Here is a 54215-nt window from a genome sequence, read left to right as displayed (position 1 = left end):
CACACGTAGATGTACGTGACGTGCAAGGTTCCGATCCAGTTAGTCTGATCGCATACGACAAGGTGTTGATCACCGTGTCGGCCGTGAAGAAATTCGAGGAGCTGCTGGGATGAACCAGGAACGCGTATTTAAAGTTCTGCTTGGCCCGCACGTTTCCGAGAAGGCTACGGTTCTGGCAGACAAGAAAGGCCAGTTCGTTTTCAAGGTTGCTACTGATGCAACCAAGCTGGAAATCAAGAAGGCCGTCGAAAGCCTGTTCAGCGTGAAAGTAGAGCGTGTTACTACCCTGAATGTTCTGGGTAAGAGCAAGCGCACTGCTCGCGGTCTGGGCAAGCGTAATGACTGGAAGAAGGCAGTTATCTCCCTTCAGCCAGGCCAAGATCTCGATTTCAGCAGCAGTGCTGAGTAAGGAAGGGGTGCATCATGGCAATCGTTAAATGCAAACCGACTTCCCCTGGCCGCCGTCATGTGGTCAAGGTGGTCAACCAGGAGCTGCATAAAGGCGCTCCTCACGCACCGCTGCTCGAGAAGAAATCGAAGTCTGGTGGTCGTAACAACAATGGTCGTATTACCACTCGTCACATCGGTGGTGGCCATAAGCAGCATTATCGTCTGGTCGATTTCCGTCGCAACGACAAAGATGGCATTCCAGCCACTGTCGAGCGTATCGAATACGATCCAAACCGTACTGCTCACATTGCTCTTATGTTGTACGCAGACGGCGAACGCCGTTACATCATCGCCCCTAAAGGCGTGAACGCTGGCGACCAGCTGATTTCGGGTGCTTTGGCTCCGATCAAGCCAGGCAACCAGTTGCAACTGCGCAGCATTCCAGTTGGTAGTACCGTACACGGCATCGAATTGAAGCCAGGTAAAGGCGCGCAAATCGCTCGTTCCGCTGGTGCTTCGGCTCAGTTGATCGCTCGTGAAGGCGTGTACGTTACCCTGCGTCTGCGTTCCGGTGAAATGCGTAAAGTCCTGGCTGAATGCCGTGCGACCCTGGGCGAAGTCTCGAACTCCGAGCACAGCCTGCGTTCGCTGGGTAAAGCTGGTGCCAAACGCTGGCGTGGCGTTCGCCCAACCGTTCGTGGTGTTGCCATGAACCCGGTTGACCACCCACATGGTGGTGGTGAAGGTCGTACCTCTGGTGGTCGTCATCCGGTATCGCCATGGGGCTTCCCGACTAAGGGCGCGAAGACTCGTGGTAATAAGCGTACCGACAAAATGATCGTCCGTCGTCGCAAGTAAATAGAGGGATACGACAGTGCCACGTTCTCTGAAAAAAGGTCCTTTTATCGATCTTCACCTACTGAAGAAGATCGAAGTGGCGGCGGAAAAGAACGATCGCAAACCGGTGAAAACCTGGTCGCGTCGTTCGATGATCCTGCCACAAATGGTCGGTTTGACCATCGCAGTACACAACGGTCGTCAGCACGTCCCAGTTCTCGTGAACGAAGACATGGTCGGCCACAAACTGGGCGAGTTCGCCGGTACCCGCACTTATCGCGGGCACGTGGCAGACAAGAAAGCCAAGCGTTAAGGGGTTAGGAAATGGAAGTAGCCGCTAAGTTGTCGGGCGCTCGAATCTCCGCCCAGAAAGCCCGCTTGGTCGCCGACCAGATCCGCGGGAAGAAGGTGGGCGAAGCGCTCAACCTGTTGGCTTTCAGCAGTAAGAAAGCCGCCGAGATCATGAAGAAAGTGCTGGAGTCGGCCGTAGCCAACGCCGAGCATAACGAAGGCGCAGACGTTGATGACCTGAAGGTCAGCACCGTTTTCGTCAACGAAGGGCGTTCGCTGAAGCGCATCATGCCACGTGCCAAAGGCCGTGCTGATCGCATCGTCAAGCGGTCTTGCCATATCACTGTCAAGGTTGCTGACAAGTAACGGAGTCGAAGAGATGGGTCAGAAAGTACATCCCATTGGCATTCGCCTGGGAATCGTCAAGGAGCACACCTCCGTCTGGTACGCAGACGGTCGGACTTATGCGGACTACTTGTTCGCTGATCTGAAGGTGCGTGAGTATCTCCAAGACAAACTAAAAAGCGCGTCCGTAAGCCGTATCGATATCCATCGTCCGGCTCAAACAGCACGTATCACCATCCACACCGCTCGTCCAGGTATCGTTATCGGGAAGAAAGGTGAAGATGTTGAGAAACTGCGTCAGGACCTGACCAAGCAAATGGGTGTGCCTGTGCACATCAATATCGAAGAAATCCGCAAGCCGGAACTCGACGGTATGTTGGTTGCGCAGAGCGTAGCTCAGCAGCTGGAGCGTCGCGTAATGTTCCGTCGCGCTATGAAGCGCGCTGTACAGAACGCCATGCGCATTGGTGCCAAAGGCATCAAAATCCAAGTGAGCGGTCGTCTCGGCGGTGCTGAAATCGCACGTACTGAATGGTATCGCGAAGGTCGTGTGCCACTGCACACCCTGCGTGCCGACATCGACTATGCCAACTACGAAGCTCACACCACTTATGGTGTGATCGGTGTAAAGGTTTGGATCTTCAAAGGCGAAGTAATTGGTGGTCGCCAAGAAGAACTGAAACCACAAGCACCAGCGCCTCGTAAAAAAGCTGCTAAGTAAGGGGTACGCCAAATGTTGCAACCAAAGCGTACGAAGTTCCGCAAGCAGATGACTGGCCACAACCGTGGCTTGGCTCAGCGCGGTAGCAAAGTCAGCTTCGGCGAATATGCGCTGAAGTCTGTAGCTCGTGGTCGTCTCACCGCTCGTCAGATCGAGTCAGCGCGTCGTGCACTGACCCGTCACGTTAAACGTGGCGGCAAGATCTGGATCCGTGTATTCCCGGACAAGCCTATTTCCAAGAAGCCACTCGAAGTTCGGATGGGTAAAGGTAAAGGTAGCGTGGAATACTGGGTTGCCCAGATTCAGCCAGGCAAAGTCCTGTATGAAATCGAGGGTGTTTCTGAAGAGCTGGCGCGTGAGGCATTTGCCCTGGCTGCTGCAAAGCTGCCGCTCGCCACCGCCTTCGTTAAACGGACGGTGATGTGATGAAAGCGAACGAACTTCGTGAAAAAGACGCGCCGCAGCTTAACGAGCAACTGCTCGGCCTGCTGCGCGACCAGTTCAATCTGCGCATGCAGAAAGCAACTGGCCAGTTGGGGCAGTCTCACCTGCTCCGGCAAGTTAAGCGTGACATCGCTCGCGTGAAGACTGTGCTCAAACAGCAGGCAGGTAAGTAATCATGGCTGAAGCCGAAAAAACCGTCCGTACGCTGACTGGCCGTGTTGTCAGCGACAAAATGGACAAGACCATCACCGTTCTGATCGAGCGTCGCGTAAAGCACCCGATCTACGGTAAATACGTTAAGCGTTCGACTAAGCTGCACGCGCACGACGAAACCAATCAGTGCCACATCGGCGACAAAGTCACTATTCGTGAAACTCGTCCGCTGGCCAAGACCAAGTCTTGGGCACTGGTTGATGTTCTCGAACGCGCTGTGGAAGTCTAAGGACTAGGGGTCGGAGAAATTATATGATTCAGACTCAATCCATGCTCGATGTGGCCGATAACAGCGGCGCTCGCCGCGTTATGTGCATCAAGGTGCTGGGTGGCTCCCATCGTCGTTACGCTGGTATCGGTGACATCATCAAAGTTACCGTGAAGGAAGCAATTCCTCGCGGTAAAGTGAAAAAAGGCCAAGTGATGACTGCTGTTGTAGTCCGCACTCGTCACGGCGTACGTCGTGCTGATGGCTCCATTATCCGCTTTGATGGCAACGCTGCTGTTCTTCTGAACAACAAGCAAGAGCCGATCGGCACCCGTATCTTTGGGCCAGTGACCCGTGAACTTCGTACTGAGAAGTTCATGAAGATCGTCTCGCTCGCCCCAGAAGTGCTGTAAGGAGATCCGACATGCAAAAGATTCGTCGTGACGACGAGATCATCGTGATCGCCGGCAAAGACAAAGGTAAGCGCGGTAAGGTGCTTAAGGTTCTCGCTAATAACCGTTTGGTTATCGGCGGTCTGAACCTGGTCAAGCGTCATACCAAGCCTAACCCGATGTCGGGCGTACAAGGCGGTATCGTCGAAAAAGAAGCTCCACTGGACGCTTCTAACGTCGCCATTTTCAACGGCGAAACCAACAAGGCTGATCGCGTTGGTTTCAAAGTAGAAGACGGCAAGAAAATTCGTGTCTTCAAGTCGACCCAAAAAGCGGTTGATGCTTGAACACTGCTAGGTAGATGAGACCATGGCACGACTAAAAGAGATTTACTGGAAAGAAATCGCACCGAAGCTTAAGGAAGAACTTAAGCTTTCGAACGTGATGGAAGTTCCACGCGTTACAAAAATCACCCTGAACATGGGTCTGGGCGAAGCGGTCGGTGACAAAAAAGTCATCGAGCACGCTGTTGCCGACCTGGAAAAGATCACCGGTCAGAAAGTCGTTGTGACTTACGCTCGGAAATCCATCGCTGGCTTTAAAGTCCGTGAAGGTTGGCCGATCGGCGTCAAAGTGACCCTGCGCCGTGAGCGTATGTACGAATTCCTGGATCGTCTGCTGTCGATCTCCCTGCCTCGGGTCCGCGACTTCCGCGGCCTGAATGCCAAGTCCTTCGATGGTCGTGGTAACTACAGCATGGGCGTTAAAGAGCAGATCATCTTCCCGGAAATCGACTACGACAAGATCGATGCTCTCCGCGGTCTGGACATTACCCTGACCACCACTGCCAAGAACGATGATGAAGGCCGCGCTCTGCTGCGTGCGTTCAAATTCCCGTTCCGCAACTGATTGGAGTAGGACCATGGCCAAGATGAGCATGAAAAACCGCGAGCTGAAGCGTCAGCTCACGGTTGCCAAGTACGCCAAGAAGCGTGCAGCACTGAAAGCTATCATCGTTGATCTGAACGCAAGTCCAGAAGCACGTTGGGAAGCTACAGTAGCCCTGCAGAAGCAGCCACGTGACGCAAGCGCTTCGCGCATGCGTAACCGCTGCCGCCTGACCGGTCGTCCACACGGCGTTTACCGCAAGTTCGGCCTCGGCCGTAACAAACTGCGTGAAGCAGCAATGCGTGGTGACGTACCAGGTCTGGTTAAAGCTAGCTGGTAAGTACTGTCAAAGTCTCGGTGCAAAGGTTCGCGAGAACCTGACCACCGGTGGCCTTGAATCTGAATCAAGCCCCTTTTGGGGCTTGATTCATTTCTGGGGTGTGTCTAGAATACCCGGCTCGCCTGAGCCCGTGTTTTTTATACCCGGAGATTCTCGGCGACACGTAGTAGCCGCAAGGCTAATTTTTCTGTATTAGGAGCGTCTAGCCCATGAGTATGCAGGACCCGTTAGCGGACATGCTAACTCGAATCCGTAATGCCCAGATGGCTGAAAAGTCCGTCGTAAGCATGCCATCTTCCACGTTGAAGGTAGCTGTTGCCAAAGTCCTGAAGGACGAAGGTTACATCGCGGGTTATCAGATCAGCAGCGAAACCAAACCACTGCTGTCTATCGAGCTGAAATACTTCGAAGGCCGTCCGGTTATCGAAGAAGTGAAGCGCGTTAGCCGTCCAGGCCTGCGTCAGTACAAGTCCGTCGATGATCTGCCAAAAGTTCGTGGCGGTCTCGGTGTGTCTATCGTCTCCACCAACAAAGGTGTGATGACTGATCGTGCTGCGCGCGCTGCCGGTGTCGGCGGCGAAGTTCTTTGCACTGTGTTCTAAGGGGGGATAAGCATGTCTCGCGTCGCTAAGAACCCCGTTAAGCTGCCAGCCGGCGTCGAAGTAAAATTCGCAGGCCAACAGCTTTCGGTGAAGGGTGCCAAGGGCACTCTCGAACTGAACATCCATTCGTCCGTTGAGATCGTTGAAGAAGCTGGTGAGCTGCGTTTCGCTGCTCGCAATGGCGATCAACAAACTCGCGCAATGGCTGGTACCACTCGTGCGTTGGTAAACAACATGGTCCAAGGCGTAAGCCAAGGCTTCGAGCGCAAGCTCCAGCTGGTCGGTGTTGGTTACAAAGCGCAAGCAAAAGGCACAGTGCTGAACCTGGCTCTTGGCTTCTCGCACCCAGTGGATTATGAACTGCCGGAAGGCATCACCGCTGAGACTCCTAGCCAGACCGATATCCTGATCAAGGGCATCGATAAGCAGCTGGTAGGTCAAGTGGCCGCCGAGATCCGCGACTTCCGTCCACCAGAGCCGTACAAAGGCAAAGGTGTGCGCTACGCGGACGAAGTCGTCCGTCGTAAAGAAGCCAAGAAGAAGTAGGGCATAGCAAATGACCGACAAAAAAGTTACTCGACTGCGTCGCGCTCGCAAAGCACGCCTGAAAATGCACGAACTCGAAGTCGTGCGTCTCTGCGTGTTCCGCTCGTCGCAGCACATCTACGCCCAGGTCATTTCGGCCGACGGCAACAAAGTCCTGGCAAGCGCCTCGACTTTGGATAAAGAACTGCGTGATGGCGCCACTGGCAACATCGACGCGGCCACTAAGGTTGGCCAGCTGGTCGCTACGCGTGCTAAGGCCGCTGGCGTCTCGCAAGTGGCTTTCGACCGCTCTGGCTTCAAGTACCACGGCCGCGTTAAAGCGCTGGCTGATGCTGCTCGTGAAGCTGGGCTGGAGTTCTAAGTTATGTCAAATAACGACCAAAAGCGCGACGAAGGCTACATCGAGAAGCTGGTTCAAGTTAACCGCGTAGCCAAAACCGTTAAAGGCGGCCGTATCTTCACTTTCACCGCGTTGACCGTGGTTGGTGATGGTAAAGGGCGTGTTGGCTTCGGCCGTGGCAAGTCGCGTGAAGTGCCTGCTGCGATCCAGAAGGCAATGGAAGCTGCTCGCCGCAACATGATCCAGGTTGATCTGAACGGCACCACCCTGCAGTACGCAATGAAGTCCGCCCACGGCGCTTCGAAGGTGTACATGCAGCCTGCTTCTGAAGGTACCGGTATCATCGCTGGCGGCGCAATGCGTGCCGTTCTCGAAGTTGCTGGCGTTCAGAACGTTCTGGCCAAGTGCTACGGCTCGACTAACCCGGTAAACGTGGTTCACGCCACTTTCAAGGGTCTGAAGGCTATGCAATCTCCTGAATCCATTGCCGCCAAGCGTGGCAAAAGCGTCAAGGAGATCTTCTGATCATGGCTACCGTTAAAGTTACGCTGATCAAAAGCATGACCGGCCGCATCCCTAACCACAAACTGTGTGTTAAGGGTCTGGGTCTGCGTCGCATCGGTCACACTGTAGAAGTCCTGGATACTCCCGAGAATCGCGGGATGATCAACAAGGCTTACTACATGCTGCGTGTCGAGGGTTAATCGATGAAACTCAATGATCTGAGTCCAGCGCCGGGTTCCCGTCGCGAAAAGCATCGTCCGGGCCGTGGTATCGGTAGTGGTTTGGGTAAGACTGGTGGCCGTGGTCACAAAGGTCAGACCTCCCGCTCCGGTGGCACCATTGCTCCAGGCTTTGAAGGCGGTCAACAGCCGCTGCATCGTCGCCTGCCGAAGTTCGGTTTCGTTTCCCTGAAAGCCATGGACCGCGCAGAAGTGCGTCTGTCCGAGCTGGCTAAAGTGGAAGGCGACATCGTCACCGTGCAGTCCCTGAAAGATGCCAACGTGATCAACGTCAACGTACAGCGTGTGAAAATCATGCTGTCCGGTGAAGTGACTCGCGCTGTCACTATCGGCAAGGGAATCGGCGCCACCAAAGGTGCGCGTGCGGCTATCGAAGCAGCTGGCGGCAAGTTCGAGGAATAAATGGCTAAGCAAGGTGCTCTCTCTGCGCTCGGCAAAGGCGGTATGTCTGAACTCTGGGCTCGTCTGCGTTTTCTGTTCCTGGCGATTATCGTCTACCGAATAGGCGCACACATCCCGGTTCCAGGTATCAACCCGGACCGACTCGCGGACCTGTTTCGACAGAATGAGGGGACCATTCTTAGCTTGTTCAACATGTTTTCCGGCGGCGCGCTGGAACGGATGAGCATCTTTGCACTGGGGATCATGCCGTACATTTCGGCATCGATCATCATGCAGCTGATGACCGCCGTCAGCCCGCAGCTGGAGCAGTTGAAGAAGGAAGGTGAAGCTGGCCGTCGCAAGATCAGCCAGTACACCCGCTACCTCACCGTCGTTCTTGCTCTTGTCCAGGCCATTGGCATGTCCATTGGTCTGGCGGGGCAGGGCGTTGCGTTCACTGGTGACTTTGGCTTCCATTTCGTCGCGGTAACCACTTTTGTGGCTGGTGCGATGTTCATGATGTGGCTGGGTGAGCAGATTACTGAGCGTGGTGTTGGCAACGGTATCTCGATGTTGATTTTTTCGGGTATCGTCGCCGGTCTTCCGAGTGCAGTCGGGCAGTCTTTCGAGTCTGCGCGTCAGGGTGATATCAATATCTTCGCCCTGGTTGCCATCGGTTTGCTGGCAGTAGCGATTATCGGTTTCGTGGTGTTCATTGAGCGTGGTCAGCGTCGTATTGCTGTTCACTACGCCAAGCGTCAGCAAGGCCGCAAGGTTTTCGCTGCACAGACAAGCCACTTGCCGCTGAAGGTGAACATGGCCGGTGTTATTCCGGCTATTTTCGCGAGCAGCATTTTGCTGTTCCCGGCTTCGTTGGGTGCCTGGTTCGGTCAGTCTGAAGGTATGGGCTGGTTGCAGGACATCTCGCAGTCGATCGCTCCTGGTCAGCCGTTGAATATTCTGCTGTTTAGTGCAGGGATTATTTTCTTCTGCTTCTTCTATACGGCGTTGATGTTCAATCCGAAAGACGTAGCGGAAAACCTGAAGAAGTCCGGTGCCTTTATTCCGGGCATCCGTCCAGGTGAGCAGTCTGCGCGCTACATTGATGGCGTTCTGACTCGTTTGACCCTGTTCGGTGCTCTTTACATGACGGCCGTGTGCCTGTTGCCCCAGTTCCTGGTGGTTGCAGCCAACGTTCCGTTCTACCTTGGCGGGACCTCGTTGCTGATCGTCGTCGTGGTTGTGATGGACTTCATGTCCCAAGTACAATCGCACCTCGTTTCGCACCAGTACGAATCCCTGATGAAGAAAGCCAACCTGAAGGGTTACGGCAGCGGCATGCTGCGCTGACCCATAAGGTTCGAGGAGTTGGTGATGAAAGTTCGTGCATCGGTGAAAAAGCTGTGCCGTAACTGCAAGATTATTCGCCGCGAAGGTGTTGTTCGAGTAATTTGCAGCGCGGAACCGCGTCACAAACAGCGCCAAGGCTGAGTGTGATCTGCTTGAAGCCCGGCAGCTAGTGCGCTGCCGGGTTGATTATTTGTTATTACAGCGATATTATCTCGCGCCCTATTTCTTGGCTTCCGGGGCGTAGGTAGCTGTCAATTGGAGTCCCACTGAATGGCCCGTATTGCAGGCGTTAACATTCCAGATAACAAGCACACTGTTATCTCGCTGACCTACATCTATGGTGTTGGTCGCACTACTGCGCAGAAAATTTGCGCAGAGACTGGGGTAAACCCAGCCGCAAAGATCAAAGATCTGAGCGACGAGCAGATTGAACAGTTGCGTGGCGAAGTGGCGAAGTTCACCACTGAAGGTGACCTGCGTCGCGAAATCAACATGAAAATCAAGCGTTTGATGGACCTCGGTTGCTACCGCGGTCTGCGTCATCGTCGTGGTCTTCCAGTACGCGGTCAGCGTACCAAGACTAACGCGCGTACCCGTAAAGGTCCGCGTAAGCCGATCCGCAAGTAATCGCCCACGCGAATCGACAGGAAATTAATCATGGCAAAACCTGCTGCTCGTCCTCGTAAAAAAGTTAAAAAGACAGTGGTTGATGGCATCGCCCACATCCATGCTTCTTTTAACAACACCATCGTGACCATCACCGACCGTCAAGGTAACGCGCTTTCTTGGGCTACCTCCGGTGGTTCGGGTTTCCGCGGTTCCCGCAAGTCCACCCCGTTTGCTGCTCAAGTAGCTGCTGAACGTGCTGGTCAAGCTGCGCTGGAATATGGCCTGAAAAACCTCGACGTCAACGTCAAAGGTCCAGGTCCAGGTCGTGAGTCTGCTGTCCGTGCATTGAACGGCTGTGGCTATAAGATCGCCAGCATCACCGACGTGACGCCAATCCCGCACAACGGGTGCCGTCCGCCGAAGAAGCGCCGCGTGTAATCCAGGAGATTGTAAAGAATGGCTCGTTACATTGGTCCAAAATGCAAACTCGCTCGTCGCGAAGGCACCGATCTCTTCCTGAAGAGCGGCGTGCGCGCGATCGAATCGAAGTGCAACATTGAAGCAGCACCTGGTATCCACGGCCAACGCCGCGGTCGCCAGTCCGATTACGGCACCCAACTGCGTGAAAAGCAGAAGGTCCGTCGTATCTACGGCGTTCTCGAGCGTCAATTCAGCGGCTACTACAAAGAAGCTGCTGGCAAGAAAGGTGCAACCGGTGAAAACCTGCTGCAACTGCTCGAATGCCGTCTGGACAACGTTGTATACCGTATGGGCTTTGGTTCGACTCGTGCCGAATCCCGTCAGCTGGTATCGCACAAGTCGATCAGCGTAAACGGTCAAACCGTTAACGTTCCGTCCTACCAGGTTCGTGCTGGTGACGTGGTCGCTGTTCGCGAGAAAGCAAAAAACCAACTTCGCATTGTCCAAGCTCTCGATCTGTGTGCCCAACGTGGCCGCGTAGAATGGGTAGAAGTAGACACTGAGAAGAAGTCGGGCGTTTTCAAGAACGTTCCAGCTCGCAGTGATCTGTCCGCCGACATCAACGAAAGCCTGATTGTCGAGCTCTACTCCAAGTAAGGGCTAGAAAATAGGTGCATCCATGCAGATTTCGGTAAATGAGTTCCTGACACCCCGCCACATTGATGTGCAGGTTGTCAGTCCAACCCGCGCCAAGATCACGCTCGAGCCTCTCGAGCGTGGCTTTGGCCACACCCTGGGCAACGCGCTGCGCCGCATCCTGTTGTCCTCAATGCCCGGCTGTGCAGTAGTCGAGGCCGAGATTGACGGTGTGCTCCACGAGTACAGCGCCATCGAAGGTGTACAGGAAGACGTAATTGAAATCCTGTTGAACCTTAAAGGTCTGGCTATCAAGCTGCACGGCCGTGACGAAGTTACGCTGACCTTGTCGAAGAAGGGTTCGGGGGTGGTTACCGCTGCCGATATTCAGCTGGATCATGATGTCGAGATCGTTAATCCCGATCACGTAATCGCTAACCTGGCGTCTAACGGCGCCCTGAACATGAAGCTCGTAGTAGCTCGTGGTCGTGGTTATGAACCGGCAGACTCGCGTCAGAGCGATGAAGACGAAAGCCGCAGCATCGGTCGCTTGCAGCTTGACTCTTCGTTCAGCCCGGTTCGCCGTATCGCATACGTGGTGGAAAACGCCCGTGTCGAACAGCGTACTAACCTGGACAAGCTGGTTATTGATCTGGAAACCAACGGTACCCTGGATCCTGAAGAGGCTATCCGCCGTGCTGCAACCATCCTGCAACAGCAGTTGGCTGCGTTCGTCGACCTCAAAGGTGACAGTGAGCCAGTGGTTGTCGAGCAGGAAGACGAGATCGATCCGATCCTGCTTCGCCCGGTTGACGATCTGGAACTGACTGTACGTTCGGCTAACTGCCTTAAGGCGGAAAACATCTACTACATCGGCGACCTGATTCAGCGTACCGAAGTAGAGCTGTTGAAGACTCCGAACCTGGGCAAGAAATCCTTGACTGAAATCAAGGACGTTCTGGCCTCCCGCGGTCTGTCCCTCGGCATGCGCCTCGACAACTGGCCGCCTGCAAGTCTTAAGAAGGACGACAAGGCGACTGCCTGATCGTCGTAATCACCGAACGTAGTGTTTGGTAAGGAATGAACCATGCGTCATCGTAAAAGTGGTCGTCACCTGAGCCGCACCAGCTCGCACCGCAAGGCCATGTTTCAAAACATGGCGGTGTCGCTGTTCGAGCACGAGCTGATCAAAACTACTCTGCCAAAAGCTAAAGAACTGCGCCGCGTTGCCGAGCCGCTGATCACTTTGGCCAAGACAGATAGCGTTGCTAACCGCCGTCTGGCTTTCGACCGTACTCGTTCGAAAGCTATCGTTGGTAAGCTCTTCAACGACCTGGGCAAGCGTTACGCTACCCGTGAGGGTGGCTACCTGCGCATCCTCAAGTGCGGTTTCCGCGCTGGCGACAACGCGCCTATGGCGTACGTCGAGTTGGTTGATCGTGCTACTGCTGGCGAAGCTGTATCCGCCGAGTAAGACGTCAGTCTGAAACAAGGAACCGGGCCTAGTGCCCGGTTTTTTGTGCGCGCTCGAAAAACAAGGCAATCTTCAAGTCGTATTAGGCATTCTCTATCGATTGTCATCAGTTAATGAATTAGAAGGTGTCATGTGGATCGTCAATACTCTCTATCAGCCGATTAGCCGGCAGTTTGAGACTGACAAAGGATGAGATCCCATGAGCCAAAATAAAACGCTAACTACCGCCAGTGGCGCTCCTGTCGCCGACAACCAGAATTCACGCTCCGCCGGCTCTCGCGGCCCATTGCTGCTCGATGATTTCCACCTGATCGAGAAGCTGGCCCACTTCAACCGCGAAAACATCCCGGAGCGTCGTGTGCACGCCAAAGGCTCTGGCGCTTACGGTACATTTACCGTGACTCGCGATATCACCCAGTACACCAGCGCCAAGCTGTTTGAGGCTGTCGGTAAGCAAACACCAACCTTTTTGCGATTCTCCACTGTCGGTGGTGAGCGCGGTTCGGCGGATACCGAGCGCGATCCTCGTGGCTTCGCGCTGAAGTTCTACACCGAGGAAGGCAACTGGGACATTGTTGGTAACAACACGCCTGTGTTCTTCATCCGTGATCCACTGAAATTCCCGGATTTTATCCACACCCAAAAGCGTCTGCCGCAAAGCAATCTCAAAAGCGCACAGGCGATGTGGGACTTCTGGTCGCTCTCTCCGGAAGCGCTGCACCAGGTCACCATTCTGTTCTCCGACCGGGGCATTCCCGACGGGTACCGTCACATGCACGGCTTCGGCAGCCACACCTATAGCCTGATCAGCGCCACTGGCGAGCGTCATTGGGTGAAGTGGCACTACAAGACCCAGCAGGGAATCAAGAACCTGGCGCCAGTTGAGGCTGCGCGTCTGGCCGGTACTGATCCTGATTACGCCCAGCGTGATCTGTTCACTGCGATTGAGCGTGGCGACTTTCCGAAATGGCGAGTGTGCATCCAGATCATGACCGAGGCTCAGGCCGAAGCGCACTACGAAAATCCGTTCGATGTGACCAAAACCTGGTCGCAGAAAGAGTTTCCGCTGATCGAAGTTGGCGAGCTGGAGCTCAATCGCAACTCGCTCAATTACTTTGCTGAAGTCGAGCAAGCAGCCTTTGGCCCAAGCAATATGGTGCCGGGCGTTGGTCTGTCGCCGGACCGTATGCTGCAAGGACGGGTGTTCGCTTACGCTGATGCGCACCGCTACCGTGTCGGCACAAATCACCAGCAATTGCCGGTGAATGCGCCCCGCAGCCCGGTCAACAGTTATCAGCGCGATGGTTCGATGGCATTTGGTAGTAACGGCGCAGCTGCTCCGAACTACGAGCCCAACAGTTATGTAGATTCGCCAAAGCAAGCACCTCGTTACGCTGAGCCTGCGTTGGCCCTGAACGGTGCGGCCGATCGCTACGATCATCGCGAAGACACGGACTACTACAGCCACGCCGGTGCGCTGTTCCGCCTGATGAGTGACGAGCAGAAAGCGCTGCTGGTCAACAACATTGCTGGAGCCATGGCGGGTGTTTCAAGCGACGTCGTCGACCGTCAATTGCAGCATTTCTTCAAGGCCGATCCAGCGTATGGAGAAGCAATCGCAACGCTGCTGAACGTACAGCTTAACGAAGTCTAAATGAGAAGCAGAACCGCCCTTGTTTGGGCGGTTTTTGCGTTATTTAACCTGCTTTTCTCAGAATATCTTCGCTTCTATTGCGTCTGCCGAGTGACGTTGTAGTCAGGTTGGTTCAAACTACAGACTTTCAAGCAGGGAGATGTAGGGCGATGCAAGGCCACCCAGACGTTATCGATTACCTCAACACGTTGCTGACCGGCGAACTGGCCGCGCGTGATCAATATTTCGTCCACTCGCGGATGTATGAGGACTGGGGTTTCACCAAGCTCTACGAACGAATCAACCACGAGATGGAAGAGGAAGCAGGGCACGCTGATGCGTTGATGCGCCGGATTCTGATGCTCGAAGGCACGCCGCGTATGCGTCCGGACGATCTGGATGTCGGCACCACGGTGACAGAGATGCTCGAAGCGGACCTGCGCCTGGAATACAAGGTGCGGGCCGCGCTGTGCAAGGGCATCAAGCTCTGCGAGCAGCACAAGGACTATGTCAGCCGCGAAATGCTGCGGGTCCAATTACATGACACCGAAGAAGATCACACCTACTGGCTCGAGAAGCAGTTGGGCCTGATCAAGTTGATCGGTCTTGAGAATTACCTGCAATCCCACGCCTGATTGCGGCGAATACAAAAAAGCCCCTGTCACTGATGAAGTGACAGGGGCTTTTTCATGGGACCCGGTTAAGCCCTGTCACGCTCCAGCAGCGGCTTGAGGTAGTAACCGGTATGGGATTGCTTCATCTCTGACACTTCTTCCGGCGTGCCGACGGCAATGATCTGCCCACCTTTGGAACCGCCTTCCGGGCCCAGGTCCACCAGCCAGTCAGCGGTCTTGATGACGTCGAGGTTGTGCTCGATCACCACCACCGTATTGCCGTGGTCGCGCAGTCGATGCAGCACGTCCAGCAATTGCTGGATGTCCGCGAAGTGCAGGCCGGTAGTCGGTTCATCGAGGATGTACAGGGTCTTGCCGGTGTCGCGCTTGGACAGCTCACGTGACAGCTTGACCCGCTGGGCCTCGCCACCGGACAGCGTGGTCGCCGATTGTCCCAACTTGATGTACGAAAGGCCTACGTCCATCAGCGTTTGCAGCTTGCGCGCCAGGGCCGGTACCGCATCGAAGAACACCCGGGCTTCCTCGATGGTCATCTCGAGGGTTTCATGAATGCTCTTGCCCTTGTATTTGATCTCGAGGGTTTCGCGGTTGTAGCGCTTGCTCTTGCAGACATCGCATGGCACATAGATGTCCGGCAGGAAGTGCATTTCCACCTTGATCAGGCCATCGCCCTGGCAGGCTTCGCAGCGTCCGCCCTTCACGTTGAAGGAGAAGCGCCCGGGGCCATAACCGCGGGAGCGAGATTCCGGCACACCGGCAAAAAGCTCGCGGATCGGTGTGAACAGGCCGGTGTAAGTGGCCGGGTTGGAACGCGGCGTACGGCCGATGGGACTTTGGTCGATGTCGACGACCTTATCCAGATGCTCCAGGCCCTTGATGCTGTCGTGAACGGCAGCTTCGAGGGTTGTTGCACCGTTGAGCGCCGTGGCGCTCAACGGAAAGAGTGTGTTGTTGATCAGCGTCGACTTGCCTGAGCCGGACACGCCGGTCACGCAGGTCAGCAGGCCGATAGGGATCTCCAGGTCGACGTTGCGCAGGTTGTTGCCACGGGCGCCCTTGAGTGTCAGCGACAGCTTCTTGTTGCGCGGCGTGCGTTTGGCCGGCACCGCGATCTTCACCCGGCCCGACAGGTACTTACCGGTCAGGGAATCGGGATGCGCCATCACCTCGGCCGGCGTACCTTCGGCGACGATGTGCCCGCCGTGAACCCCGGCACCCGGGCCGATATCCACCACATAGTCGGCCAGGCGTATCGCGTCTTCATCGTGCTCTACCACGATAACCGTGTTGCCGATGTCTCGCAGGTGTTTCAGAGTGCCAAGTAACCGGTCGTTATCACGCTGGTGCAGGCCGATCGAGGGTTCGTCGAGGATGTACAGAACGCCGACCAGACCGGCGCCGATCTGACTGGCCAAGCGGATACGCTGGGCCTCACCACCGGACAGGGTGTCCGCGCTCCGATCCAGCGACAGATAATCGAGACCGACGTTGACCAGGAACTGCAGGCGCTCGCGAATTTCCTTGAGGATCTTGTCGGCAATCTCGCCACGGCGGCCAGTCAGCTTCAACCCTTCGAAATAATCGCAGGCATCGCCGATTGGCAGGTTGGTCACCGCCGGCAGGGTTTTCTCGCCGACCCACACATGCCGCGCCTCGCGACGCAGACGGGTGCCGCGGCAATCAGGGCAGGACTGAGTACTGAGGAACTTGGCCAGCTCTTCGCGCACCGAGGCCGACTCGGTTTCACGATAGCGGCGTTCCAGGTTCGGCACGATGCCTTCGAACGGGTGCGAGCGCTTGACGATATCGCCCCGGTCATTCAGGTATTTGAAATCGACGTTTTGCGAACCGCTGCCGTGCAGGATGCTCTTCTGCTGATCGGCCGGCAGTTCGTTGAACGGCACTTCCAGGCTGAACTTGTAGTGGGAGGCCAGCGAGCCGAGCATCTGGAAATAATAGACGTTGCGCCGGTCCCAGCCGCGAATCGCGCCTTCGGCCAGGGTCAGTTCACCATTGACCAGACGCTTGATGTCGAAGAATTGCTTAACCCCCAGGCCATCACAGGTCGGGCAGGCGCCGGCCGGGTTGTTGAAGGAAAACAGCTTGGGCTCGAGTTCGCTGATGGCATGCCCGCAAATCGGGCAGGCGAAGCGCGCGGAGAAGATCATCTCTTCGCCCGGCTCGTCGTCCATCGGCGCCACCAGGGCGATGCCGTCTGCCAGTTTCAGGGCGGTTTCAAAGGATTCGGCCAGGCGCTGTTGTAGATCGGCACGCACCTTGAAGCGGTCGACCACGACATCGATGGTGTGTTTTTTCTGTTTGTCGAGCTTGGGCGCTTCGTCAAGCTCATACAGCTTGCCGTTGATCCGGGCACGGACGAAACCTTGTGCTCGCAGTTCTTCGAAGACTGAAAGGTGCTCACCTTTGCGCTCGCGAATGACCGGGGCCAGCAGCATCAGCTTGCTGCCCTCCGGTTCGGCGAGGACCAGGTCGACCATCTGGCTGACGGTCTGCGCCTCCAGGGGAATGTCGTGATCCGGGCAGCGCGGAATGCCGACGCGTGCATAAAGCAGGCGCAGGTAGTCGTAGATTTCGGTGATGGTGCCGACGGTCGAGCGCGGGTTATGCGAGGTCGACTTCTGTTCGATGGAAATCGCCGGCGACAGGCCCTCGATGGTGTCGACGTCAGGTTTTTCCATCATCGACAGGAACTGCCGGGCATAGGCCGACAGCGACTCGACATAACGGCGCTGGCCTTCGGCGTACAGCGTGTCGAAAGCCAGGGACGACTTGCCGGAGCCGGACAGGCCGGTGATGACGATCAGCTTGTCCCTTGGCAGGGTCAGGTCGATGTTCTTCAGGTTGTGGGTTCGAGCCCCACGAATCAGGATCTTGTCCAAAGTGGCCTCGCTCGGCGGGCGTCGAAAACGTAGGAGTATACGGCCAAATACTGGATGGATGCACACTATCGAATGCTGGCATTGCAACCTTCGATGAAAGCTCTTTCATCTACACGCGGCAAAGCGTCGCGATATACCCTGCCAATCGATGGGACTGGTAGAATCGCCGCCGGTTCACATGAGGTTTTTCCATGCACGATCCCCACAGCGAGCGCATGAGTGGCAGCGAGACCCGCGCGGCAAGCGGTCTGGCCCTGGTGTTCGCCTTCCGTATGCTTGGCATGTTCATGGTGTTGCCGGTTCTGGCGACCTATGGCATGGACCTGGCGGGAGCGACCCCGGCCCTCATCGGGCTGGCGATTGGCGCTTACGGCCTGACCCAGGCGATTTTCCAGATTCCCTTCGGCTTCATTTCCGACCGCATCGGCCGCCGTCCGGTGATTTACCTGGGGCTGATCGTCTTCGCCCTCGGCAGCGTCCTGGCGGCCAACGCCGACTCTATCTGGGGCGTGATCGCCGGGCGCATCCTGCAAGGTGCCGGGGCGATTTCCGCGGCAGTGATGGCGTTGCTGTCAGACCTGACCCGCGAACAGCACAGGACCAAAGCCATGGCCATGATCGGCATGACGATCGGTCTGTCGTTTGCGGTCGCCATGGTAGTAGGGCCGTTGCTGACCCGTGCTTTCGGCCTGTCCGGGTTGTTCCTTGCCACCGGTGGCATGGCGCTGTTCGGCATTGTCATTGTGATGTTCATGGTGCCGCGCTCCACGGGGCCGTTGCAGCACCGTGAATCCGGCGTCGCCCGCCAGGCGCTGATACCGACGCTCAAGCACCCGGACCTGCTGCGCCTGGATCTTGGTATCTTTGTGTTGCACGCGATACTGATGTCGAGTTTCGTTGCCTTGCCGCTGGCGCTGGTCGAAAAAGCCGGGCTGCCCAAGGAGCAGCATTGGTGGGTGTACCTGACCGCGCTGCTGATTTCCTTCTTCGCCATGATCCCGTTCATCATCTACGGCGAGAAGAGACGCAAAATGAAACGAGTTTTACTCGGCGCCGTCGTGACGCTGATGCTCACTGAGCTATTCTTCTGGCAGTTCGGCGACAGCTTGCGGGCTCTGGTGATGGGTACCGTGGTGTTTTTCACGGCCTTCAATCTGCTGGAAGCTTCGTTGCCGTCGCTGATCAGCAAGGTTTCACCGGCGGGCGGCAAGGGTACGGCGATGGGGGTCTACTCCACCAGTCAGTTCCTCGGCTCGGCACTGGGCGGGATACTGGGTGGCTGGCTGTTCCAGCATGGCGGTCTGTCGGTTGTGTTCCTTGGATGCGCCGGTCTGGCTGCCCTCTGGCTGGCCTTTGCTGTTACCATGCGAGAACCTCCCTACGTGACAAGCCTGCGCTTGCCATTGTCGCCCGAGGCGATCCGCGAAGCGGGGCTGGTCGAGCGCCTGAAGGCCGTCGTAGGGGTAACAGATGCAGTGATAGTCGCAGACGAAGCGGCGATTTACATCAAATTGGACACCGAACTATTGGATCGCACCACCCTTGAAAGCCTGGTGAACAACCCGGCCGGGGCAGCGTGCGTAGCCTAGGAGAACGTAATGGCCCGTGGGGTTAACAAAGTCATATTGGTCGGCACTTGCGGCCAGGATCCTGAAGTTCGTTACCTGCCGAACGGCAACGCCGTGACCAACCTGAGTCTGGCAACCAGCGAACAGTGGACCGACAAGCAAACCGGTCAGAAAGTCGAAAAAACCGAATGGCACCGTGTGTCGATGTTCGGCAAGGTCGCAGAAATCGCCGGCGAATACCTGCGTAAAGGTTCGCAGGTCTACATCGAAGGCAAGCTGCAGACCCGCGAGTGGGAAAAAGACGGTATCAAGCGTTACACCACCGAAATCGTGGTCGACATGCAAGGCACCATGCAACTGCTGGGCGGTCGTCCACAACAGGGTGACCAACAAGGCCAGGGCGGTGGTAACAACTACCAGCAATCCGCTCCGCGCCAGCAGGCTCCGCGTCCACAGCAGTCGGCACCGCAACAGTCGCGCCCGGCTCCTCAGCAGGCCGCGCCGCAGCCAGCTCCGGACTTCGACAGCTTCGATGACGATATTCCGTTCTAGACAATAGCTTCGATCGAATCAAAGCCCGGCACTCTTCTCAGGATGCCGGGCTTTTTGTTGTCCGGGTTTTGTGGTTAGCGACTGGCAGCCAGGAACTCGTCGGTGGACACCACGTTGGCGTAGGCAAATCCCAGGGCCGACATGAATGCCGCATGAACGTGAGCCGCCGGGACGGTGAGGCCGTTGAATTCCAGGTCACGGGAGGCACAGGCATCGTGGATCACCGTGACGCTGTAGCCGAGGTCGTTGGCGGCGCGGGTGATGCCATCGACACACATGTGACTCATGCTGCCCACCACCACCAGCTCCTTGATGCCTTGCTCGTCGAGAATCGACTGCAGTTCGGTTTCGCGGAACGAGTTGACGAAGTGCTTGAGCACCACCGGCTCATTGCCCTGGTTGAGGACTTTAGGGTGCAGCTTCGCGCCGTCGGAACCCGGGGTGAAAAACGGTGCTTCTTCGGAGGTGAATTCGTGGCGGATGTGCACCACCGAATCACCGGCGTCACGAAAGGCTTTGAGCAGACGGACGGCGTTGTCCGCAGCGGCATCGGCGCCGGCCAGCGGCCACTTGCCTTGGGGGAAGTAGTCTTTTTGGATATCGACTACGATGAGTGCTTGCTTGGCCATGACAGTTTCCTCGAAGTGCGGTTTGGGTGTGGAATGAAGTATTGGCCCTGGCAGACCGTCCGGGGATTGGCCGCACCGACAATAGAAGGGGGAAAACTGACAATGGACGCACAAAGGGCAATCGCCGAGCTGGGGGTGTTGATCTATCCCGGCGCGCAGATGGCGGCGGTGCATGGGTTGACGGACCTGTTCGGGGTGGCCAACCGGATCGCCGCCGAGCATCAAGAGGCGCGCTTGCCATTGCTGCGGGTCAGTCATTGGCAGGTCGATGACGAGCAGGCGCCTACTCGTGTCTATGACAGCCATCCCGCTACGGACGGTGCATTGGTGGCGGTATTGATTCCACCGTCGATTGCCGGGTTCACCGAAGGCCAGGCGCCGCAGACGCTGCTGCGCTGGCTTCACCAACAACATGCCAACGGCGCGACCCTCGGTGGTGTCTGCGTGGGTTCGCTGCTATTGGCTGAAAGTGGACTGCTCGACGGTCGCAGCGCCACCACCCACTGGACTTCCGCAAAAACTTTCGCCGAGCGCTACCCGGCGATCAAGCTCAAGGCCGATACGCCCATCGTCGATGACGGCGACCTGATTACCACTGCCGGCCTGATGGCGTGGTCTGAATTGGGTCTGCGCCTGGTGGATCGTCTGTTGGGCCCGAGCATTGCCACTGGCACTGCGCGTTTTCTGGTGGTGGAACACAGCGACAGCGCCAGTGAGTGCGGCAGCAACTTCGCCCCGATTCTCAACCATGGCGATGCCGCGATTCTCAAGGTTCAACACTGGCTGCAAAGCACCGGGGCCACCAATGTCTCGCTGACGGCGATGGCGGAGCGGGCAGGGCTGGAAGAGCGGACGTTCCTGCGCCGATTCCGTGCGGCAACCGGACTCAAGCCCACGGAGTACTGCCAGCACCTGCGAGTCGGCAAGGCCCGGGAAATGCTCGAATTCACCAATGGCACCATCGATCACATCGCCTGGACCGTGGGATATCAGGATCCGGGGGCGTTTCGTTCGACATTCAAGAAGATTACCGGGCTGGCGCCGAGTGATTATCGGGCGCGGTTTGGGGTGATGCCGAGTGCAGTAACCCGATAGAAGCAACACCACAAATCCCCTGTGGGAGTGCCAACAGCCTTGAGTCGTGCAAAATGCCAGAGTCTTGATGCACGTCGTGCAGAATAAAGCAGGCGCGTGCTACTACCCTTTGTGCAATAGGCTGATTTGCAGAGCGTTTTTCTCAAGAAGCGCTTGGCCTGAACTCTGCACCCCATCAGCTACATTCATTTAGCGACAACTGAAGGGGGACGCATGACCCCAACAACCCGCAAGAAACTGGTAGTCGCCCACTCGGTGCGCCCCGATGCGCCGCAGCACGAAGTTGAAACCAATCGCGCCCTGGCCCGTTGGCTGGCGCAAATCCTCGGACTCAAATTCGGCGGCAGCTTCGACCCGCAGACGCATAGTGGTCGTGACATCTATCTTTTGCCGACCCAGACACTGGTGGGTGCCGCTGCCGCTCGCCAGTTAGGCGTCAGGGGCCCAGAGGATTTGTGGGGCGGTTACGTCGAGTACGATTTCATCTGCACCAAAGCCATCAGCCATGGTTTGTTGAACAGGCATGCCCATGCACCGCAAGGTTGGGCGCCGATGTTTTCCGAGCGGGTGCGCACGGTGGTGCTCGACGGTCTCAGTGTTTTCTCCTTCGACGATGCGCGGCCGGCGGCGGAGCATCTGCTCTACAGCGGTCCGATCCGCATCAAGCCGATTCATGCCTGCGCGGGGCGCGGTCAGGAAGTCATCAATAGCCTCGACCAGTTTGATGAAATCCTCGCCCGTCCTGAAGCGAAAGCGCTGTTCAGTGAAGGCGTGGTGCTGGAGCAGGACCTGGACCAGGTGGTTACCCACAGCGTCGGACAGAGTTTCATAGGCGAAAAGGTGCTGAGTTACTGCGGTGATCAATACTTGACCAAAGACGCTCACGGCGAAGAGGTCTATGGTGGTTCCAATCTGCTGGTGGTGCAGGGTGGCTATGACGATCTGCTGACGCTGGACTTGCCTGATGATGTGCGACTGGCAATCAGGCAGGCCCAGGTGTTCGACGGCGCCGCCGATGAAGCCTATCCCGGTTTCTACGCCTCACGGCGCAATTACGACATCGCCCAGGGTGTCGCCAGCGACGGCCAGCAACGCAGCGGCGTGCTTGAGCAATCCTGGCGCATGGGCGGGGCCAGCAGCGCGGAAGTGGCCGCCTTGCAGAGTTTCGTTAACGATCCGGGGATGCGGGCGATTCGCGTGTCTTCGGTAGAAACCTATAGCGATCAGCCGCTGCCGGCTGACGCCATCGAGGTGTACCGCGGGCCGGCAGAAAACAGTGATTTCCTCCTCAAGTACGTAACGGTCAAATCCTATGACGGCTAGAAGCGAAAGCATTCAAATCGACATCGACGACGAACAGATGAGCGGGACTTTTCTCAGCCCCAAATCGAAAGTCCCCGGCGTATTGTTCGTGCACGGCTGGGGCGGCAGCCAGGAGCGCGACCTGGAACGGGCGAAAGGCATCGCCGGATTGGGTTGTGTGTGCCTGACCTTCGACCTGCGCGGGCACACTGGTGGAACGGGTATTCCGCTGACCCGCGTAACCCGTGAAGACAATCTGCGTGACCTGCTGGCGGCCTACGACCGCTTGCTTGCGCACCCGGCGCTGGATACCTCGGCGATTGCCGTGGTCGGCACCAGCTACGGCGGGTACCTGGCCTCGATCCTCACCTCGCTACGGCCGGTGCGCTGGCTGGCCCTGCGGGTGCCGGCGCTTTACCGCGACGATCAATGGCACACGCCCAAGCGCGATCTGGACAAGCTCGATCTGCGCGATTACCGCAGCACGCTGGTGCGCGCCGATGGTAATCGGGCGCTGCATGCCTGCTCTGAATTTACCGGGGACGTGCTGTTGGTGGAGTCGCAAACCGATGAGTACGTACCCCACGCGACCATCATGAGTTATCGCGCGGCGTGTCAGCAGACCCACTCGCTGACGCATCGGATTATCGACGGTGCCGATCATGCGCTGAGCGATCCCGTTTCACAGCAAGCCTACACCTCGATCCTGGTGGACTGGATCACGGAAATGGTGGTGGGTGAGCGGTTGAGCATTATTCAGGCCAAATGATTTGCGGTGTTCTGACGAATGCCATCGCGGGCAAGCCCGCTCCCACAGGGTTTGGCGGTGAACACAAATAATGTGAACACCAGCAATCACTGTGGGAGCGGGCTTGCCCGCGATGGCGTCAGATCAGTCACTAGTAATCACTTGGGTTTCTTCGCAATTCGCAGCGACTTGGCCTTGGCCTCCACCAGCAGATACATCACCAGCGTGATCAACAACGGCAACAGGAAATAAATCGCCCGATAAGCCAGCAACCCCGCCACCAGACTGCCCCGCGATGCCTCGTGTTGCAGCAGTGCCACGAACACCGCTTCCAGCACACCGAGCCCGGCCGGGATGTGGGTGATGACCCCGGCGATGGCGCTGATCAGCAACACGCCTAGCACCAGCGGATAGTCCAGTTTGCTCGGCAATAGGGTGAAAATTACCGCGGCCATCAACGACCAGTTCAGCGCCCCGAGGGCCAGTTGCAGGATCGCCATGCGCAGTGACGGCAAGTTGATTTCGACCCCGCGAATCGCCCATTCCCGACGCTTGGAAAACTGGCACGCCGCTAGATAGCCCGCGCTCACCAACAACAGCAATACGCCCACCGCTTGTAGCGCGCCGCTGCTCAGTTTCCAGCCTGGCGGCATGCGCACCAGCCCGCTGCTGAAAACCGCGCCTGCAATCACCATGTAGCCGAACCAGTTGGTCGCCAGGCTCAGGCCGAGGATTTTCGCAATGTTGGCTTTGCTCACCCCGAGCCGCGAATACAGCCGATAACGCATGGCAACGCCACCGACCCAGGCGCTCAGATTGAGGTTGAAGGCGTAGCTGATGATGCCCACCGGCAGGATCTGTTTCCACGTCAGGTCCTGGCGGATGTAGGTGCGGCCAATCAGGTCGAAACAGGCGTAGACCAGGAAGCTCACCAGGGTCAGTCCGGCCGCGATGATCAAGGTGCGTACCTTGAAATCGGCCAGGGTGTCGAACACTTCGTTCCATTCGATGCGCTGGGCAAACATCGTCAAGAGGACGATCAACGCCAGGAAAAACAGCATCGTCAGCGGTCTTTTCCAACGGCTCCAGCGCGACTTCGCCGGGTGCTCTGCGTGGGACGCCGCGTGTGCTTCAGTGCGGCTCATGTTGATCGCTCCCGGTCGGTGGGGTGAACGCTTTCAGGCGTGGTTTATGCGCTGGCAACCAACCGGCCCATGCCGGGAAATGGCGCAGGAAGTGGAACACCAGAAAGCCCACGGTCATGTGCCAGATTCGCCCGCGGGGGGCTTTGTCCACCGACATGGCCTTGCAATGGTTATCGCTGAGTTCTTCGAGCCGTTCGAACAGGTCACGGTTGAACGCACGGTCACGGATCAACACGTTGGCCTCCAGGTTCATCGACAGGCTCAACGGGTCAAGGTTGCTGGAGCCAACAGTGCTCCAGTCTTCGTCCACTAGCGCGACTTTGCCGTGCAATGGCCGGTCGCAGTACTCGTAGATTTTCACCCCGGCCTTGAGCAGGTAATCGTAAGTCATGCGCGCCGCCAGTTTGGCCACCAGCATGTCCGGCTGACCCTGCAGGATCAGGCGCACTTCAACGCCGCGGCGCGCGGCGTTGCGGATCTCGCGCAGCAACCTGTAGCCTGGAAAAAAGTAGGCGTTGGCAATGACCACGCGCCGCTGCGCGGTGCGCAGCACCAGGCGGTAAACCTCTTCGATGTCGGTCGCGTGCTCGGCGTTATCGCGGTACACCAGCCGCACCTGGCCGTCGTGATCAGAAACGGCGAGTTCCGAACGCCGTTGCCGACGCCGTTGCCACCAGTATTTGGCTCGGGCCGGGCGACCGCATTGCAGCAGGGCAAAGTGATGAATGTCGGCCACCGCCGGTCCTTGCACCTCAACCGAGTAATCCTGCTTGGCCTCGGGGCCGAAGTCGGCCAGATGATCGGCGGAGAAGTTGATCCCGCCAATGAAGGCAATCGTACCGTCCACCACCACGATTTTGCGGTGCAGGCGTCGGAACCAGTTGGTGCGGATGCCCAGGCGCTTCGGGGCCGGGTCGAACAGCTGTAAATGCACCCCGGCACCGCTTAGGGCGCTGAGGTAGTCGGCACTCAGTTCGCCGCAGCCAAACCCGTCGAAACTGGCGGTGACGCGAACGCCACGCTGGGCCGCGTCGATGAGCACAGTTTTCAATTCTTCGCCGACCTTATCCTCGAACACAATGAAGGTTTCCAGGAGGATTTCAGTTTTGGCCTGGCGCATGGCTTCGAACACCCGGGGGAAATAGGCTTCGCCGTTTTCCAGCATTTCGACCCGATTATTGCCATGCCAGCCGTACTCGACGTCGACCGCCGTCGGCGCGCTCATGGGCGGCGCGGCCATCGTTTTCACCGTGGTTTTTTCCATCGACGGGATGCTCATAACTCGATCTCCACCGACAACGGTGCGTGATCCGAAAGGTGCGACCAGGGACGGCTCGCCAGTACCTGCGGATGGCTGGCCTTGAGGTTGCGTACGTAGATGCGGTCCAGGCGCAGTGCCGGCAATCGCGCGGGGAAACTGCGCGCTGGCTTGCCGTGGTGCTCGGCGAACACTTCGCGCAAACCGCAGGGCTTGAGCAGGGCATCGGCGCGTTGGCGCCAGTCGTTGAAATCACCGGCCACGATCACCGGCGCGTCGCCTGGCAACGACTCAAGACGGCGACGCAGTAACTGGAGCTGTTCATTGCGATGGGTTTCGCGCAAGCCGAGATGGACGCAAATGGCATGCACCTCCGGGCCTTCACCTGGCAGGCGCAGCACGCAATGCAAGATGCCGCGGTTCTCGTGGCCGCTGATGGACACGTCGAGGTTGTCGTGCCGAACGATCTGGAATTTCGACAGCAAGGCGTTGCCGTGATCGCCTGCCGGATAGACCGAGTTGCGGCCGTAGGCAAACTGCGGCCAGAGGGAATCCGCGAGGAATTCATACTGGGGCATCGCCGGCCAATTGTCATAACGCTTGTGGTGATGTTCGTGGGTGCCGTGTACTTCCTGCAGAAACACCACGTCGGCGGACACACTGCGCACCGCTTCGCGCAGTTCAGGCAGGATGAAGCGCCGGTTCAACGCAGTGAAACCCTTGTGGGTGTTGACCGTCAGTATGGTGAAACGGTGCACCGTGCTATCGATGGTCGCCTGTTCGTCGGTGGCGCCAACCGGCTCGGAAATGCTCATGCCAGCACTCCTTCGGCAGCCTGCTCACCGGGGGCGGTGAGCAGGTCTTTGTCGAGGTCGAAGCGTTCCAGCAAACGCCGCGCATCGAAGGGTGCGCGGACCTTGATGTCGTTATCGAAGTAGCAGAACACTTCTCGGGACTTGCGCACCCTGGGTTTCAGGCGCGGCGCGATCAGATGGGGATCAGCCGGTTGCCGCCCATGATGCCAGGCCTCGATCCGGTCACCCCAACGGTTCAATGCCTGAGGGGTGTAGCCGCTGGCGTAAAGTTCTTCGGCACCGTGCAGACGCAAGTACACGAAGTCGCTGGTAAGGTCTTCGCGATACGGCCATTTACCGGCGGTGTCGGCGATGACCAACGCCGTGTTGTAGCGTTTGAGCAGGCGGACAAATGCCGGATCGATGAAGCTCTCGTTGCGGATTTCCACGGCATGGCGCAAGGGCTTTTTCTTGCTCGCCTTGAGGCTGGCGTGGCCGTTCACGTGCGAATCGTGCTGGCGGGCGAGGGCGGCGGCCTGTTGGGTGTCGTGGGGCAATTGCTCGAGGAAGGTCTCGAACAGTTCGGCATCGAATTTGAAGTTGGGCGGAAACTGCCAGAGGATCGGGCCGAGTTTTTCCTTGAGTTCCAGAACCCCCGAGGCGAAGAAATTCGCCAAGGGTTTGTGGATGTCACGCAGACGCTTGATATGGGTGATGAAGCGTGGGGCTTTGACGCTGAACACGAACTGCGCCGGGGTTTCGATATACCACTGGGCGTAGCGTTCGGGCCGTTGCAGGGCGTAGAACGATCCATTGATCTCGATACTGTTGACCGCCCGTGAGGCGAATTGCAATTCGCGTTTCTGGGCCAGCCCCTTCGGGTAGAAATCCCCCCGCCAGGGCATGTAGCGCCAACCTGAAATGCCGATGTGAATCGCCGCCATGTCGCCTCCCGTCTGACTGCCCCCTGATCTTTTGATGACTGCCAGACAGTGACGAAAGTTTCGGCGGGACTACGGACGGTATTTCTCAAACCACCACATCGCCCATGTGTGAGCGAGCCTGCTCGCGAAGGCGTTCTTTCAGTCTCATCCATGTCGGATGTGCTGCCGTCTTCGCGAGCAGGCTCGCTCCCACTGGGTTGATCAGTGACCCGTGATCACGTGTGCAGAGCCCTCAGCCGGCTCTGCATACACCGGCCACGGCGATCCAGACGACTGCGCCACGCAGTCAATGGCAACGAACATGATCGCGATCGCGCTGGCGGCTTTTTCCTTGGGCACTAGACTCGGGGGGTTAGATTGTGCGGAAAAATACAGGGATGAGCATTTGATATTTGTCTTGAGCGCAAAGATTACCGGGCATTTGCCGGTCAGCACCGAACTGGTCCGGCATTTCTCGATCAGTTCCTTACAGTCCTATCCAAAGGAGCGGATGCCTTGATCAGGCTCGAGACGGCGATATTACTGGGGGCGCTGTTGTTCCTCGGCAGCGAGGAACTTCAGGCAGCGGCGATACCGGGGGGGCCAGCAGCGGCCACCGCCGCCACACCGCCGGCACACCCTCAACCCTTGGTACAGGGCGGGTTGCTGGGCGCCATCAGTTCGAGCATCGATGACATCCAGGACAAGCTCAATTTCAACAAGGACCTGCTCGACGCCTGGCGTCTGCGCGCTGACCGTGCGGCCGATGAGGTGGATCAACTGGTCAATCGTCCATCGGCCCGTTCGAGCTGGAGCGTGGCGGGAGATTTCCTGCTGCTGACTGCGGTGTGGGCAGGTGTCTTCGGCCTGCTCTGGATGTTTGGCAAGTTTATGACCGAGCGCCTGTGCCGCCATCGCTTGCTGCTGAGTCGAGAGCGTGGGCAGGCGTTGCTTGGCTATGTATTGCCCTACAGCATTCCTGCGGTGATCAGCCTGCCGTTGACGATTTATGCCAGCCAGTTTTTGCCCGTGTCGGCTGGTCGGGCGCTGGCGTTGTGTTTTGCCTATGCCACCAGCAGTGGCGTGTTCGCTGCATCGTTAGTGATGTCCCTGGTGGTGCTGTTCAATGTCGGGCACAAACGCCGGGCGGTGCAGATCATTCGCCATGACAGCCCACGGCCGCTGTTCGCGATCGGCTTCCTGGTCGCCCTGAGCGACGCCTTGACCAGCCCGCAGATCGCGCATCAATTGGGTAACAATCTCACCAGCAGCATCGCCGTGTTTACCGGACTGGCGGCCTCGATTTCCTTTGGTTTGCTGGTGATCCGCATGCGCCGTCCGGTCGCCCATGTGATCCGCATCCTGCCGCTGGCCCAGCGGCGGGCGCAGCCAGCCGTGCGCGAAACCCTGCGGATTTTTTCCGGGCTCTGGTACTGGCCGATTCTGTTGATGGTGCTGGTGTCTATCATCAACCTGATCGGCATTGGCGATGACAACCAGCAAGTGCTGCGCAGCGCGCTGTTTACCACGGTGCTGCTGATTGCGACGGTGTTTCTCAGCACCACGCTGCACCACTTGTTCAAGTCCCGCAGCGAGTCCGACGTGCGCCGCAGTGGCGCCTACAAAGAGCGCTTCCTGAGCCTCTCCCACGCGTTGTTGCGTATCGCCATGGCCATCGTGTTCATCGATATCCTCGGACGAATCTGGGGCGTGTCGCTGTTCGATTTTGCGGTCAGCAATGCCGTGGGGCGGGCGATCAGTGACTCTTTGAGCCATATCGGTTTGATCTTCCTGGTGACGTGGATGGTCTGGGTGGTGCTCGACACGGCAATCCAGGAAGCCCTGAAACCACCGGCCAGCAAACGCGGGGCACGTCAGCCGAGTACGCGGGTCAAGACCATCCTGCCGTTGCTGCGCAATGCGATCAAAATCATCCTGGTGGTGATCTGCGCCATCACCACCATGGCCAATCTTGGAATCAATGTTGCGCCGTTCCTGGCCGGTGCCGGGGTCATTGGCCTGGCCATCGGTTTCGGTTCCCAGCAACTGGTGCAGGACGTGATCACCGGGTTGTTCATCATCATCGAAGACACCCTGTCCATCGGCGACTGGGTGGTGCTCGATTCCGGACATGCCGGCACGGTAGAAGGCCTGACCATCCGCACCTTGCGCCTGCGCGACGGCAAAGGGTTCGTGCACTCGGTACCCTTTGGCCAGATCAAGGCCGTGACCAACCAATCGCGGCAATTTGCCTATGCGTTCTTCTCCGTGCAGTTCACCTATGACACTGATGTCGACAAGGCCATCGAACTGATTCGCGAGGCCGGGCATTCGATCAGCGACGACCCGTTCCTCAGGTACAACCTGCAAGGGCCGCTGGATGTGTTCGGCGTCGACAAGATGGACCTCAATGGCGTGGTTTTGACGGCACAATTTCGCACCGTGTCGGGCGGGCAGTATGCGGTGAGCCGGGCATTCAACCAGCGTTTGAAAAAGCTTGTGGATAACAGTCCGTGGGTGCATTTCGCGCAGACTTATCCACAGCAGGTTTTGATGCAGAGACAGGCGGCGGAACCTGTGCATGATGGGGCGGCTGAGCCGGAGCATGCGGCGGTGTTATTGCCGGATCGGCCTCGTCCCCAATAAGTTGTGGGCGGTGCTGGCCCCATCGTCGGAACGCCGCCCGGACCAAGCTCGCTCCCACAGTGATCTCTATTGTTCCTTAGTTCTGTATTCACCGACGAACCCTGTGGGAGCGGGCTTGGTCCGGGCGGCGTTCCGACGATGAGGCCAGCCCAGGCAACACTAATGCCGGATCAACTTGCTGTGCACTTCGGCCATGCCCTGCTCATCCAGCTCCAGCCACAAATACTGCTTGCCCGCGATCTCCGCGGCAGCCGGCAGACCATCGCGATACACCAGTCGATTACTCGCCAGCGCCGGCACTTTCGCACCGGGCAGCAGGGTGCCGGCGAGGTTCAGCGGATCGACCCCGCAGACCGCGATCAAGCTGCCGTCATGGGGCCGGCGCCGGACTTCGCGCAGCAATGGAATCGCCTCAGGCAGCGCGAACTGTTCGCCCGCCAACCCGCTGACAAAGCGCCCGCCACGAATCTCGCCCCGCGCTTCCAGCCGATGGAAGTTACGCAGCAATTCCCGCCAGCTCGGCAGCCAATCGGCCTCACGTTCCAGCAATCGCCAGAACACCACACCGTAGCGGCGCAACAAGGTCATGGCGATGTGTTCCAGGGTGTCAGCGGGTGTTGGCGTCGGTCGCGGGTTATCCACAATCGGCGCGGCAACCCCGCGTCGCAACAGTGCCCAGCGCCCGGCATCGTCCATGCCGCCGACAAAGGCCCCGCGCCCGCGTCGGCTACTACGCTGCTGGCGCTTGCTGGCCGGCGTGATCAGCGCCCGCAGGCCGGCAAAGCTGTCGGCGTTCACCAGCCCGGCACCGACCAGTTCCTGCAGGGCGATTTCCAGTTCCGCGCGCAAAAGGTGGGCTTCGTGAATCAGCTCATCGAAAAACAGCGCGCCGTGCTGGCTGAGAGCGGCGTGAACCTTCTGTGTTTTGGGCGACAGTTCGCTGACCGGCGTCTGCTCGGTCAAGTCGCTCAAGAGACCGACCCGATTGCGTGGCAACAACAGAATCGGCGTGCTGCGTAACGCCATACCGGCGCTTTTATTGCGCGCGGTGAGCCGAGTCCAGACCAGTTTGCCGCTGCGACACGCCTCATCCAGCCATGTCGGCGAATAATCCTTGAGTCGGGCCGGCAAGATGTCGCTGTCCCAGGCCGAAGCGGCGGCGGGGTAGCCTTCGAACTGGCCGATGATTGCCGGTAACACCGCGCTGCCTTGGCCTCGGGTGCCGCTGGACAGATGCTGCCAGTCGAACAGAAACCGCATGAAATCCTGCAATGCCACCGGCTCGATTTCCCGGCGCAGGCGCTTGACCGTATAGCGGTGAATCCGTGCCAGCAGATGCCGTTCGCACCATTCATCTTCAGTGCTGCCTGGAGTGAACCGGCCGCGCAGCACGTAGCCTTCGCGTTCGAGTTGCGCCAGCGCCTGGGTGAATTGAGTCGCCGGCAATTGGAGCGGTTCGGCAATCGCCTTCAGCGGCAATGGACCAAAAGCGCTGAGCCGTGCGCGAATCACTTCAAGCACGGCGTTGTCCGCCTCCCAGATTTCATCGAACCCTGGCAACGCCTCCAGCGCCGGCAACAAAACAGCCTGTGGATAAATTGCCCGCAGGCAGGTCAGTCGTTCCCGCGCCAGCCAAAGTGAATGATTAATGCGGCAGGCACGGCCGCTGTCGGCCAGGATATTCAACCAATCGAGCCAAGAGGCGTTGGCGCTGGCCTCGGCCTCGGTGATGCACGCCAGGCTCATCAACGCCTCGTGCATTTCATCGACACCGCTGGGTGCCGGCCAGGCTTCTTCGCGCACGGCGGCAATCGCCTCGGCGTCCAACGCGCCGAGGTCATCGGTGGATTGTGGGTCGCTCCAGCGCCGATTGATAACGGCTTGTGTGCGGCGCTCTTCCAGCGGCGCATCGTCAAGAAAGGTGTAAGGCCGGGCGCTGAGTATTTCCGCCGCCAGCGGCGAGGGCGCCGGCAGGTCGCGGCTGATCAGGCGGATCTCACCGCGTTCCATGCGCCGCAACAACGCCAGCCAGCCTTCGCTGTCCATGGCTTCGTGCAGGCAATCATCGAGGGTTTGCTCCACCAACGGATGGTCGGGAACTTCCCGTTCGCCCACCAGGTTTTCCACGCAGGCATTCTGATCGGGAAACACACTGGCGATCAGGTCTTCACTTTTCATGCGCTGTATTTGCGGCGCGACCTTGCGTCCGCCGGTATAGCGCGGCAAAGCCAGCGCCACTGCGGCATTCCAGCGCCAGCGCACACCGAACAGCGGCGCGTCGAGCACGGCCTGGATCAGCGTGTGTTGCGCGCTGTTGCTGTGCAGATAGCGCCAGACGTCGTCCAGCTCAAAGCTGTGGCTGGTGGACAGCGACAAGACGATGGCGTCCTCGCTGGCGGCGGCCTGCAATTCGAAATTGAAGGTGCGGCAAAAACGCTTGCGCAGGGCCAGGCCCCAGGCGCGATTGATGCGGCTGCCGAACGGGCTGTGGATGTCAGTTGCGTACCGCCCGATTCATCGAAAAACCGCTCCATCAGTAGTGTGTCTTGGGAGGGCAGGGCGCCGAGGGACTGGCGCGCACGAGCGAGGTATTCGATCAATTGCTCAGCGCTGGCCAGGTTCAGGCCGAGGTTTTCGGTCAGCCAGTCGAGGCTTGGCTGCAAGTTGCCGGGCGTAGCGCCCAGTAGCTCATCGAGACGAGCTTGCAGGCGCGCGACGGCAAACGATAGTTCCGCACTGCGCCCCGGCGCTTCACCGAGCCAGAACGGAATGGTCGGAGGTTGGCCCTTAGCGTCTTCGACCCGGACCTTGCCGGTTTCGACCCGAAGGATCCGGTACGAGGTATTGCCCAACTGGAACACGTCGCCAGCGATGCTTTCCACGGCGAAATCTTCGTTGACGCTGCCGATATTCAGCGCTTGCGGCTCCAGCAACACGCTGTAGTCGGCGTTGTCCGGAATCGTCCCGCCGCTGGTCACGGCCGTCAGTTTGGCGCCCCGGCGACCGCGCAGGGTACGGTTCACGGCGTCGCGGTGCAGATAGGCGCTGCGAATACCCTGACGCCCGTTGTAGCCCTCGGCGAGCATCTGCAGCAGCGCCTGATAGTGTTTTTCGTCGAGCGCGGCGTAGGGCGAAGCCTGCCGGAACAACGCCAGCAACGCGTCCTCTGGCCATTCCTGGCAACTGACTTCGGCGATGATCTGTTGCGCCAGGACGTCCAGCGGCGCCTCGGGGATTTGCAGGGTGTCGAGCTCGCCCCGGCGCACGCAGTCGAGCAGCGCGACGCATTCAATCAGGTCGTCGCGGGTGGTGGCGAACAAGCGGCCCTTGGGTGTGCCGCCGACCTGGTGCCCGGAGCGACCGACCCGTTGCAGAAAGCCGGCAATCGAGCGCGGCGAGGCGATCTGGCACACCAGGTCGACGTCGCCAATGTCGATGCCCAACTCCAGCGACGCCGTGGCGATCAGCACTTGCAGCTCGCCACGCTTGAGCCGCTGTTCGGCGTCCAGGCGAAACTCCTTGGCCAGGCTGCCGTGGTGGGCGGCCACGGCGTCTTTGCCCAGGCGTTCGCTCAGGTGGCGGCTCAGGCGTTCGGCCAGGCGCCGGGTGTTGACGAACACCAGTGTGGTGCGGTGCAAGCGGGCGAGGGCGGCAAGACGGTCGTAGACCAGTTCCCAGACATCGTTGGCCATCACCGCCGACAGCGGCACGGGCGGTACTTCGATGCCCAGGTCACGCGGGCGGGCGTGGCCGATATCGACGATCTCGCAAGGACGGTCGCGGCCCACCAGAAAGCGCGATACCGCCTCAATGGGTTTTTGCGTGGCCGACAGGCCGATGCGCACCAACGGTTTGGCGCACAACGCCTGCAAGCGCTCAAGGCTAAGCGCCAGGTGGCTTCCGCGCTTGCTGGCGGCGATGGCATGGATTTCATCGACGATCACCGTACCGGTGGTGCGGAGCATCTGCCGCCCGGAGTCGGAGCCGAGCAGCACGTAAAGCGATTCCGGGGTGGTGACGAGAATGTGCGGCGCGGTCTTGCGCATCGCCGAGCGGTCTTTTTGCGGTGTATCGCCGGTGCGCACGGCGGTGCTGATCCGCAGCTCGGGCAGGCCCATCACCCGCAACTGTTCGGTGATGCCGGCCAACGGGTCTTGCAGGTTGATCTGGATGTCGTTGGACAGCGCCTTGAGCGGCGAGACGTAGACCACCAGGGTTTCGTCCGGCAGGCCTTCGGCGCTTTCCAGGCCACAGTGGACCAGGTCGTCGATGACGGCGAGGAAGGCGGTGAGGGTCTTTCCCGAACCTGTGGGCGCGGCGATCAGGGTCGAGCGGCGCTGGCGGATCAACGGCCACGCCCGGGCCTGGGCGGCGGTGACCGTCGCGAAAGTATTGCTGAACCAGGCGCTGACGGCGGGGTGGAAGCCGGTCAGGGCACTGTCTGCGGGGATGGGCAGGTTCATGGGGCAATTTATGAGGGTGGGGGGTTGAAGTTGCAAGTACCGCTCAAGACCTTTGCTGGCCTTTAGGGCCTCTTCGCGAGCAGGCTCGCTCCCACATTGGGCCGGTGTACACAATTCCATTGTGGGAGCGAGCCTGCTCGCGAAGAGGCCATTAGCAGCACCACAAATCCCGGACATCTACACTTTACGGATGACGGTTGCGCACTAAACCCGCAAAATGCAACGATTCCGGCAACTATCGACGACATCGCCCGCGGGCGCTGTCGATAAAGCCATCGTTCCAATCAGACTGGGCCTGCTGACTCTATGCGAATGCGCCTTATGTTACTGGGCGGCGGAAATGCCCTTGGGCAAGCGCTGATTCGCCTCGGTGCGGAGGAAGACATCGGTTTCCTCGCCCCCCGCCCACCACAAGACGGCTGGGATGCCGCGAGCCTGACGCAACTGCTCGACGACACCCGCCCGGACGCGTTGATCAACCTTGCCTACTACTTCGACTGGTTCCAGGCGGAGGCGGTCAGCGAACAGCGCCTGGCCGGGCAGGAGCGGGCGATCGAGCGCCTGGCCGAACTGTGCCAGCATCACAACATCGTGCTGGTGCAGCCCTCGAGTTATCGCGTGTTCGACGGCTCCCGGGCGACGGCCTATAGCGAAAAAGACGAGCCAATGCCGCTGGGCCTGCGTGGCCAGGCCTTGTGGCGAATCGAGAAAAGCGTGCGCGCCACCTGCCCGCAACATGTGCTGTTGCGTTTCGGCTGGCTGCTCGATGACAGTCCCGACGGCTCCCTCGGACGTTTCCTCGGCCGCGCCGAGCAACCCCAGGAGCTGCTGCTGGCCGACGACCGCCGAGGTAATCCGACACCGGTGGACGACGCGGCCCGCGTGATCATTTCGGTGCTCAAGCAACTCGATTGTTGCGCGCCGCTGTGGGGCACCTACCACTACGCCGGGCATGAGGCGACCACGCCGCTGGCCTTGGGGCAGGCGATTCTCACCGAAGCACGCGCCCTGCACCCGCTGGCTATCGAAGCGCCGACCGCCCAGGCTCATGCCGCGCGACCGGACGCCGCCGAAGAACCGCAGCACGCGGTACTGGCCTGCAAGAAAATTCTGCACACCTTCGGAATCAAGCCACGCGCCTGGCGTGCGGCCCTTCCGAGTCTTCTGGACAGGTTCTATCGTCATGGCTGATCGCCCCGTTTTGATTACCGGGGGGGCCGGTTTCATCGGCTCCCATCTCACCGACGCCTTGCTCGCCAAGGGCTGTTCGGTACGGATTCTCGATGATCTGTCCTCCGGTAAACGCAGCAACCTGCCGCTGGACAATCCCAGGATCGAGCTGATCGTCGGCGACGTGGCCGATGCCGCCCTGGTAACCCGTGCGATGGCCGGGTGCAGCGCCGTGGTGCACCTGGCGGCAGTGGCGTCGGTACAGGCGTCGGTGGACGATCCGGTGAAGACCCACCAGAGCAACTTCATCGGCTCGCTGAATGTCTGCGAAGCCATGCGCCAGGCGGGCGTCAAGCGCGTGCTGTTCGCCTCCAGTGCCGCGGTGTACGGCAACAATGGCGAAGGCGAGTCGATCGATGAAGACACGCCGAAGGCGCCGTTGACACCCTACGCGTCGGACAAGCTGGCGAGCGAGCAATACTTCGATTTCTACCGGCGCGAGCATGGGCTGGAACCGGTGATTTTTCGCTTCTTCAACATCTTCGGCCCACGCCAGGATCCGTCCTCGCCGTACTCCGGGGTGATCAGCATTTTCAGCGAGCGCGCACAGAAAGGCCTGCCGATCACCGTGTTTGGCGACGGTGAGCAGACGCGGGATTTTCTCTACGTCGAGGATCTGGTCGATTTGCTGGTGCAGGCCATCGAGAAACCACAGGTGGAAGACGGCGCGGTTAACGTCGGCTGGAACCAGGCGACCAGCCTCAAGCAAATGCTTGCAGCCCTTGAGGTCGTCGTTGGCAAGCTGCCACCGGTGAGCTACGGCCCGGCGCGCTCCGGTGACATTCGTCATTCACGGGCCAACAACCAGCGTTTGCTGGAGCGCTTCAAAGCGCCCGAGCCGACGCCGTTGAGCGTCGGGCTGGCGCGGTTGCTGGGACAATAGAAAAAGGCGCCTGTCGAGGCGCCTTTGGTATGCATATCGTTCCCACGCTCTGCGGGGGGAATGCCTCAATGGACGCTCTGCGTCTGCTCTTGGAACGCGGAGCGTCCCTGGCTGCATTCCTTTGCTGCGCGTGGGAACGATCATCACCACCACGTGAATGCTTAGAACTTGTAACCCAGACCGACCATGTAGATGAACGGATCGACATCCACGTTCACCCGTGCCCGGGTGCCCGGCGCCACGGCGTCGTTTTCCACGGTGGCGCGGGTATCGATGTCGATGTAACGCACCTGGGCGTTGATCATCACGTTGTCGGTCAGCATGTAGTCGGCACCGACCTGCCAGGCCATGCCCCAGGAATTCTTCGCCTTGAAGTTGCTGAAACCGTTGGCGCTGGCTTCGCTGCCGACGTGTTCATCGTAGATCCAGGTGTAGTTGATGCCGGCGCCCACGTAGGGCTGGAACGCAGACTTCGCATCCAGCGGGTAATACACCACGCTCAGGGTCGGTGGCAGGTGTTTCAGCGATCCGAGCTTGCCGTTCGCCGCGCTCAACGCGGTGCCCTTGAGTTTCACCTCATGCTCGAACGGCGTGGCCGCGAGCAGTTCGATACCCCAGTTGTTGGTGAGCATGTAGGCGACGTTCAGGCCCAGTTGCGTGTCGCTGCTCATGGTCGCCTTGCCACCCAGGTCGGCGCCGCTCAGCGGGCCTTGATCGACCTTGACCGTGGAACTGTCGGCCTCCGGGTTGACGGTAATGGCACCGGCACGAAGGATGATGTCGCCGGCTTCGTGGGCGTGGGCGAACGGGGCTGCAAGCGCCAGCGCTACCAGCGAGGCACCGAGCAAGGACTTGTTCATGGGGGCTCCAAAGGACGTTAAAAATGTTTGATGTCCAATGGTAAGGCGGCTAACGATTCGGTCTTTTGATGCAGCTCAATGAAAGTAAGGATGGGCGGGTTTTGTTGGCGGTTTTGATGGCCCCATCGCGAGCAAGCTTTGCTCCTACAAGGAAGGTTTAACGCTGGACCTGTAGGAGCAAGCGATGCGGCGACCCGACTTGCCCGCGATGGCGTCCTAACGATCAATACATGACTACCGGATTTACTCGGGCAATTCATACAGGTAGATCTTGTCCGCCTCCATCTGATAACCGGCATCCGCCAACTCGCTGGTGGACGGCTTGACCTGCATTGCACCCTCGATCCAGTACGGCTGATACAGCTCGTCGAGCTTCACGCCGACTTCGCTTTTGACATGCACGATCTGGTTCGACGGCGGTGGCGGTACGTGGATGCAGGCGCCGAAATACGGCACCAGCAGAAAGTCCGTGGTACGCCCTTCTTCACTCACTTCCAGCGGCACGATGTAGCCCGGCAAACGAATATTCTGTCCGTCGAGGGCCTTGACCACCGGGGCGTTGGGCATGTCCTGCTTGGCTGCCGGCGCCGATTCTGCGGACAGTGCATCGCTCATCTTCGACAGGTCGTGCAGCGGCGTCATGTTCGGCACTTCCGGTGCCGCATCCGGCGGGATCATTTCCGACCAGGTCAGGTCTTTCGGCGCGGCCGCCCACAACGGCAGGGCGACCAGCATCAACAGCGCAAAGACAGCGCGGGGCATTTTCAACGTCCTCATAAACGGATCGACAGGCCATCGGCCAGGGATTGGCGATAGGCGCGCCAGGCTGGCACGCTGCCCATCAGCAACGCAGCGATCAGAATGCCACCGAGTAGCGTCCATTCATATTCACTAGGCCACGCCAGCGGCAGAAACAGGCCGTAATTGGCTTGCACGTAACCCTGGGCCGCCGCGATGCAGACATAAAGCAGCGCCACGCCGGCAACCACGCCGGTCAGCGCCAGGGCAAACGCCTCCAGCACCAGCAGTGTCGCGACATGCCACGGCCGCGCGCCCACTGAACGCAGGATCGCCATCTCCCGTCGGCGTTCGTTGAGACTGGTGAGAATCGCCGTGAGCATGCCGATCAACCCGGTCAGCACCACGAACAGCGACACCACGAACAAGGCTTTTTCCGCCGTGCTCATCAAATTCCACAACTCTTGCAGCGCAACGCCCGGCAGGATCGCCAGCATCGGTTCGCCACGGAATTCGTTGATTTCGCGCTGCAAGGCAAAGGTTGAAATCTTGCTGTTGAGACCGAGCATGAATGCGGTGATCGCCTGGGGCGTCAGGTCCATGTTGCGCGCCTGATCGGCACTGATCCGCCCGTTGCCCCGGGCCGGCACGCCGTTGTGCCAATCAATGTGAATGGCCTCCATGCCGCCGAGGCTGATATGCAGCGTGCGGTCCACCGGGGTGCCGGTACGCTTGAGAATGCCGACCACGGTGAACGGCTTGTCGTCATGCTTGACCAGGCTGATCACGGCCACGCCGTGGGCCAGCACCAGCTTGTCGCCGAGTTTGTAGTGCAGCGCATCCGCGACTTCGGCACCGAGCACCACTTCGAACGGGTCGGTGGCGAAGGCACGGCCATCGGCCAGTTCCAGGTGTTGCTGGCGGCCGTACTGGTAGTGTTCGAAGTACGTCTCGGTGGTGCCCATCACCCGATAGCCGCGATGGGAATCGCCGAGGGACATCGGAATGGCCCACTTCACTTTCGGGTTGTTGGCGAAATGTTCGAAGCTGTCCCAGCGGATGTTGTTGGTGGCGTTGCCGATGCGGAATACCGAATACAGCAGCAGGTTGACCGAGCCGGAACGCGCGCCGACGATCAGGTCGGTGCCGCTGATGGTGCTGGCGAAACTGGCCTTGGCCTCGGTGCGCACCCGTTCCACGGCCAGCAGCAGGCACACCGACAGGGCAATGGCGAGCGCGGTGAGGATCGCGGTGAAACGACGGTTAGCCAAGCTGGCCATGGCTAGACGAAACAGATACATCTCAGACCTCTGCAGACGTGGCGGCGCGATTGAGTTCGGCCAGCGACAGGTGGCGATCGAACAGCGGCGCCAGGCTCTGGTCATGGCTGACGAACAACAGGCTCGACCCGGCTTCGCGGCATTCGGCGAACAGCAGGCGAATGAAGTTCTCCCGGGCGTCGTAGTCGAGGGCCGAGGTTGGCTCATCGGCGATCACCAGTTCCGGTTGACCGATCAGCGCGCGCGCGGCGGCCACTCGTTGTTGCTGGCCAATGGACAGGGAGTCGGCGCGGCGAGCGAGGATGTTGTCATCCTTCAAACCCAGATGGGCGAGCAGGGTGGCGGCGGCCTGATCGATGCTGCCGTGGCGCTGTTTCGCCCGTTCTGCGCGCAGTTTCGAGAAGTGGCAGGGCAGTTCGACGTTCTCGCGCACTGACAGAAACGGCAGCAAGTTGAACTGCTGGAAGATGTAGCCGGTGTGATCGACGCGAAAGTGATCGCGGGCACCGGCCGAGAGTTCGGTGAGCTCCTGGCCGAGCAGGCGAATGCTGCCGCGATCGGGCTTTTGCACACCGCCGAGCAGGCCGAGCAGGGTGGTCTTGCCGCTGCCGCTGGGGCCCTTGAGGAACAGGGTTTCCCCCGGCTCCAGGCGAAACGCCGGGATATCCAGCAAAGGCGGATGACCGGGCCAGCTGAAGCCCAGGTCGGACAGTTCGATGAGTGCTTGGGTCATAGCGCCGATTTCACGAATGTTGATGACCTGTAGGAGCAAAGCTTGCTCGCGATGGACTCACCGCGGTTTAGATGAAAGACCGCGTCATCGTTCATCGCGGGCAAGCCATGCTCCTACAGGGGCGGGGTGAGTTCAGAATTTCAGGGAGGCAGCCTTCGCCGTCACTTCAACCCCTTGCTGCCCGCTCGGGCCGATCAGTTGTACCTGAATTTTTTGGGTCGCCGGGAAGCTGTTGAAAATATTCGCCAGGTCCAGGGTCTTCAGCGCACCCGGCGTGGCGCAGGTGAATTGGTAACGGGCGTGGATTTCGCTGTGGTCATGGTGGTGCTCGTGAGCGTCTTCATCGTGATCATCGTCGGCATCTGACTTGTCACCGAACAACGGGCTTTCCAGCTCCTGATTTGCCAACACGCAGCCAGCGGCTTTCGGCAGACTGAACAGCGCCAGCGGTTGCTCGAGTCGAGCTCGGGCCGCAGCGACCCTGGTTTTGTCGGCATCGGTGGTGGCGGCGTGCTCGAACCCCACAAGGTTCATCGCCGGACTATCCAGCTCCAGCTCCAGGGTCTGGCCGTCCAGCGCCGCGTTCAGGCGCCCGACGCCGTGCTCGTGGGCGCCAAGGCTGCCGTGCTCATGGTCGTGATCATGTTCGTCAGCGGCATGGGCGACAGCCAGCGGCAACAAGGCAAACGGCAGAGCGAGAAGCAGGTGACGCATGGCGAGTCTCCGAAAGACAAGATGAATAAAATGTTATGTAATCTTATAACGTTCTTCGCGGATTGTGACTGCCTGCTTGGCGTCGCACAAGCCCCATGGGAGCATGGGTATGAAGAAATGTTCGGGAGCTGACTCATGTTGCGAATTCGCGGAAGCATCGGCGACTGGCCGGTGGATTTGACGCTGGAGATGGATGACGCCGATTGGGCGCGGCTGGGTGCGCAGGTGCAGGTGGAAAAAACCGAGGTCAGTGCGCCAGCGGCGAAACCGCTGAATCAGGATGATGCGCTGTGGCAGGTTGCCAGGGATTTGCTGCGCAAGGCCGGGCAATTGAGCGGGCCGGACTTGCTCGATCAACTGGAAGGGCTGACCGGCAGTGCGGCGGCGGGCAAGCGCCTGTTGGTGCGGCTGCGCCATAGCGCAGATGTGAAAGTGGAGAGCGGTACTGATACGCCTATCTTCCATTGGATCGAAAATCCGTAGGAGCATAGCTTGCTCGCGATGGCGATCTCGAGGACGCCATCGCGAGCAAGCTTTGCTCCTACAAGGGGGGGGTTAATACAACGCGGCAAACAACTTGCGGCGGTACGTCGTCACCAGTGGATGATCATTGCCCAGCAATTCAAACACCTGCAGCAAGGTCTTGTGCGGCAAACCTTCGCTGTAGCTGCGGTTGCGGATGAACAGCTTGAGCAGTCCATCCAGCGCCGCGTCGTATTGCTGGCGGGCCAGTTGTTGAACGGCCAGTTGGTAGACCGCTTCATCGTCCTGCGGGTTTTTCGCCAGGCGCGCTTTCAGGTCGGCGGCATCCGGCAAATCCTTGGCCTGGCCGAGGAACTTGATCTGCGCCTTGGCGCCAGCCAGGGCGGCCTTGTGTTCATCACTCTTGACCGCGTCGAGCACGGCTTGCGCTTCGCCCAGCTCACCACGCTCGGTGAGGCAGCGGGCGTAAAGAATCAGCGCCTTGGCGTTGGTGTTGTCTTCGCCCAGCAGCACTTTGAGCAGGGCTTCGGCATCGGCGAAGCGGCTGTCGTCGAACAAGGCCTGGGCCTGTTCGAACGGATCGGCGGCGGCCGGTGGCGGCATTTGTACATGGGGCTCAAGCAGCGCCCGCACGGCCGACTCCGGCTGCGCTCCGGCAAAACCATCTACCGGCTGGCCATCCTTGAACAGCACCACGGTCGGCAGGCTGCGAATACCGAAGCGGGCGACGATGTCCTGTTCGAGGTCGCAGTTGACCTTGGCCAGCAGCAGCTCGCCCTGATAGCTCTCGGCAATGGTCTGCAGCATTGGCATCAGCACCTTGCAGGGCGCACACCATTCGGCCCAGAAATCCACCAGCACCGGTTTGTGGAAGGAATTCTCGATCACCGACTGGTCGAAATCGGCAGTCGTGGCGTCGAAGATGTACGGCGTTTGCTGACTCATGGGGGATCTCGTAAAAGCGTGAATGGGGCAACTATACGGCCTGGCGGGGGCGGCCGGAAGCGGGGGTGGGAGATGGCTAGGTGGTGTCTGGACAAATGTCATCGCGAGCAAGCTTTGCTCCTACAGGATTGACGGTGGCAATGGAATGTGGACCTGTAGAAGCAAGGCTTGCCCGCGATGCTTTTTAGCCGCGCCGCGCGTGGTAGAGGCTCACATGCCGAAACTCTTCCGGCTCGGCCAGGTCCGGCAGGGTCATCGCTTCGAGCATGTCGATGCGTTGATACAACGGATGACGAAAATCCCGCACCCGTGAATCCGCCACCAGAGCTTCCCGGCCACGACTGAGAAACTCATCCAGCAACGGCAGATTCGCCCGGTCGTACAGCACATCGGCCACCAGGATCAGATCAAAGCGATCGGCCTCGGCGAAAAAATCCGTCGAATAGCTGAGCTCAACCTCATTGAGTTCAGCATTCGCCCGACAGGCGGCAACCGCCAGCGGGTCAAGGTCGCAGGCCACCACTTCCAGCGCGCCGGCCTTGACCGCGGCAATCCCCGCGACCCCGGAGCCGGCACCGAAATCCAGCACCCGCTTGCCTTCGACCCAATGCGGATTTGCGGCCAGATAACGGGCCACGGCCAGCCCGCTGGCCCAGCAGAAACTCCAGTACGGCGGATCATGCAGAATGCGCCGGGTCTCTTCCGGGCTGAAGGCGCGGTCCATGTTGTCGCCATCGATCAGCCACAACTTCAGATCAGTCCCCGGCAACTCACAGGCAACCAGTCGCGCATCTCCAAGCAATTCGCCCAACGCCTGTTGCAGGTCCAGCGGCGTCTTCATGGGGCTTTAACGAATTGCAGCTGGCCCAGCGCCTGGGTGGTCGGCTGATAGATCCGCTGTGATGGCAGGTGCAGGATCAGTTGGCCCGACTGGCTGGCGCGGCCGCGCAGTTCAACACGGGCACTCGCCGGAAATGATTCTGGATTGAAGCGCAGATGAAACGGCAACACCTGATTGGTGCCGATCAGGTTGGAACTGGCGAGCAATTGTTGCGGGCGGTCCTTTTCGTCGATCACCAGCAGCGCCAGCTCGACTTCGGCGCCTTCCGGCACGCCTTGCAGGGTACCGCTCAATTCACGTTGATACGCCGGCAGCGGGCCGAGGTTGGCCGACTCCCGGGCTTTTTTCTGCGCTTGCTGCGGCGCTGGGCCTGGTGCTGGCGGCTGGGGGGCATCGCTGCTGCAAGCCACCAACAGGCTGAAAAGGCTGAGCAAGACGAGCGGTCGTAACGGCATTGGCAGCTCCGGAAGGGTGAAATCCATGGATCAAGTGATCATCCCGTCTGTATACCGCAAACCCTATGGCTTGTCTTGCCACCCGGATGCGCTACCATGGCCCTCCCTTTTTTTGTTGCCTGCCACCATGCACTGTCCCTTCTGCGGTGCCAACGACACCAAGGTCATCGACTCGCGTCTGGTCGCCGAGGGCGAACAGGTGCGCCGCCGGCGTGAATGCCTGGCCTGCGGCGAACGTTTCACGACGTTCGAAACCGCTGAACTGGTGTTGCCGCGCCTGATCAAAACCGACGGCAGTCGCCAGCCGTTCGACGAAGAAAAACTCCGCGCCGGGATGCAGCGTGCGCTGGAAAAGCGCCCGGTGAGTGTCGAGCGCCTCGAATCGTCACTGGTGCACATTAAACACAAACTGCGCGCCACCGGCGAACGCGAGGTCAAGTCCCTCGTGGTCGGTGAGCTGGTGATGGCCGAGCTGCAAAAGCTCGACGAAGTCGCCTACATCCGCTTCGCTTCGGTGTATCGCCGCTTTCAGGACCTCAATGAGTTCCGTGAAGAGATCGATCGCCTGGCCCGGGAACCGGTGAAAGAATGACCACGTCCGCAGAACTTGCCATCCTCGACGCCCATTACATGGCCCGTGCTTTGGAACTGGCGCGCAAAGGTCATTACACGACACACCCCAACCCGCGAGTCGGCTGCGTGATCGTGCGTGACGGGCAGATCGTCGGCGAAGGCTGGCACGAGCGCGCCGGTGAGCCCCACGCCGAAGTTCACGCCTTGCGCGCCGCCGGTGAGCTGGCCCGCGGCGCCACCGCTTACGTGACCCTCGAACCCTGCAGTCACCACGGTCGCACGCCACCGTGCGCCGATGCGTTGGTCAACGCCGGTGTGGCGCGGGTCGTGGCGGCGATGCAGGACCCGAACCCGGAAGTTGCCGGTCGTGGTCTGCAACGCCTGGCCCAGGCCGGCATCGCCACCGAAAGCGGAGTGCTTGAAGGTGAGGCGCGCAAGCTCAATCAAGGCTTTCTCAAGCGCATGGAACATGGCTTGCCGTTCGTGCGGGTCAAGTTGGCCATGAGCCTGGATGGTCGCACGGCGATGGAAAGCGGCGAAAGCCAGTGGATCACCGGGCCCGCGGCGCGTTCCGCGGTGCAACGCCTGCGTGCCCAGGCCAGCGTGGTGCTGACCGGTGCCGACACCGTGCTGGCGGACAACGCCCGCTTGACCGTACGTGCCGATGAGCTGGGCCTGGACGCCGGGCAAACCGCGCAGGCGATGAGCCGTCCGCCGCTGCGCGTACTGGTCGACGGGCGTCTGCGCGTACCGCTGGATGCCCCGTTCTTCAAGGCCGGCCCGGCGCTGGTCGCCACCTGCGTAGCGGTGGAAGAGCAATACGCCAATGGCCCGGAATGCTTGATCGTGCCCGGCTATGACGGTCAGGTGGATCTGCGTCAGCTGCTGGTCGAACTTGCCAGCCGTGGCGTCAACGAGGTGTTGGTCGAGGCCGGTCCACGGCTGGCCGGTGCTTTCGCCCAGCTGGGGTTGGTGGACGAGTTCCAGATCTTCATCGCCGGCAAGTTCCTCGGCTCTTGCGCACGGCCGCTGCTGGACTGGCCGCTCGCGCAAATGAAGGATGCGCCGGAGCTCAAAATTACCGAAATTCGTGCGGTTGGCGATGACTGGCGAGTCATCGCCATTCCTGTGCCAGTAGCGAGCGTATAATTCCCGGCCTGCGCCAAGCGAAGGCCCTGTTCTCGAGGAGGACTCCATGTTTACCGGCATCATCGAATCCATCGGTAGTATTCGTGCATTGACCCCTAAAGGCGGAGATGTGCGGGTCCACGTCGAAACCGGCAAGCTCGACTTGAGCGACGTCAAACTGGGCGACAGCATCGCGGTCAACGGCGTGTGCCTGACCGCCGTTGAACTGCCGGGCAACGGCTTTGCGGCTGACGTCAGCCGCGAAACACTCGACTGCACCGCCATGAATGACCTCAAAAGCGGCAGCCCGGTCAATCTGGAAAAAGCTCTGACCCCGACCACTCGCCTCGGCGGGCACCTGGTCAGTGGCCATGTCGATGGCGTGGGCGAAGTGGTTGCCCGTACCGAGAACGCGCGGGCCGTGGAATTCCGCATTCGTGCGCCGAAGGAACTGGCCAAGTACATCGCCCATAAAGGCTCGATCACCGTCGACGGCACCAGCCTGACCGTTAACGCGGTCGATGGTGCCGAGTTCCTGTTGACCATCATTCCGCACACCCTGAGCGAAACCATCATGGCGTCGTACCAGCCGGGTCGCCGGGTAAATCTTGAAGTCGATTTGCTTGCCCGTTATCTGGAGCGCCTACTGTTGGGCGACAAGGCCGCAGAGCCCACTTCCAGTAACATTACCGAAAGCTTTCTGGCCGCCAACGGCTATCTCAAATCCTGACCCAAGGGGGTGCCTTGTGGCGCTCAATAACATCGAAGAACTGGTTGAAGATATCCGCCAAGGCAAGATGGTCATCCTCATGGATGACGAAGACCGCGAGAACGAAGGTGACCTGATCATGGCCGCCGAGTGCTGCCAGCCCGAACACATCAACTTCATGGCCAAGCACGCCCGTGGCCTGATCTGCATGCCGATGAGCCGGGAGCGCTGCGAACTGCTCAAGCTGCCGCTGATGGCACCGCGCAACGGCTCCGGTTTCGGCACCAAGTTCACCGTATCGATCGAAGCGGCCACCGGCGTTACCACCGGCATCTCTGCAGCCGACCGCGCGCGCACCGTGCAAGCGGCTGCCGCCCGTGATGCCAAGGCTGAAGACATCGTCAGCCCCGGCCACATCTTCCCGCTGATGGCCCAGGCCGGCGGCACCTTGGCGCGTGCTGGCCACACCGAAGCCGCGTGCGATCTGGCGCGCATGGCCGGTTTCGAGCCGAGCGGGGTTATCTGCGAAGTGATGAACGACGACGGCACCATGTCCCGTCGCGCCGAGCTGGAAGCTTTCGCTGCCGAACACAACATCAAGATCGGCACCATTGCCGACCTGATTCACTATCGGATGATTCACGAACGTACCGTTCAGCGGATTGCCGAGCAGCCGCTGGACAGCGAATTGGGCCAATTCAACCTGGTGACCTATCGTGATTCCGTGGAAGGCGACGTGCACATGGCCCTGACCCTGGGCAATGTGTGCGCCGAAGAACCGACCTTGGTGCGCGTGCACAACATGGACCCGCTGCGCGACCTGCTGATGGTCAAGCAACCGGGCCGCTGGAGCCTGCGCGCCGCCATGTCCGCGGTTGCCGAGGCCGGCAGTGGCGTGGTGCTGTTGCTCGGACACCCGCTCGACGGTGACGTCTTGTTGGCCCACATCCGCGAAACCGCCGACCACGCGCCGGTGAAAAAACCGACCACCTACAGCACCGTGGGTGCTGGTTCGCAGATCCTGCGCGACCTCGGCGTACGCAAAATGCGCCTTATGTCGGCACCGATGAAATTTAATGCGATATCCGGTTTCGATCTGGAAGTTGTAGAATACGTGCCCTCCGAATAATCACCGGTCGTATCCGGCCCTGTATTCGCGGTTCAAATATCACTGAGGGACGCGTACGAGACGCGTCCCGGCTCTTTAAGAGATCTATCGAATGACCCTGAAGACCATCGAAGGTACCTTCATCGCCCCTAAAGGCCGCTATGCTCTGGTAGTAGGCCGTTTCAACAGTTTCGTCGTTGAAAGCCTGGTCAGCGGTGCTGTTGATGCCCTGGTTCGCCATGGCGTGAGCGAAAGCGACATCACCATCATCCGCGCCCCTGGCGCCTTCGAAATCCCGCTGGTTGCGCAGAAAGTCGCTCAGAAGGGCGAGTTCGCGGCAATCATCGCCCTGGGCGCGGTCATTCGTGGCGGCACTCCGCACTTCGAATACGTGGCTGGCGAGTGCACCAAGGGCCTGGCCCAGGTGTCCATGGAGTTCGGCGTGCCGGTCGCTTTCGGCGTCCTGACCGTTGATTCCATCGAGCAAGCCATTGAACGTTCCGGCACCAAGGCCGGGAACAAAGGTGCCGAAGCTGCCCTGTCCGCTCTGGAAATGGTCAGCCTGCTGGCGCAGTTGGAGGCCAAGTGATTAGCGACGAAAGCGATCGTTTCAACCCGCGCGATCCAAAACCTGCGGATGCTGGCAAGCCATCGAAAAGCGTCAAGCGTCGCGAAGCCCGTCAGCTCGCGACTCAGGCGCTGTACCAATGGCACATGGCCAAGCAGTCGCTGAACGAGATCGAAGCGCAGTTCCGGGTCGATAACGATTTCACCGATGTCGATGGCGCGTACTTCCGCGAAATCCTGCACGGGGTTCCGCAGTTCAAGACCGAAATCGACACCGCGCTCACGCCTTGCCTGGACTTGACCATCGAAGAGCTGGACCCGGTTGAACTGGCGGTTCTGCGCCTGTCCACCTGGGAACTGCTCAAGCGCGTCGACGTACCGTACCGCGTTGTGATCAACGAAGGGATCGAACTGGCCAAGGTCTTCGGTTCCACCGATGGCCACAAGTTCGTCAACGGCGTGCTCGACAAGCTGGCCCCGCGCCTGCGTGAAGCTGAAGTGAAGGCGTTCAAGCGCTGATTGGCGCTTGAGCACTTTGTCTCAGCCATGGGCGAGTTTGAACTGATCCGCAATTTCTTCGCCGCCGCGCCTTGTGCTCAGGGCGGCGAAGGCGTTGCCCTCGGGATCGGCGATGACTGCGCCTTGCTGGCTGTTCCCCCCGGGGAGCAGTTGGCGATTTCTACCGATACGTTGGTAGCCGGCGTGCATTTCGCCGATCCCTGCGATCCGTTTTTGCTCGGTCAGCGCTCGCTGGCCGTGGCCGTCAGCGACCTGGCCGCCATGGGCGCCACGCCCGTTGCCTTTACCCTTGCCCTGACCTTGCCGACGGTGACCACCGATTGGTTGCAGGCCTACGCCCGTGGTTTGAACCAGATGGCGCAAACCTGCGGCGTGGCGCTGGTGGGCGGCGACACCACCCGTGGGCCGCTGAGCCTGACCATGACCGTGTTCGGGCGCGTGCCGGGCGGTCTGGCGCTGACCCGCAGCGGTGCGCAACCGGGTGATCTGCTGTGTGTGGGTGGCGACCTGGGCAATGCCGCCGGTGCCTTGCCATTGGTGCTCGGCCAGCGCACGGCCGAAACGAGCGTTGCCGAACCGTTGCTGGCGCATTACTGGTCGCCACAACCGCAGCTCGGATTAGGGCAGGCGCTGCGTGGTAAAGCCACGTCGGCAATGGATATTTCCGACGGTCTACTGGCTGATTGCGGGCATATCGCGTTGGCCTCGAAGGTCGGTATCGAAGTCGAGCGGGATCGCTTGCCGCTGTCGAAAGCACTGGTTGCCTTCCTCGGACAGTCCGACGCGCAGAGCGCAGCCCTGAGTGGTGGAGACGATTACGTATTGGCCTTCACCTTACCGTCCGTCGAGTTGCCGCTGTTGCTGGCCGACGGCTGGCCGATCCATGTGATTGGGCGGGTGGTAACGGGGCAGGGCGTGACGCTGCTGGACGCCGATGGGCATGACATCACCCCGCAAGCCCGGGGCTTTCAACATTTTCGGGAGACACCGTGACAGATCACCCCAAACAGGTTCCGGCGGAGTTCGTACCGCCATCGGTCTGGCGCAATCCCTGGCATTTCCTGGCGTTTGGCTTTGGCTCGGGCACCTTGCCAAAGGCTCCGGGCACCTGGGGGTCGCTGGTTGCGCTACCCTTCATCCCGTTATGGCAGATGTTGCCCGACTGGGGTTACTGGCTGATGCTGGGCATCACCATGCTGTTCGGCTTCTGGCTGTGCGGCAAGGTGGCCGATGATTTGCGGGTACACGACCACGAAGGTATCGTCTGGGACGAGATGGTCGGCATGTGGATCACCCTGTGGCTGGTGCCCGAAGGCTGGCAGTGGTTGCTGGCGGGGTTTCTGGTGTTCCGCTTCTTCGATATCCTCAAGCCGTGGCCGATTCACTGGGTAGACCGGCATGTGCATGGGGGCGTCGGCATCATGCTCGATGATGTGTTGGCCGGGGTGTTTGCCTGGTTGGCGATGCAGGGGCTGGTATGGATTTTCGCCTGAGGGATTAATTGGGAGAACTAGGGATGGCTCGACGCTGGTTGGTAGCGATGGTGATTGCGCTGTTCGGTGCACTCGCCCAGGCGGAGGAGGCAACCACCGCGCCGTCCGTGATTCATCTGGCCAGCGAAGACTGGGAAGACTATACCGCTGCCGACGGCCACGGCCTGGGCTGGGACGTGTTGCGCAAAGTCTTCGAGCCGGCGGGGGTCAAGCTGGACATCCGAACCGAACCCTATGTGCGCTCAATGGGGCTGGCCGAGCGGGGTGAGGTCGACGCATGTGTCGGCTCCTACCATGAAGAATCCAGCGATGTGCTCTATCCGCGTTGGAGCTTCGATACCGATCATATCTATGCCCTCGGCCTGGCCAGTAGTCCGCAACCGACCCCGCAAAGCCTGGGCAATTACCGACTGGCGTGGGTGCGTGGCTACGATTTTCAGGATTATCTGCCCAATATCCGCCGCTACAACGAAGTGCTACGGCGCACCGGCATCGTTTCGATGCTGACGCAGAACCGCGCCGACTTCTACATCGATGCGCTGACCGAAGTCGATTGGGTGCTCAGCCGGGCGAAGGATCCTTCCCAGTTCCGCCGCACGCATATCGCCGAATTGCCATTGTACCTGTGCTTTGCCAAGACCCCGACGGCCCGCCGCCTGATGGAGTTGTTCGACCAGCGTATGGCGCAATTGGTGAAAAGCGGTGAGCTCAGACCGATCTTCGAGCGCTGGAAGCAACCCTATCCATTCGATGAGAATGAGCAGCTAACCGGCCAGTAATCAGACTTTTTGATAGTTATGGCCGATAATTCAGCCTAAGCGTCGGTTGGAACCTGCTGTTACAATGCCGGCCTGCGAATCTTCAGACTTTTAGATCAGGAGCACACCGGTGCCTGTCGTTTTTGTCGCCGCTTCCAAGCTGCCAACGCCTTTTGCGCAATTCATCATGCACGGCTTTCTCGATGAGGCCACCGGTCGCGAGCACGTTGTGCTGAGCCTGGGTGATATCGCCGACGGTGCCCCGGTACTCGGCCGGTTGCACTCCGAATGCCTGACCGGCGATGCCTTGTTCAGCCAGCGTTGCGACTGCGGCTCGCAACTTGAGGCCGCGCTGCAGGCCATCGCCCGTGAAGGTCGGGGCGTGTTGCTGTACTTGCGTCAGGAAGGCCGTGGCATTGGCCTGCTGAACAAGATCCGCGCCTATGAGCTGCAGGACGGCGGTGCCGACACCGTTGAAGCCAACGAGCGTCTGGGCTTTGCCGCCGACCAGCGCGATTACGCCATGTGCCTGCCGATGCTTGAGCACCTGGGGGTGAAATCCCTGCGCCTGATGACCAACAACCCGCGCAAGGTCAAAGCTTTGACCGACATGGGTATCGCGGTCGCCGAGCGCGTGCCTCTGCACACCGGCCACAATCCGCACAACAAACTCTACCTGGCGACCAAGGCCAGCAAACTCGACCACATGATGGGCAACGAACATCAGGGCGAGGTAGACCGGGCGTGACCCGCGGCCAGGTACGGCGGCGACTGTCCGTCAACTGGTGGCAATACCTGGCGTTGGCCTTGTTGCCGCTGTTCGTGATCAACGCTGTGTTCGGCCAGAGTGAAGCCATCCTGCCGGTGCTGGCGATGCCGTTGTTCATCGCCGGTGTCGCCTCGATGTTTGTCAGCCTGAAGTTCTTTGGCGGCTACAAACATGCGTTGATCGCCACCCAGAAAGCCCTCGATACCCCTGAAGAGCCTGGCGCATGGATCGATCTGGCGGCCAAGCGGCGCACGGCGTTCCTCGCGGCCGGCCTGCCGGCCTGGATCGGTGCATTGGCGGTATTCGTCGGCCTTGAAGCGGTGCCGCTGATGCTGCTGGCGCTGTCGACCGCGGTGCTGTTCTACCTCTACCGTATTCCGCGTCAGCTCGGTTGATGCGCCCTGCCTGGCTGGCGGTGTTGCTGCTGGCCATCAGCGGTTCGGCCGTGGCGGTGGAACGGGTTGTCAGCCTTGCCCCGTCTCTCTCTGAAATGGTCGTCGAACTGGGTTCGGCCGACTTGCTGGTCGGCGTGCTGGACGCCGGTGAGCGTCCCGCCGAACTCAAGGACTTGCCCTCCGTGGGCCGCTACGGTCAGTTGGACATGGAGCGCTTGCTCAGCCTCAAGCCTGATTTGCTGCTGCTCTGGCCCGGCAGTGTCGGCCCGGCCGAGCGTGAGCAACTCAAGCGCTTGAACATCCCGACCTACGTCGCCGAACCGCATGATTTCGAACAACTCACTGGGCAGATCGAGGCGATTGCCTTACAGCTTGGTCGGTCTGAGCGTGGGACGTCTCTGGCCAACGAATTGCGCCAGCGGCTGGATGAACTGCGTCAGCGTTATCGACGGGATCAGCCGTTGCGGGTGTTCTATCAGGTCTGGGACCGGCCGCTGTACACCGTTGGCGGTGGGCAGATCATCAGCGCTGCGCTTGAAGTCTGTGGGGCGCAAAACGTGTTTGCCGATTTGACGTTGCCGGCACCGCAAGTCAGTGTGGAGGCGGTGTTGCAGCGCAATCCCGAGGTTATTCTGGCGGGCGATCAGGTGCAGCTTGATGCGTGGAAGTTGTGGCCGCAGGTGACGGCGGTAGCGACCGGGCAGTTGCTACTGATCACCGACAAAGGCCTGGAGCGGCCGAGCGGGCAGATGATTGAAGCGACGGCCAAGCTTTGTCATTTGATTGCGCCCGACCGCTGACCTGTGGCGAGGGGATTTATCCCCGTTCGGCTGCGAAGCAGTCGTAAAACAATGATTACGGTGTATCTGACACTCCCGTGCTTGCAGGCTTTGGGGCCGCTTCGCAGCCCAACGGGGATAAATCCCCTCACCACAGGGTGACCGAATCGCTTTTAGATCTCCGGGGTCCAGGTCACCCCAAACATCCACCCCCGACCTTCCTCGCGATACCCATACTGGCTGCCTTCATGGCTGTACAGCGCCCGGCTGTATCCCTTGTCCAGCAGGTTATCGACCTTCAGCTCCAGGCTGACCTCAGGGTTGAGTGCCCAACTGCTGCGCAATCCCAGTAACCCATAACCAGCCAATGGCTGTTGGTTGTTCAAATCGTCATAGCTGCTGCTCACTGCTTGCCAGCTGGCGCCCAGGCCCAAGCGGTCGAACTGTCGATCCAGATCCCAGCTCAAGGTACGCCGTGCACGACGGGCCAGGGTATGCCCCGTGTCGCGGTCCCGCGGGTCGATAATTGCCACGCCGAGGTTGCTCTGCCAGCCGAACAGTTCCTGTTTCAACGCCGCTTCAAAGCCGTTGATGCGTGCCGAGGCCACGTTCTCTGGCCGTGAGTTACTGCCGAAGATGATCGCGTCTTCGAGGTCCGTGCGGTACAGCGAGGCCTCCAGGCGACTGCTCTCGGTCAATTGGCTGCGCCATTGCAGTTCATAGCTTTTCGAGGTCTCGGGTTTCAGGTCCGGGTTGCTGAAGTCCGGGTAGTACAGGTCGTTGAAGGTCGGTGCACGGAAACCTTCGCTGTAGGTCAGCAGCACATCGTTGTCCGGGTTCAGCGGCAGGGTGAAGGTGCCGCTCCAGCTGTTCTGGCCGCCGAACTGCTGGTTCTGGTCGCGACGCAGGCCCAGTTCGGTGGAGAAGCTGTCGGCCTGATAGCGATGCTGGATAAATGCCGCGCGGTTCCAGCGACTGTCCTCGTCGAACGGCGTGCTGCTGTTGACCCGGTCTTCGTACCAGTCGCCGCCGAGGATCAGGCTGTTGCGCTCGTTGAGCGTCAGGTCGTTCTGCCAGTTCACAGAGTCGCGGTAGGTGTTGAACACGCTGCGCTCATCGCTGAGCTTGTCGAACGTCTTCTCGCGGTTTTCGCTGTGGCCGAATTCGACGCGGGTTTTCCACAGGTCGTTGACCCGTGCGTCGACGTAGCTACTGACACTGCTCACATCGAATTCGTTGTAGGGCTGCTGCTGGACTGACTCGAACGTGTTCAGGTCGAAGCGGCCGAACGGATTGTCGAATTCGCTTTTGCCACGATTATCCAGCAGATTGGCGCCGATCTCGACGTCGTCGCTTAGGGCGTGACTCAGGCTCAGGCTCAGGGATTTGTTGCGGTACGCGTCGTGATCACCGTCGCTGGGATACGACTCATGGGTGCGATCGATTCCGGCGGATTCGTCCAGGCTGGCGCCGAGGTTGAAGCGGGTTTGCTCATCGCCGCCGGACAAGCCGAGGCTGCGCTCCCAGGTCTGATTGCTGCCAAAACCCATATGCAGCCTGGGTTGCAGGCCGGGTTCGCTGCCGCGCCGGGTGAAGATCTGGATCACCCCGCCAATCGCATCGCTGCCGTAGATCACCGAACGGGAGCCGCGCAGCACTTCCACGCGCTCGACCTGGTCGATGTTGATGTGTTGCAGGTTGCTGTCACCGGAGGATGAGTTGCCGATCCGTTGGCCGTCCACCAGCACCAGGCTCTGGGCCGACTGCGTGCCGCGAATGTAAACCCCCGGCAGG

At 59.7% G+C, this 54215-nt stretch carries 65 protein-coding genes and 1 pseudogene (2 of these 66 only partly in view); 50 read left to right on the top strand and 16 right to left on the bottom strand.

What is annotated here, in order from left to right; translation table 11 throughout:
* The 28 genes from rplD to bfr all read left to right on the top strand — a co-directional run.
* On the top strand, positions 1 to 113 hold the end of the coding sequence (gene rplD / locus ACA058_RS27835; protein WP_003228735.1) for a 50S ribosomal protein L4. It extends 490 nt beyond the left edge of the window; 113 of the gene's 603 nt are visible here — the last part of the coding sequence; its start codon lies off the left edge, out of view; it ends in the stop codon at positions 111 to 113.
* The gene (gene rplW, locus ACA058_RS27830) at positions 110 to 409 is read left to right on the top strand and encodes a 50S ribosomal protein L23 (RefSeq protein ID WP_002555488.1); all 300 of its coding nucleotides are present in this window, start codon (positions 110 to 112) and stop codon (positions 407 to 409) included. The genes rplD and rplW overlap by 4 nt, the downstream gene beginning before the upstream one ends.
* A gap of 14 nt (positions 410 to 423) precedes the next feature.
* On the top strand, positions 424 to 1248 hold the full coding sequence (rplB, locus tag ACA058_RS27825; protein WP_008030897.1) for a 50S ribosomal protein L2: 825 nt from the start codon (positions 424 to 426) through the stop codon (positions 1246 to 1248).
* A gap of 16 nt (positions 1249 to 1264) precedes the next feature.
* The gene (gene rpsS / locus ACA058_RS27820) at positions 1265 to 1540 is read left to right on the top strand and encodes a 30S ribosomal protein S19 (protein WP_002555486.1); all 276 of its coding nucleotides are present in this window, start codon (positions 1265 to 1267) and stop codon (positions 1538 to 1540) included.
* A gap of 11 nt (positions 1541 to 1551) precedes the next feature.
* Complete coding sequence (gene rplV / locus ACA058_RS27815; protein ID WP_003103908.1) at positions 1552 to 1884, top strand: 50S ribosomal protein L22; 333 nt, start codon at positions 1552 to 1554, stop codon at positions 1882 to 1884.
* Between the two features lie 13 nt (positions 1885 to 1897).
* Positions 1898 to 2584 (top strand): 30S ribosomal protein S3, encoded by a 687-nt coding sequence (rpsC, locus tag ACA058_RS27810; RefSeq protein WP_003176422.1) that lies wholly within the window; start codon positions 1898 to 1900, stop codon positions 2582 to 2584.
* A 12-nt stretch (positions 2585 to 2596) separates the two neighbouring features.
* The gene (gene rplP, locus ACA058_RS27805) at positions 2597 to 3010 is read left to right on the top strand and encodes a 50S ribosomal protein L16 (protein ID WP_007943783.1); all 414 of its coding nucleotides are present in this window, start codon (positions 2597 to 2599) and stop codon (positions 3008 to 3010) included.
* Positions 3010 to 3201, top strand: a complete 192-nt coding sequence (rpmC, locus tag ACA058_RS27800; protein WP_008030901.1) for a 50S ribosomal protein L29 — start codon at positions 3010 to 3012, stop codon at positions 3199 to 3201. Before rplP ends, rpmC begins: the two co-directional genes overlap by 1 nt.
* Before the next feature lie 2 nt (positions 3202 to 3203).
* Positions 3204 to 3470, top strand: a complete 267-nt coding sequence (gene rpsQ / locus ACA058_RS27795) for a 30S ribosomal protein S17 (protein ID WP_003176419.1) — start codon at positions 3204 to 3206, stop codon at positions 3468 to 3470.
* 23 nt (positions 3471 to 3493) lie between these two features.
* On the top strand, positions 3494 to 3862 hold the full coding sequence (gene rplN / locus ACA058_RS27790) for a 50S ribosomal protein L14 (protein WP_002555479.1): 369 nt from the start codon (positions 3494 to 3496) through the stop codon (positions 3860 to 3862).
* 11 nt (positions 3863 to 3873) lie between these two features.
* Positions 3874 to 4188 carry a 50S ribosomal protein L24 gene (gene rplX / locus ACA058_RS27785; protein ID WP_003176416.1) on the top strand — a complete coding sequence of 105 codons (315 nt, stop codon included), beginning with the start codon at positions 3874 to 3876 and terminating at the stop codon, positions 4186 to 4188.
* A 22-nt stretch (positions 4189 to 4210) separates the two neighbouring features.
* Positions 4211 to 4750, top strand: coding sequence for a 50S ribosomal protein L5 (gene rplE, locus ACA058_RS27780; protein WP_003176415.1), 540 nt, complete (start codon positions 4211 to 4213; stop codon positions 4748 to 4750).
* 13 nt (positions 4751 to 4763) lie between these two features.
* Positions 4764 to 5069: a 30S ribosomal protein S14 gene (rpsN, locus tag ACA058_RS27775; RefSeq protein ID WP_003176414.1), complete on the top strand. Its 306-nt coding sequence runs from the start codon at positions 4764 to 4766 to the stop codon at positions 5067 to 5069.
* A gap of 209 nt (positions 5070 to 5278) precedes the next feature.
* On the top strand, positions 5279 to 5671 hold the full coding sequence (rpsH, locus tag ACA058_RS27770; RefSeq protein ID WP_008065722.1) for a 30S ribosomal protein S8: 393 nt from the start codon (positions 5279 to 5281) through the stop codon (positions 5669 to 5671).
* A gap of 12 nt (positions 5672 to 5683) precedes the next feature.
* Positions 5684 to 6217 carry a 50S ribosomal protein L6 gene (gene rplF / locus ACA058_RS27765; RefSeq protein ID WP_003176412.1) on the top strand — a complete coding sequence of 178 codons (534 nt, stop codon included), beginning with the start codon at positions 5684 to 5686 and terminating at the stop codon, positions 6215 to 6217.
* 10 nt (positions 6218 to 6227) lie between these two features.
* Entirely contained in the window at positions 6228 to 6578 is a 351-nt protein-coding gene (gene rplR, locus ACA058_RS27760; protein WP_003186037.1) for a 50S ribosomal protein L18, read from the top strand.
* A 3-nt stretch (positions 6579 to 6581) separates the two neighbouring features.
* Entirely contained in the window at positions 6582 to 7082 is a 501-nt protein-coding gene (gene rpsE, locus ACA058_RS27755) for a 30S ribosomal protein S5 (RefSeq protein ID WP_003186035.1), read from the top strand.
* A gap of 2 nt (positions 7083 to 7084) precedes the next feature.
* Entirely contained in the window at positions 7085 to 7261 is a 177-nt protein-coding gene (gene rpmD, locus ACA058_RS27750) for a 50S ribosomal protein L30 (protein ID WP_003186033.1), read from the top strand.
* Positions 7262 to 7264: 3 nt separating this feature from the next.
* Entirely contained in the window at positions 7265 to 7702 is a 438-nt protein-coding gene (gene rplO / locus ACA058_RS27745) for a 50S ribosomal protein L15 (RefSeq protein ID WP_003228720.1), read from the top strand.
* Entirely contained in the window at positions 7703 to 9031 is a 1329-nt protein-coding gene (gene secY, locus ACA058_RS27740) for a preprotein translocase subunit SecY (RefSeq protein WP_497636783.1), read from the top strand.
* 24 nt (positions 9032 to 9055) lie between these two features.
* Positions 9056 to 9172 carry a 50S ribosomal protein L36 gene (gene rpmJ, locus ACA058_RS27735; protein ID WP_002555468.1) on the top strand — a complete coding sequence of 39 codons (117 nt, stop codon included), beginning with the start codon at positions 9056 to 9058 and terminating at the stop codon, positions 9170 to 9172.
* 129 nt (positions 9173 to 9301) lie between these two features.
* Positions 9302 to 9658: a 30S ribosomal protein S13 gene (gene rpsM / locus ACA058_RS27730; RefSeq protein ID WP_009045849.1), complete on the top strand. Its 357-nt coding sequence runs from the start codon at positions 9302 to 9304 to the stop codon at positions 9656 to 9658.
* Positions 9659 to 9688: 30 nt separating this feature from the next.
* Positions 9689 to 10078, top strand: a complete 390-nt coding sequence (gene rpsK, locus ACA058_RS27725) for a 30S ribosomal protein S11 (RefSeq protein ID WP_002555466.1) — start codon at positions 9689 to 9691, stop codon at positions 10076 to 10078.
* Positions 10079 to 10096: 18 nt separating this feature from the next.
* Positions 10097 to 10717 (top strand): 30S ribosomal protein S4, encoded by a 621-nt coding sequence (rpsD, locus tag ACA058_RS27720; protein ID WP_003176404.1) that lies wholly within the window; start codon positions 10097 to 10099, stop codon positions 10715 to 10717.
* Between the two features lie 22 nt (positions 10718 to 10739).
* Positions 10740 to 11741: a DNA-directed RNA polymerase subunit alpha gene (locus ACA058_RS27715; RefSeq protein ID WP_007970428.1), complete on the top strand. Its 1002-nt coding sequence runs from the start codon at positions 10740 to 10742 to the stop codon at positions 11739 to 11741.
* Positions 11742 to 11783: 42 nt separating this feature from the next.
* Entirely contained in the window at positions 11784 to 12170 is a 387-nt protein-coding gene (gene rplQ, locus ACA058_RS27710; protein ID WP_007970429.1) for a 50S ribosomal protein L17, read from the top strand.
* Positions 12171 to 12369: 199 nt separating this feature from the next.
* Positions 12370 to 13824, top strand: coding sequence for a catalase (locus ACA058_RS27705; RefSeq protein WP_497636782.1), 1455 nt, complete (start codon positions 12370 to 12372; stop codon positions 13822 to 13824).
* Positions 13825 to 13973: 149 nt separating this feature from the next.
* Positions 13974 to 14438, top strand: coding sequence for a bacterioferritin (gene bfr, locus ACA058_RS27700; RefSeq protein ID WP_007970123.1), 465 nt, complete (start codon positions 13974 to 13976; stop codon positions 14436 to 14438).
* A 65-nt stretch (positions 14439 to 14503) separates the two neighbouring features.
* On the opposite strand, the gene uvrA is transcribed toward bfr, so the two are convergent.
* Positions 14504 to 17338 carry an excinuclease ABC subunit UvrA gene (gene uvrA / locus ACA058_RS27695; protein WP_497636781.1) on the bottom strand — a complete coding sequence of 945 codons (2835 nt, stop codon included), beginning with the start codon at positions 17336 to 17338 and terminating at the stop codon, positions 14504 to 14506.
* Positions 17339 to 17529: 191 nt separating this feature from the next.
* Here uvrA and ACA058_RS27690 point away from each other — a divergent pair, with 191 nt between their 5' ends.
* Together ACA058_RS27690 and ACA058_RS27685 are read left to right on the top strand one after the other, a co-directional pair.
* A complete protein-coding gene (locus tag ACA058_RS27690) occupies positions 17530 to 18927 on the top strand; it encodes an MFS transporter (protein WP_497636780.1) in 1398 nt (465 codons plus the stop codon).
* A 9-nt stretch (positions 18928 to 18936) separates the two neighbouring features.
* Positions 18937 to 19458, top strand: a complete 522-nt coding sequence (locus tag ACA058_RS27685; protein WP_020799826.1) for a single-stranded DNA-binding protein — start codon at positions 18937 to 18939, stop codon at positions 19456 to 19458.
* A gap of 74 nt (positions 19459 to 19532) precedes the next feature.
* Here the strand turns inward: ACA058_RS27685 and ACA058_RS27680 are convergent, their stop codons facing one another.
* Entirely contained in the window at positions 19533 to 20087 is a 555-nt protein-coding gene (locus tag ACA058_RS27680; protein WP_497636779.1) for a cysteine hydrolase family protein, read from the bottom strand.
* 102 nt (positions 20088 to 20189) lie between these two features.
* On the opposite strand from ACA058_RS27680, the gene ACA058_RS27675 reads away from it, so the two are divergent.
* The 3 genes from ACA058_RS27675 (at position 20190) to ACA058_RS27665 (ending at position 23253) form a co-directional block, all read left to right on the top strand.
* Positions 20190 to 21182 carry a GlxA family transcriptional regulator gene (locus tag ACA058_RS27675; RefSeq protein WP_497636778.1) on the top strand — a complete coding sequence of 331 codons (993 nt, stop codon included), beginning with the start codon at positions 20190 to 20192 and terminating at the stop codon, positions 21180 to 21182.
* 213 nt (positions 21183 to 21395) lie between these two features.
* On the top strand, positions 21396 to 22505 hold the full coding sequence (locus ACA058_RS27670; protein WP_497636777.1) for a DUF3182 family protein: 1110 nt from the start codon (positions 21396 to 21398) through the stop codon (positions 22503 to 22505).
* Positions 22495 to 23253, top strand: a complete 759-nt coding sequence (locus ACA058_RS27665; protein WP_497636776.1) for an alpha/beta hydrolase family protein — start codon at positions 22495 to 22497, stop codon at positions 23251 to 23253. Before ACA058_RS27670 ends, ACA058_RS27665 begins: the two co-directional genes overlap by 11 nt.
* Positions 23254 to 23390: 137 nt before the next feature.
* Here ACA058_RS27665 and ACA058_RS27660 read toward each other — a convergent pair whose 3' ends face one another.
* The 4 genes from ACA058_RS27660 to ACA058_RS27645 are packed head-to-tail and all read right to left on the bottom strand — an operon-like array spanning position 23391 to position 27373.
* Positions 23391 to 24377, bottom strand: coding sequence for a lysylphosphatidylglycerol synthase domain-containing protein (locus tag ACA058_RS27660; protein WP_497636775.1), 987 nt, complete (start codon positions 24375 to 24377; stop codon positions 23391 to 23393).
* Positions 24364 to 25656, bottom strand: coding sequence for a cardiolipin synthase ClsB (gene clsB / locus ACA058_RS27655; RefSeq protein ID WP_497636774.1), 1293 nt, complete (start codon positions 25654 to 25656; stop codon positions 24364 to 24366). The genes ACA058_RS27660 and clsB overlap by 14 nt, the downstream gene beginning before the upstream one ends.
* Complete coding sequence (locus tag ACA058_RS27650) at positions 25653 to 26450, bottom strand: endonuclease/exonuclease/phosphatase family protein (protein WP_497636773.1); 798 nt, start codon at positions 26448 to 26450, stop codon at positions 25653 to 25655. Before ACA058_RS27650 ends, clsB begins: the two co-directional genes overlap by 4 nt.
* The gene (locus ACA058_RS27645; RefSeq protein WP_497636772.1) at positions 26447 to 27373 is read right to left on the bottom strand and encodes a DUF72 domain-containing protein; all 927 of its coding nucleotides are present in this window, start codon (positions 27371 to 27373) and stop codon (positions 26447 to 26449) included. Before ACA058_RS27645 ends, ACA058_RS27650 begins: the two co-directional genes overlap by 4 nt.
* Before the next feature lie 301 nt (positions 27374 to 27674).
* Between ACA058_RS27645 and ACA058_RS27640 the strand changes: the two genes are divergently transcribed.
* On the top strand, positions 27675 to 27872 hold the full coding sequence (locus ACA058_RS27640) for a hypothetical protein (RefSeq protein WP_497636771.1): 198 nt from the start codon (positions 27675 to 27677) through the stop codon (positions 27870 to 27872).
* Positions 27869 to 29998 (top strand): mechanosensitive ion channel family protein, encoded by a 2130-nt coding sequence (locus ACA058_RS27635; protein WP_497636770.1) that lies wholly within the window; start codon positions 27869 to 27871, stop codon positions 29996 to 29998. The genes ACA058_RS27640 and ACA058_RS27635 overlap by 4 nt, the downstream gene beginning before the upstream one ends.
* 159 nt (positions 29999 to 30157) lie before the next feature.
* Here ACA058_RS27635 and ACA058_RS27630 read toward each other — a convergent pair.
* Positions 30158 to 34461: pseudogene (locus ACA058_RS27630) on the bottom strand (Lhr family helicase).
* A 306-nt stretch (positions 34462 to 34767) separates the two neighbouring features.
* Between ACA058_RS27630 and ACA058_RS27625 the strand changes: the two are divergent.
* Positions 34768 to 35652, top strand: a complete 885-nt coding sequence (locus tag ACA058_RS27625; RefSeq protein ID WP_497636769.1) for a sugar nucleotide-binding protein — start codon at positions 34768 to 34770, stop codon at positions 35650 to 35652.
* Positions 35645 to 36574: a UDP-N-acetylglucosamine epimerase PgnE gene (pgnE, locus tag ACA058_RS27620; protein ID WP_497636768.1), complete on the top strand. Its 930-nt coding sequence runs from the start codon at positions 35645 to 35647 to the stop codon at positions 36572 to 36574. The genes ACA058_RS27625 and pgnE overlap by 8 nt, the downstream gene beginning before the upstream one ends.
* A 161-nt stretch (positions 36575 to 36735) precedes the next feature.
* Here the strand turns inward: pgnE and ACA058_RS27615 are convergent, their stop codons facing one another.
* From ACA058_RS27615 to ACA058_RS27595, 5 genes are all read right to left on the bottom strand, one after another.
* Complete coding sequence (locus ACA058_RS27615; protein WP_497636767.1) at positions 36736 to 37434, bottom strand: OmpW/AlkL family protein; 699 nt, start codon at positions 37432 to 37434, stop codon at positions 36736 to 36738.
* A 243-nt stretch (positions 37435 to 37677) separates the two neighbouring features.
* Positions 37678 to 38196 carry a DUF3299 domain-containing protein gene (locus ACA058_RS27610; RefSeq protein ID WP_497636766.1) on the bottom strand — a complete coding sequence of 173 codons (519 nt, stop codon included), beginning with the start codon at positions 38194 to 38196 and terminating at the stop codon, positions 37678 to 37680.
* 11 nt (positions 38197 to 38207) lie between these two features.
* Positions 38208 to 39473 carry an ABC transporter permease gene (locus tag ACA058_RS27605; RefSeq protein WP_497636765.1) on the bottom strand — a complete coding sequence of 422 codons (1266 nt, stop codon included), beginning with the start codon at positions 39471 to 39473 and terminating at the stop codon, positions 38208 to 38210.
* 1 nt (position 39474) lies between these two features.
* Entirely contained in the window at positions 39475 to 40185 is a 711-nt protein-coding gene (locus tag ACA058_RS27600) for an ABC transporter ATP-binding protein (RefSeq protein WP_497636764.1), read from the bottom strand.
* A gap of 132 nt (positions 40186 to 40317) precedes the next feature.
* Positions 40318 to 40899, bottom strand: coding sequence for a DUF2796 domain-containing protein (locus tag ACA058_RS27595; protein WP_497636763.1), 582 nt, complete (start codon positions 40897 to 40899; stop codon positions 40318 to 40320).
* Between the two features lie 135 nt (positions 40900 to 41034).
* Between ACA058_RS27595 and ACA058_RS27590 the strand changes: the two genes are divergently transcribed.
* On the top strand, positions 41035 to 41382 hold the full coding sequence (locus ACA058_RS27590) for a hypothetical protein (protein WP_497636762.1): 348 nt from the start codon (positions 41035 to 41037) through the stop codon (positions 41380 to 41382).
* Between the two features lie 72 nt (positions 41383 to 41454).
* Here the strand turns inward: ACA058_RS27590 and trxA are convergent, their stop codons facing one another.
* The 3 genes from trxA to ACA058_RS27575 form a co-directional block, all read right to left on the bottom strand.
* Entirely contained in the window at positions 41455 to 42327 is an 873-nt protein-coding gene (gene trxA / locus ACA058_RS27585) for a thioredoxin (protein ID WP_008065763.1), read from the bottom strand.
* A gap of 184 nt (positions 42328 to 42511) precedes the next feature.
* Positions 42512 to 43168: a class I SAM-dependent methyltransferase gene (locus ACA058_RS27580; RefSeq protein ID WP_497636761.1), complete on the bottom strand. Its 657-nt coding sequence runs from the start codon at positions 43166 to 43168 to the stop codon at positions 42512 to 42514.
* A complete protein-coding gene (locus ACA058_RS27575) occupies positions 43165 to 43623 on the bottom strand; it encodes a YbaY family lipoprotein (RefSeq protein ID WP_497636760.1) in 459 nt (152 codons plus the stop codon). The genes ACA058_RS27580 and ACA058_RS27575 overlap by 4 nt, the downstream gene beginning before the upstream one ends.
* Positions 43624 to 43750: 127 nt before the next feature.
* Here ACA058_RS27575 and nrdR point away from each other — a divergent pair, with 127 nt between their 5' ends.
* The 12 genes from nrdR to ACA058_RS27515 all read left to right on the top strand — a co-directional run bounded on the left by nrdR (position 43751) and on the right by ACA058_RS27515 (position 52442).
* Positions 43751 to 44215, top strand: coding sequence for a transcriptional regulator NrdR (gene nrdR, locus ACA058_RS27570; protein ID WP_003228656.1), 465 nt, complete (start codon positions 43751 to 43753; stop codon positions 44213 to 44215).
* Positions 44212 to 45345, top strand: a complete 1134-nt coding sequence (ribD, locus tag ACA058_RS27565; RefSeq protein ID WP_497636759.1) for a bifunctional diaminohydroxyphosphoribosylaminopyrimidine deaminase/5-amino-6-(5-phosphoribosylamino)uracil reductase RibD — start codon at positions 44212 to 44214, stop codon at positions 45343 to 45345. The genes nrdR and ribD overlap by 4 nt, the downstream gene beginning before the upstream one ends.
* 46 nt (positions 45346 to 45391) lie before the next feature.
* Positions 45392 to 46054, top strand: coding sequence for a riboflavin synthase (locus tag ACA058_RS27560; RefSeq protein ID WP_008033746.1), 663 nt, complete (start codon positions 45392 to 45394; stop codon positions 46052 to 46054).
* A 16-nt stretch (positions 46055 to 46070) separates the two neighbouring features.
* Positions 46071 to 47162 (top strand): bifunctional 3,4-dihydroxy-2-butanone-4-phosphate synthase/GTP cyclohydrolase II, encoded by a 1092-nt coding sequence (gene ribBA, locus ACA058_RS27555; protein ID WP_497636758.1) that lies wholly within the window; start codon positions 46071 to 46073, stop codon positions 47160 to 47162.
* Positions 47163 to 47253: 91 nt separating this feature from the next.
* Positions 47254 to 47730 carry a 6,7-dimethyl-8-ribityllumazine synthase gene (gene ribH / locus ACA058_RS27550; protein WP_003228649.1) on the top strand — a complete coding sequence of 159 codons (477 nt, stop codon included), beginning with the start codon at positions 47254 to 47256 and terminating at the stop codon, positions 47728 to 47730.
* Entirely contained in the window at positions 47727 to 48227 is a 501-nt protein-coding gene (gene nusB / locus ACA058_RS27545) for a transcription antitermination factor NusB (RefSeq protein WP_008053839.1), read from the top strand. Before ribH ends, nusB begins: the two co-directional genes overlap by 4 nt.
* 27 nt (positions 48228 to 48254) lie before the next feature.
* Positions 48255 to 49220: a thiamine-phosphate kinase gene (gene thiL, locus ACA058_RS27540; protein WP_497636757.1), complete on the top strand. Its 966-nt coding sequence runs from the start codon at positions 48255 to 48257 to the stop codon at positions 49218 to 49220.
* Positions 49217 to 49720, top strand: coding sequence for a phosphatidylglycerophosphatase A family protein (locus ACA058_RS27535; RefSeq protein ID WP_046815881.1), 504 nt, complete (start codon positions 49217 to 49219; stop codon positions 49718 to 49720). The genes thiL and ACA058_RS27535 overlap by 4 nt, the downstream gene beginning before the upstream one ends.
* Before the next feature lie 23 nt (positions 49721 to 49743).
* Positions 49744 to 50499 carry a substrate-binding periplasmic protein gene (locus tag ACA058_RS27530; protein ID WP_497636756.1) on the top strand — a complete coding sequence of 252 codons (756 nt, stop codon included), beginning with the start codon at positions 49744 to 49746 and terminating at the stop codon, positions 50497 to 50499.
* Between the two features lie 109 nt (positions 50500 to 50608).
* A complete protein-coding gene (gene ribA / locus ACA058_RS27525) occupies positions 50609 to 51226 on the top strand; it encodes a GTP cyclohydrolase II (protein WP_497636755.1) in 618 nt (205 codons plus the stop codon).
* A complete protein-coding gene (locus tag ACA058_RS27520) occupies positions 51223 to 51642 on the top strand; it encodes an MFS transporter (RefSeq protein WP_497636754.1) in 420 nt (139 codons plus the stop codon). Before ribA ends, ACA058_RS27520 begins: the two co-directional genes overlap by 4 nt.
* Positions 51642 to 52442, top strand: a complete 801-nt coding sequence (locus ACA058_RS27515; protein ID WP_497636753.1) for a cobalamin-binding protein — start codon at positions 51642 to 51644, stop codon at positions 52440 to 52442. Before ACA058_RS27520 ends, ACA058_RS27515 begins: the two co-directional genes overlap by 1 nt.
* 152 nt (positions 52443 to 52594) lie before the next feature.
* Here the strand turns inward: ACA058_RS27515 and ACA058_RS27510 are convergent, their stop codons facing one another.
* Positions 52595 to 54215, bottom strand: partial view of a TonB-dependent receptor domain-containing protein gene (locus ACA058_RS27510; protein WP_497636752.1) — the 3' portion only. It continues 263 nt past the right edge of the window; 1621 of the gene's 1884 nt are visible here — the last part of the coding sequence; its start codon lies off the right edge, out of view; its stop codon occupies positions 52595 to 52597.

This window comes from Pseudomonas sp. LBUM1649 (assembly GCF_059716155.1).
Note: the sequence above shows the minus strand (reverse complement) of the source record. Positions and strands in the feature narration are given on the sequence as shown.

What these genes read in the sequence shown, in the direction of transcription:
- rplQ (WP_007970429.1), top strand. Translation starts at nt 11,784, where the DNA reads ATGCGTCATCGTAAAAGTGGTCGTCACCTGAGCCGCACCAGCTCGCAC.
- ribD (WP_497636759.1), top strand. Translation starts at nt 44,212, where the DNA reads ATGACCACGTCCGCAGAACTTGCCATCCTCGACGCCCATTACATGGCC.
- rpmD (WP_003186033.1), top strand. Translation starts at nt 7,085, where the DNA reads ATGGCTACCGTTAAAGTTACGCTGATCAAAAGCATGACCGGCCGCATC.
- rplV (WP_003103908.1), top strand. Translation starts at nt 1,552, where the DNA reads ATGGAAGTAGCCGCTAAGTTGTCGGGCGCTCGAATCTCCGCCCAGAAA.
- ACA058_RS27675 (WP_497636778.1), top strand. Translation starts at nt 20,190, where the DNA reads ATGGACGCACAAAGGGCAATCGCCGAGCTGGGGGTGTTGATCTATCCC.
- rpmJ (WP_002555468.1), top strand. Translation starts at nt 9,056, where the DNA reads ATGAAAGTTCGTGCATCGGTGAAAAAGCTGTGCCGTAACTGCAAGATT.
- nrdR (WP_003228656.1), top strand. Translation starts at nt 43,751, where the DNA reads ATGCACTGTCCCTTCTGCGGTGCCAACGACACCAAGGTCATCGACTCG.
- ACA058_RS27615 (WP_497636767.1), bottom strand. Translation starts at nt 37,434, where the DNA reads ATGAACAAGTCCTTGCTCGGTGCCTCGCTGGTAGCGCTGGCGCTTGCA.
- ACA058_RS27670 (WP_497636777.1), top strand. Translation starts at nt 21,396, where the DNA reads ATGACCCCAACAACCCGCAAGAAACTGGTAGTCGCCCACTCGGTGCGC.
- rplN (WP_002555479.1), top strand. Translation starts at nt 3,494, where the DNA reads ATGATTCAGACTCAATCCATGCTCGATGTGGCCGATAACAGCGGCGCT.
- ACA058_RS27680 (WP_497636779.1), bottom strand. Translation starts at nt 20,087, where the DNA reads ATGGCCAAGCAAGCACTCATCGTAGTCGATATCCAAAAAGACTACTTC.
- ACA058_RS27715 (WP_007970428.1), top strand. Translation starts at nt 10,740, where the DNA reads ATGCAGATTTCGGTAAATGAGTTCCTGACACCCCGCCACATTGATGTG.
- rpsN (WP_003176414.1), top strand. Translation starts at nt 4,764, where the DNA reads ATGGCCAAGATGAGCATGAAAAACCGCGAGCTGAAGCGTCAGCTCACG.
- ACA058_RS27665 (WP_497636776.1), top strand. Translation starts at nt 22,495, where the DNA reads ATGACGGCTAGAAGCGAAAGCATTCAAATCGACATCGACGACGAACAG.
- ACA058_RS27640 (WP_497636771.1), top strand. Translation starts at nt 27,675, where the DNA reads ATGATCGCGATCGCGCTGGCGGCTTTTTCCTTGGGCACTAGACTCGGG.
- bfr (WP_007970123.1), top strand. Translation starts at nt 13,974, where the DNA reads ATGCAAGGCCACCCAGACGTTATCGATTACCTCAACACGTTGCTGACC.
- rplB (WP_008030897.1), top strand. Translation starts at nt 424, where the DNA reads ATGGCAATCGTTAAATGCAAACCGACTTCCCCTGGCCGCCGTCATGTG.
- rplP (WP_007943783.1), top strand. Translation starts at nt 2,597, where the DNA reads ATGTTGCAACCAAAGCGTACGAAGTTCCGCAAGCAGATGACTGGCCAC.
- thiL (WP_497636757.1), top strand. Translation starts at nt 48,255, where the DNA reads ATGGGCGAGTTTGAACTGATCCGCAATTTCTTCGCCGCCGCGCCTTGT.
- ACA058_RS27560 (WP_008033746.1), top strand. Translation starts at nt 45,392, where the DNA reads ATGTTTACCGGCATCATCGAATCCATCGGTAGTATTCGTGCATTGACC.
- rpsM (WP_009045849.1), top strand. Translation starts at nt 9,302, where the DNA reads ATGGCCCGTATTGCAGGCGTTAACATTCCAGATAACAAGCACACTGTT.
- ACA058_RS27610 (WP_497636766.1), bottom strand. Translation starts at nt 38,196, where the DNA reads ATGCCCCGCGCTGTCTTTGCGCTGTTGATGCTGGTCGCCCTGCCGTTG.
- ACA058_RS27595 (WP_497636763.1), bottom strand. Translation starts at nt 40,899, where the DNA reads ATGCGTCACCTGCTTCTCGCTCTGCCGTTTGCCTTGTTGCCGCTGGCT.
- ACA058_RS27685 (WP_020799826.1), top strand. Translation starts at nt 18,937, where the DNA reads ATGGCCCGTGGGGTTAACAAAGTCATATTGGTCGGCACTTGCGGCCAG.
- ACA058_RS27575 (WP_497636760.1), bottom strand. Translation starts at nt 43,623, where the DNA reads ATGCCGTTACGACCGCTCGTCTTGCTCAGCCTTTTCAGCCTGTTGGTG.
- pgnE (WP_497636768.1), top strand. Translation starts at nt 35,645, where the DNA reads ATGGCTGATCGCCCCGTTTTGATTACCGGGGGGGCCGGTTTCATCGGC.
- ACA058_RS27690 (WP_497636780.1), top strand. Translation starts at nt 17,530, where the DNA reads ATGCACGATCCCCACAGCGAGCGCATGAGTGGCAGCGAGACCCGCGCG.
- clsB (WP_497636774.1), bottom strand. Translation starts at nt 25,656, where the DNA reads ATGAGCATCCCGTCGATGGAAAAAACCACGGTGAAAACGATGGCCGCG.
- ACA058_RS27590 (WP_497636762.1), top strand. Translation starts at nt 41,035, where the DNA reads ATGTTGCGAATTCGCGGAAGCATCGGCGACTGGCCGGTGGATTTGACG.
- rpsD (WP_003176404.1), top strand. Translation starts at nt 10,097, where the DNA reads ATGGCTCGTTACATTGGTCCAAAATGCAAACTCGCTCGTCGCGAAGGC.
- ACA058_RS27645 (WP_497636772.1), bottom strand. Translation starts at nt 27,373, where the DNA reads ATGGCGGCGATTCACATCGGCATTTCAGGTTGGCGCTACATGCCCTGG.
- rplX (WP_003176416.1), top strand. Translation starts at nt 3,874, where the DNA reads ATGCAAAAGATTCGTCGTGACGACGAGATCATCGTGATCGCCGGCAAA.
- ACA058_RS27580 (WP_497636761.1), bottom strand. Translation starts at nt 43,168, where the DNA reads ATGAAGACGCCGCTGGACCTGCAACAGGCGTTGGGCGAATTGCTTGGA.
- rpsH (WP_008065722.1), top strand. Translation starts at nt 5,279, where the DNA reads ATGAGTATGCAGGACCCGTTAGCGGACATGCTAACTCGAATCCGTAAT.
- ACA058_RS27600 (WP_497636764.1), bottom strand. Translation starts at nt 40,185, where the DNA reads ATGACCCAAGCACTCATCGAACTGTCCGACCTGGGCTTCAGCTGGCCC.
- rplO (WP_003228720.1), top strand. Translation starts at nt 7,265, where the DNA reads ATGAAACTCAATGATCTGAGTCCAGCGCCGGGTTCCCGTCGCGAAAAG.
- trxA (WP_008065763.1), bottom strand. Translation starts at nt 42,327, where the DNA reads ATGAGTCAGCAAACGCCGTACATCTTCGACGCCACGACTGCCGATTTC.
- rpsE (WP_003186035.1), top strand. Translation starts at nt 6,582, where the DNA reads ATGTCAAATAACGACCAAAAGCGCGACGAAGGCTACATCGAGAAGCTG.
- rplF (WP_003176412.1), top strand. Translation starts at nt 5,684, where the DNA reads ATGTCTCGCGTCGCTAAGAACCCCGTTAAGCTGCCAGCCGGCGTCGAA.
- ACA058_RS27625 (WP_497636769.1), top strand. Translation starts at nt 34,768, where the DNA reads ATGCGAATGCGCCTTATGTTACTGGGCGGCGGAAATGCCCTTGGGCAA.
- rpsK (WP_002555466.1), top strand. Translation starts at nt 9,689, where the DNA reads ATGGCAAAACCTGCTGCTCGTCCTCGTAAAAAAGTTAAAAAGACAGTG.
- rplR (WP_003186037.1), top strand. Translation starts at nt 6,228, where the DNA reads ATGACCGACAAAAAAGTTACTCGACTGCGTCGCGCTCGCAAAGCACGC.
- ACA058_RS27515 (WP_497636753.1), top strand. Translation starts at nt 51,642, where the DNA reads ATGCGCCCTGCCTGGCTGGCGGTGTTGCTGCTGGCCATCAGCGGTTCG.
- rpsQ (WP_003176419.1), top strand. Translation starts at nt 3,204, where the DNA reads ATGGCTGAAGCCGAAAAAACCGTCCGTACGCTGACTGGCCGTGTTGTC.
- ACA058_RS27605 (WP_497636765.1), bottom strand. Translation starts at nt 39,473, where the DNA reads ATGTATCTGTTTCGTCTAGCCATGGCCAGCTTGGCTAACCGTCGTTTC.
- ACA058_RS27705 (WP_497636782.1), top strand. Translation starts at nt 12,370, where the DNA reads ATGAGCCAAAATAAAACGCTAACTACCGCCAGTGGCGCTCCTGTCGCC.
- rpmC (WP_008030901.1), top strand. Translation starts at nt 3,010, where the DNA reads ATGAAAGCGAACGAACTTCGTGAAAAAGACGCGCCGCAGCTTAACGAG.
- secY (WP_497636783.1), top strand. Translation starts at nt 7,703, where the DNA reads ATGGCTAAGCAAGGTGCTCTCTCTGCGCTCGGCAAAGGCGGTATGTCT.
- ribH (WP_003228649.1), top strand. Translation starts at nt 47,254, where the DNA reads ATGACCCTGAAGACCATCGAAGGTACCTTCATCGCCCCTAAAGGCCGC.
- ACA058_RS27650 (WP_497636773.1), bottom strand. Translation starts at nt 26,450, where the DNA reads ATGAGCATTTCCGAGCCGGTTGGCGCCACCGACGAACAGGCGACCATC.
- ACA058_RS27660 (WP_497636775.1), bottom strand. Translation starts at nt 24,377, where the DNA reads ATGAGCCGCACTGAAGCACACGCGGCGTCCCACGCAGAGCACCCGGCG.
- rplW (WP_002555488.1), top strand. Translation starts at nt 110, where the DNA reads ATGAACCAGGAACGCGTATTTAAAGTTCTGCTTGGCCCGCACGTTTCC.
- rplE (WP_003176415.1), top strand. Translation starts at nt 4,211, where the DNA reads ATGGCACGACTAAAAGAGATTTACTGGAAAGAAATCGCACCGAAGCTT.
- ACA058_RS27530 (WP_497636756.1), top strand. Translation starts at nt 49,744, where the DNA reads ATGGCTCGACGCTGGTTGGTAGCGATGGTGATTGCGCTGTTCGGTGCA.
- rpsC (WP_003176422.1), top strand. Translation starts at nt 1,898, where the DNA reads ATGGGTCAGAAAGTACATCCCATTGGCATTCGCCTGGGAATCGTCAAG.